This is a genomic window from Niveibacterium sp. 24ML (assembly GCF_026586805.1).
Classification (GTDB): Bacteria; Pseudomonadota; Gammaproteobacteria; order Burkholderiales; family Rhodocyclaceae; genus Niveibacterium.
In genome coordinates this window covers 57075-99779 of the sequence record NZ_JAPFHA010000021.1, presented here as the reverse complement: position 1 = coordinate 99779, position 42705 = coordinate 57075, and the positions used below count along the sequence as shown (strand labels likewise).

The 42705-nt window shown below is 63.5% G+C and carries 32 protein-coding genes, 2 pseudogenes and 1 other annotated feature; of the genes and pseudogenes, 16 read left to right on the top strand and 18 right to left on the bottom strand.

Annotated features, from left to right (window positions below):
- Positions 1–85 precede the first annotated feature (85 nt).
- Positions 86–687, top strand: a pseudogene (locus OPU71_RS16705) (IS3 family transposase); the annotation flags it as partial.
- Positions 364–480: a sequence feature (AL1L pseudoknot), on the top strand. (Overlaps the previous pseudogene by 117 nt.)
- An 81-nt stretch (positions 688–768) precedes the next feature.
- Positions 769–1866, top strand: coding sequence for an IS5 family transposase (locus tag OPU71_RS16700; protein ID WP_267729178.1), 1098 nt, complete (start codon positions 769–771; stop codon positions 1864–1866).
- Positions 1867–2210: 344 nt separating this feature from the next.
- On the opposite strand, the gene OPU71_RS16695 is transcribed toward OPU71_RS16700, so the two are convergent.
- The 3 genes from OPU71_RS16695 to OPU71_RS16685 all read right to left on the bottom strand — a co-directional run bounded on the left by OPU71_RS16695 (position 2211) and on the right by OPU71_RS16685 (position 5875).
- The gene (locus OPU71_RS16695; protein WP_267729177.1) at positions 2211–3809 is read right to left on the bottom strand and encodes a GMC family oxidoreductase; all 1599 of its coding nucleotides are present in this window, start codon (positions 3807–3809) and stop codon (positions 2211–2213) included.
- Positions 3806–4351, bottom strand: coding sequence for a hypothetical protein (locus OPU71_RS16690; protein ID WP_267729176.1), 546 nt, complete (start codon positions 4349–4351; stop codon positions 3806–3808). Before OPU71_RS16690 ends, OPU71_RS16695 begins: the two co-directional genes overlap by 4 nt.
- Positions 4352–4462: 111 nt before the next feature.
- Positions 4463–5875, bottom strand: a complete 1413-nt coding sequence (locus OPU71_RS16685) for a coniferyl aldehyde dehydrogenase (protein WP_267729175.1) — start codon at positions 5873–5875, stop codon at positions 4463–4465.
- Between the two features lie 298 nt (positions 5876–6173).
- Here OPU71_RS16685 and OPU71_RS16680 point away from each other — a divergent pair, with 298 nt between their 5' ends.
- Entirely contained in the window at positions 6174–7451 is a 1278-nt protein-coding gene (locus tag OPU71_RS16680) for a WD40/YVTN/BNR-like repeat-containing protein (protein ID WP_267729174.1), read from the top strand.
- A 96-nt stretch (positions 7452–7547) separates the two neighbouring features.
- Here OPU71_RS16680 and OPU71_RS16675 read toward each other — a convergent pair whose 3' ends face one another.
- The 8 genes from OPU71_RS16675 to OPU71_RS16640 all read right to left on the bottom strand — a co-directional run bounded on the left by OPU71_RS16675 (position 7548) and on the right by OPU71_RS16640 (position 20584).
- On the bottom strand, positions 7548–8750 hold the full coding sequence (locus tag OPU71_RS16675; RefSeq protein WP_267729173.1) for an acetyl-CoA C-acyltransferase: 1203 nt from the start codon (positions 8748–8750) through the stop codon (positions 7548–7550).
- A gap of 122 nt (positions 8751–8872) precedes the next feature.
- Positions 8873–11257 carry a 3-hydroxyacyl-CoA dehydrogenase/enoyl-CoA hydratase family protein gene (locus OPU71_RS16670; RefSeq protein WP_267729172.1) on the bottom strand — a complete coding sequence of 795 codons (2385 nt, stop codon included), beginning with the start codon at positions 11255–11257 and terminating at the stop codon, positions 8873–8875.
- A gap of 310 nt (positions 11258–11567) precedes the next feature.
- Entirely contained in the window at positions 11568–13043 is a 1476-nt protein-coding gene (locus tag OPU71_RS16665) for an OmpP1/FadL family transporter (protein ID WP_267729170.1), read from the bottom strand.
- Positions 13044–13106: 63 nt separating this feature from the next.
- Positions 13107–13508 carry an acyl-CoA thioesterase gene (locus OPU71_RS16660; protein WP_267729169.1) on the bottom strand — a complete coding sequence of 134 codons (402 nt, stop codon included), beginning with the start codon at positions 13506–13508 and terminating at the stop codon, positions 13107–13109.
- Positions 13509–13516: 8 nt separating this feature from the next.
- Positions 13517–15466, bottom strand: a complete 1950-nt coding sequence (locus tag OPU71_RS16655) for a 3-hydroxyacyl-CoA dehydrogenase NAD-binding domain-containing protein (RefSeq protein WP_267729167.1) — start codon at positions 15464–15466, stop codon at positions 13517–13519.
- Positions 15467–15965: 499 nt separating this feature from the next.
- Positions 15966–17249 (bottom strand): acetyl-CoA C-acetyltransferase, encoded by a 1284-nt coding sequence (locus OPU71_RS16650; protein ID WP_267729166.1) that lies wholly within the window; start codon positions 17247–17249, stop codon positions 15966–15968.
- Between the two features lie 84 nt (positions 17250–17333).
- Complete coding sequence (locus OPU71_RS16645; protein WP_267729165.1) at positions 17334–19829, bottom strand: acyl-CoA dehydrogenase; 2496 nt, start codon at positions 19827–19829, stop codon at positions 17334–17336.
- A 17-nt stretch (positions 19830–19846) separates the two neighbouring features.
- Positions 19847–20584: a TetR/AcrR family transcriptional regulator gene (locus OPU71_RS16640; RefSeq protein WP_267729164.1), complete on the bottom strand. Its 738-nt coding sequence runs from the start codon at positions 20582–20584 to the stop codon at positions 19847–19849.
- 177 nt (positions 20585–20761) lie between these two features.
- Here OPU71_RS16640 and OPU71_RS16635 point away from each other — a divergent pair, with 177 nt between their 5' ends.
- Positions 20762–22576: an ABCB family ABC transporter ATP-binding protein/permease gene (locus OPU71_RS16635; RefSeq protein ID WP_267729163.1), complete on the top strand. Its 1815-nt coding sequence runs from the start codon at positions 20762–20764 to the stop codon at positions 22574–22576.
- On the opposite strand, the gene OPU71_RS16630 is transcribed toward OPU71_RS16635, so the two are convergent.
- The 3 genes from OPU71_RS16630 to prsT all read right to left on the bottom strand — a co-directional run bounded on the left by OPU71_RS16630 (position 22573) and on the right by prsT (position 27100).
- Positions 22573–23214: a ParA family protein gene (locus OPU71_RS16630; protein ID WP_267729162.1), complete on the bottom strand. Its 642-nt coding sequence runs from the start codon at positions 23212–23214 to the stop codon at positions 22573–22575. The genes OPU71_RS16635 and OPU71_RS16630 overlap by 4 nt on opposite strands.
- A gap of 160 nt (positions 23215–23374) precedes the next feature.
- Positions 23375–24184 carry an exosortase-dependent surface protein XDP1 gene (xdp1, locus tag OPU71_RS16625; protein ID WP_267729161.1) on the bottom strand — a complete coding sequence of 270 codons (810 nt, stop codon included), beginning with the start codon at positions 24182–24184 and terminating at the stop codon, positions 23375–23377.
- Positions 24185–24331: 147 nt separating this feature from the next.
- Positions 24332–27100, bottom strand: coding sequence for an XrtA/PEP-CTERM system TPR-repeat protein PrsT (gene prsT / locus OPU71_RS16620; protein ID WP_267729160.1), 2769 nt, complete (start codon positions 27098–27100; stop codon positions 24332–24334).
- Between the two features lie 429 nt (positions 27101–27529).
- On the opposite strand from prsT, the gene OPU71_RS16615 reads away from it, so the two are divergent.
- The 5 genes from OPU71_RS16615 to OPU71_RS16595 all read left to right on the top strand — a co-directional run bounded on the left by OPU71_RS16615 (position 27530) and on the right by OPU71_RS16595 (position 31777).
- On the top strand, positions 27530–28441 hold the full coding sequence (locus OPU71_RS16615) for a transporter substrate-binding domain-containing protein (RefSeq protein ID WP_267729159.1): 912 nt from the start codon (positions 27530–27532) through the stop codon (positions 28439–28441).
- Between the two features lie 84 nt (positions 28442–28525).
- Positions 28526–29263 (top strand): amino acid ABC transporter permease, encoded by a 738-nt coding sequence (locus OPU71_RS16610; RefSeq protein WP_267729158.1) that lies wholly within the window; start codon positions 28526–28528, stop codon positions 29261–29263.
- Positions 29264–29273: 10 nt separating this feature from the next.
- The gene (locus OPU71_RS16605) at positions 29274–29939 is read left to right on the top strand and encodes an amino acid ABC transporter permease (protein WP_267729182.1); all 666 of its coding nucleotides are present in this window, start codon (positions 29274–29276) and stop codon (positions 29937–29939) included.
- A gap of 18 nt (positions 29940–29957) precedes the next feature.
- Positions 29958–30686, top strand: a complete 729-nt coding sequence (locus tag OPU71_RS16600) for an amino acid ABC transporter ATP-binding protein (RefSeq protein WP_267729181.1) — start codon at positions 29958–29960, stop codon at positions 30684–30686.
- Positions 30687–30796: 110 nt separating this feature from the next.
- Positions 30797–31777 (top strand): asparaginase, encoded by a 981-nt coding sequence (locus OPU71_RS16595; protein WP_267729156.1) that lies wholly within the window; start codon positions 30797–30799, stop codon positions 31775–31777.
- 8 nt (positions 31778–31785) lie between these two features.
- On the opposite strand, the gene OPU71_RS16590 is transcribed toward OPU71_RS16595, so the two are convergent.
- The 3 genes from OPU71_RS16590 to OPU71_RS16585 form a co-directional block, all read right to left on the bottom strand.
- Positions 31786–33579 (bottom strand): monovalent cation:proton antiporter-2 (CPA2) family protein, encoded by a 1794-nt coding sequence (locus tag OPU71_RS16590; protein ID WP_267729155.1) that lies wholly within the window; start codon positions 33577–33579, stop codon positions 31786–31788.
- Positions 33580–33833: 254 nt separating this feature from the next.
- Positions 33834–33989 carry an integrase core domain-containing protein gene (locus OPU71_RS21380; RefSeq protein ID WP_420712395.1) on the bottom strand — a complete coding sequence of 52 codons (156 nt, stop codon included), beginning with the start codon at positions 33987–33989 and terminating at the stop codon, positions 33834–33836.
- Between the two features lie 187 nt (positions 33990–34176).
- Positions 34177–34830: a hypothetical protein gene (locus OPU71_RS16585; protein ID WP_267729154.1), complete on the bottom strand. Its 654-nt coding sequence runs from the start codon at positions 34828–34830 to the stop codon at positions 34177–34179.
- A 351-nt stretch (positions 34831–35181) separates the two neighbouring features.
- Between OPU71_RS16585 and OPU71_RS16580 the strand changes: the two are divergent.
- Positions 35182–35292: pseudogene (locus OPU71_RS16580) on the top strand (IS5/IS1182 family transposase); the annotation flags it as partial.
- Between the two features lie 61 nt (positions 35293–35353).
- On the opposite strand, the gene OPU71_RS16575 reads toward OPU71_RS16580, so the two are convergent.
- A complete protein-coding gene (locus OPU71_RS16575; protein ID WP_267729153.1) occupies positions 35354–36295 on the bottom strand; it encodes a CysB family HTH-type transcriptional regulator in 942 nt (313 codons plus the stop codon).
- Between the two features lie 109 nt (positions 36296–36404).
- On the opposite strand from OPU71_RS16575, the gene OPU71_RS16570 reads away from it, so the two are divergent.
- The 6 genes from OPU71_RS16570 (at position 36405) to OPU71_RS16545 (ending at position 42670) form a co-directional block, all read left to right on the top strand.
- Positions 36405–37184: a sulfite exporter TauE/SafE family protein gene (locus OPU71_RS16570; RefSeq protein WP_267729152.1), complete on the top strand. Its 780-nt coding sequence runs from the start codon at positions 36405–36407 to the stop codon at positions 37182–37184.
- Between the two features lie 29 nt (positions 37185–37213).
- Positions 37214–38899, top strand: a complete 1686-nt coding sequence (locus tag OPU71_RS16565) for a nitrite/sulfite reductase (RefSeq protein ID WP_267729150.1) — start codon at positions 37214–37216, stop codon at positions 38897–38899.
- A complete protein-coding gene (locus OPU71_RS16560; protein ID WP_267729149.1) occupies positions 38892–39491 on the top strand; it encodes a DUF934 domain-containing protein in 600 nt (199 codons plus the stop codon). The genes OPU71_RS16565 and OPU71_RS16560 overlap by 8 nt, the downstream gene beginning before the upstream one ends.
- A gap of 12 nt (positions 39492–39503) precedes the next feature.
- Entirely contained in the window at positions 39504–40274 is a 771-nt protein-coding gene (locus tag OPU71_RS16555) for a phosphoadenylyl-sulfate reductase (protein ID WP_267729148.1), read from the top strand.
- Between the two features lie 30 nt (positions 40275–40304).
- Complete coding sequence (gene cysD, locus OPU71_RS16550; protein ID WP_267729146.1) at positions 40305–41219, top strand: sulfate adenylyltransferase subunit CysD; 915 nt, start codon at positions 40305–40307, stop codon at positions 41217–41219.
- A 155-nt stretch (positions 41220–41374) separates the two neighbouring features.
- Positions 41375–42670 carry a sulfate adenylyltransferase subunit 1 gene (locus OPU71_RS16545; protein WP_267729144.1) on the top strand — a complete coding sequence of 432 codons (1296 nt, stop codon included), beginning with the start codon at positions 41375–41377 and terminating at the stop codon, positions 42668–42670.
- The last annotated feature ends 35 nt before the right edge of the window (positions 42671–42705 follow it).

Here is a 42705-nt window from a genome sequence, read left to right as displayed (position 1 = left end):
ACCGGCAACTCGCCAATCAGGCTGCTGTGACCGCCTGACTTAAACCAAACAGCCTCCACGAAACTCGGGGCGATTCAATGGAGCCATGAATAGATCAAACAAGTTCTCGCCTGAGGTTCGTGAACGCGCGGTGCGTATGGTGCAAGAGCACCGCGGCGAGTACCCGTCGCAGTGGGCCGTCATCGAGTCAATCACTGGCAAAATCGGTTGCGTACCGCAGACCCTGCACACGTGGGTCAAGCAGCACGAGGTCGACGCCGGCGTGCGCGATGGCGTCACGTCCGCAGAGACGCAGCGGATCAAAGGTCTGGAGCGCGAGGTCAAGGAACTGCGCCGCGCCAACGAGATCCTCAAACTGGCCAGCGCGTTTTTCGCACAGGCGGAACTCGACCGCTGACTCAAGTCATAAGAGACTTCATCGATACCCATCGGTGCCCCCACAAGGTCGAGCCGATCTGCAGACTTCTGCAGGTTACCCCGTCGGGTGACTACCGCTACGCCGCGCTGTGTCGTGATCTATAGAGGCGTTGCGCGCGGGCACTACGTGATGAGGCACTGAGGGCGCAGGTCGAACACGTCTGGCAAGCCAATCTGCAGGTCTATGAGGCGGACAAGGTGTGGCGGCAACTCAAGCGGGAATGCGGTGCGGTGGCCCGCTGCACGGTTGAACGCTTGATGGGACGCCTAGCAGGGAGATGCAATACCCCGTGAACGATCTGACCAGCCGTTTGTCCTAGCGGTACCCGTCCGACCCCAGGCACAGCAACGATGCGCGGCGAAGTCGATCCCCAGTCCTCGAAGTTCCACTATTTCTCGGTCGAATCGCGGATTGCCGCTGAGCACCCGCTGCGGCCGGTGAAGAAACTGGCCGACTCGGCGCTGTCGGCCATTTCGGCGGATCTGGATGCGCTCTACGCCAAGGGTGGGCGGCCGTCGATCCCGCCCGAACGGCTGCTCAAGGCACAATTGCTGATTGCTTTGTACTCGGTGCGCTTCGATCGGCAGTTCTGCGAACAACTCGATTACAGCCTGCTGTTTCGCTGGTTCCTCGATCTGGCGCTGGACGGCGAGGGTCTGGAGCAATCGAACTTCAGTCGCCTGCGCGAGCGCCTGGTCGACACCGACATCGCGCGGCGTTTCTTCGATGAGGTGGTGCGCCTGGCGCGCCGGGACCAATTGCTCTCCTCCGATCATTTCACCGTCGATGGCACGCTGATCGACGCCTGGGCGTCCTTCAAGAGCTTCAAGCGCAAAGACCATGATGAAGCGCCCAAGCCCGGAGCAGACGGCGGCGGCATGGTCGATTTCAAGGGCGAGAAGCGCTCCAACGCCACCCACCAAAGTACGACGGACCCGCAGGCCAGGCTGGTGCGCAAAGGCAAGGGCCAACCAGCACGCCTGAGCTACGGCGGTCACGCGCTCATGGAAAACCGCAGCGGCCTGTGCGTGGACCTGCTCGTCACCGACGCCACACTGGCCGAGCATCAAGCCGCGCGCCAACTGCTCACCCGTGCCCGCCGTCGCAGAATTCATCCCAAGACGCAGGGGGCCGACAAGGGCTACCACTCGAAGGTCTTCGTTGCGCACCTGCGCGAACACCAGTTCAAACCGCACATCGCCCGCGTCGATGGGCGCAAGACGCCGGGGCTCGATGGCCGCACCACCTGCACCGAGAGCTATCGGGTCAGCCAGCGCAAACGCAAGCGGATCGAAGAGATTTTCGGCTGGCTCAAGACCGTGGGCGGCCTGCGAAAGACGCGCTTCATCGGGCAGGCCCGAACCCAGATCGCCGCCTACCTGTCGGCGGCGGCGTACAACCTGCTGCGCATTGCGAAATTGCAGACGGCGGGGAGCGCAGCTCTTTAACCCTGCTAGGGCACGTCTGATCAAGCCCCTGATTTCCTCAATGTGGAGCGCTTGTCGTGTACAGCGGCCTCAGTTTTGGCGAAAACCGGGCCAAAGCGCGCCAACGCCGCGCAGTTTGGCCCGCGAGGCGGTAGGACGCGAGGGCGGCGGACGATTCACTCCCTGGCAGTTTCGGGGAACACCAACTCGAATGGATGCGGTTTGCCCCGCTTTCATTCAAGTTTCAACACGGAGCGCGCAGCAAGCATTTAGCTTTCTTGAAAACAGGGGTTGATCAGAGATTCCTTAGACGCCCGAAGGCTCACGAGCGAGCCTGTCTGAGTATTCTTGCTAATCAGAAATCTTTATGGCGTAAGGCGCTGCGCCAGCTGTGCACTGAGCATCGCCGACAGCCCGTAGATCGTCAGTTGCGGGTTGGCGCCGAGCGAGGTGGGCAAGATGGAGCCGTCGTGCACCGAGAGGTTCTCAAGCTGGTAGTGCACGCCATCCGGGCGCACGACACCGCCTTGCTCGGTGGCTGACATGCCGGCGCCCCCCATGACATGGGCACTGACAACCTTTGCGCGGCGCGCCTTCATCGGCAGCGCGTCGATCGCCGAGTGCGCATCCCCTACGCGGCGCAGCGCAGTGGCGTCCAGGTGCACCGGCAGCACGGTCTTGGCGCCCACCGCGAACTGCAGGTCGGCCATGGCGTGGTAGGCGCGTCGCGCGCCAGCCCAGAGGTAGTCGGTGAGCGGATAGTCGAGTTGCGGATCGCCGTGGCTGTCGAGCACCACGCGGCCACCCTGGCTCTGCTCGTCAAAGCCGTCGCGCAACAAGGCGATCGCCACGTACCAGTGATTCATCTGGCGCATGTAGTGCCGGTGCGCCTGCCCATAGTCGCTCATCACGACCGAGGCGATCAGCGGATGCACCGGCGGCACTTCGAGCTTGAAGCCCATGCCGCCATCCTTGGGCCACAGGTAGTCGTCAACATAGATCGACTGCGGCGCGCCGGAGAAGGCGTCGACCGGCTCGGCCATCAGTGCGGCCGAGGCCACCACCGGGTGCAGGAAGGTGCGGGCGCCAGTCAGCGCGTACGGATCGGGCGCGTCCGAACGCAACAGCAATGCAGGCGTGCCAATGGCGCCGCCCGCCAGCACGTAATGCCGCGCTTGCAGGCGCACGCTGCGCTCACGCCGGACCTGGCCGCGCGCGTCGATCGGATGCGCGATCAACGCGCTGACTCGCCCCTTGGCGTGTTCCAGGCGTTCAGCCCACATGTGGGAGAGCAGCCGCGCGCCGTGGTCCATCGCGGCGGGGATCGTCGTCACCAGCATCGACTGCTTGGCGTTGGTCGGGCAGCCCATGCCGCAATAGCCCAAGTTCCAGCAGCCCTTCACGTTCCGATGAATCGTCACCGGTTCGAGCGCCAGCTTGTAGGCGCCATCACGCAACAGGGCGTTGTGGCGGTTGGGTGGCGTGGGCCACGCGGCAATCGAAAGCCGCTCTTCGCGCTGCTCGAACCAGGGCGCCAGCGCCTCGGGCGTGAGCGCGCCGAGGCCGAAGTGTTCGCGCCAGTGCTTGAGCGTGTTCTCGGGCGTGCGGATGCTGGTGGTCCAGTTCACCACCGTCGAGCCGCCCACGGTGCGGCCCTGCAGGATGCCGATGCCGTGATCCATGGTCTTGCGTCCGGCCGATTCCTGGTAGAGGGCCGGGTAGGAGAGCTGCTCCTTGAGCTGGAAATCGCGCGAGGTACGCAAGCCGCCCTCTTCGAGCAGGATCACCGACAGCCCGGCTTGCGACAGCCGTTCAGCCGTGGTGCCACCACCGGCGCCGGTGCCGACGATGACGACATCCGCCTCCAGCGTCAGGTCTGTTTCAAGCGCAGCGCCGTCGATGTGGCGCGCCTTCCATTTGCCGGCGAATGCATCACCGATCGGATCGGGCAGATGATTGTTCATGAGTTGAACTTCAGCATGGGCGGCCCGGGATAGCCGCAATCAGCAAAGTGCTCGGGATTGCCGTACCACACGCCCATCGTGAGGTCGTGCAAGCCACCGTAGGCCTGCTGCATGAGCGCGAGCGAATGATCACGCCAGCCCTGGATCATGTCACTGGCCCGCGCGGGCGAAACCTGCGCCCACCCCACCAGCGAGCCGGCCACCAGCACCCTGCCGGCGTTGCGGCCGAGCAAGGCGAAGAGCTTGCGCATGTCGTCGCGCACCCGCGGCGGCATCCCCATCAAAGCGGTATCGATGCCTCGCAGCAATGTCAGCGTTTCGTGCTTGGCTCGCGCCACATCATTCGGCCAGGCCCCCGCCAGCATCGCTGGCGCCAGCGCTGCAAGGATCGCGCGATCCTGCGGGCTCAAGAAACCATACGAATGCGCGTCGTCGTCAAGCGTGGCGCTGTCGGGCCACGCAGCCACGACGCCGAGGGCACTGGCGAGCGACGCGCTGATACCCAAGAAGAGGAAACGACGTCTTGAACGATTCAAAGCCATGATTGCTACACCTGACCCCGTCTTTCACTGCGCTCGACGCCCACCTTGCAACGCCAATCCATTTGACGCCGCCAGCCGGGACGAATTCCGAAAAACCGCGCCGAAGCTGCGCTAGCGCAACATCAGCTTGATCAGTCGTTCGGCCAGTGGTTTGCCGAAGGGCGGATGCAGGATGGCCGATGCATTCCATGCCGACTGCCGGAAAACCGAGCGCTGCTGGGAGAAGGTCTTGAAGCCCTCGGGCCCATGGTAGCGACCGATGCCGGAGGGGCCCACGCCACCGAAGGGAATGTCGTCCTGCGCGATATGCAGGATGCAGTCATTGACGGTGACGCCACCGGAGGCGGTGCGATCAAGCAAGGATTCGATGCGGCTGCGCTGATCGTCGAACACGTAGAGCGCCAGCGGACGATCGCGCTCGTTCACATAGGCGATCGCTTCATCGAGCGTGTCGTACGGAATCACCGGCAGGATGGGGCCGAAAATCTCTTCCTGCATCAGGCGCATCTGCGGCGTGCCGCCCAGCAGCACCACGGGCGCCAGCTTGCGCCCGCTGATCGCGCCGTCCGCCAGCAAGGGTTCGATGCGCGCGCCCATGGCCCGCGCCTCGTCGAGCAACGCCCGCAGTCGCGCGTAGTGCCGCTCGTGCGCCACGCTAGCGTAGTCGGGTGATGCGGCATCGCCGTAGAGCTTCTGCGCGAATGCCCGCATGGCTGCGATGAAGGCCTCTTCCTGCCCGCGCGGCAACAGAACATAGTCCGGCGCAATGCAGGTTTGCCCACCGTTCATCGTCTTGCCAAAGCCAATGCGCTGCGCGGCAGTGGTGATATCGAAGCCCGGCGCCACGATGGCAGGCGACTTGCCGCCCAGTTCCAGCGTTACCGGGGTCAGGTTCTTTGCCGCAGCCGCCATGACGATGCGGCCAACGGGCGTAGAGCCGGTAAACAAGAGGTGATCGAAGGGCAAGGCAGAGAACTCGGCGGCCACTTCCGCACCACCGAGCACAACGCTGACCAGGTCCGGCGGAAAAGCCTCGCGTATCAAGCGCGCAAACAAGGCACCGAAGTTGGGGCCGAACTCGCTCATCTTGATCAAGGCGCGGTTGCCCGCGGCCAGCGCGCCGACCAAGGGGCCAATGGCCAGGTACAAGGGGTAATTCCACGGCACGATGATGCCCACCACGCCGAGCGGCTGATAGCGCACCTCGGAGCGGCCGGGCAGGAACCACAAGCTGGTATGGCGCCGCGCCGGCTTCATCCAGCCCGCCAGCTTGCGACGCGCGTAACGCACCGCCTCAAGGCTGGGAAATATCTCGATCAGCCGCGTTTCGGTATGCGCGCGATGGCCAAAGTCGGCACAGATCGCCTCGCAGATGGCCTGCTGGTTGTCCTTGAGCAAGCGGGTAAGGCGATCTAGGCGCTCGCGCCGGACTGCAGCACTGGGCATCGGATCGCGCGCGAAGGCCTCGCGTTGCAAGGCCAGTGCGCTCGCCAGCGCACCTTGCGGCAAGTCGTGAAGGTTCATGTTGTCTCCTCGGCGGCGCTGTCGTGGTCTGCTTCCGGCCGCTCGTATCAGTACGGTACGGTATGGGGGCGGAAAACGGAAGCGCTTAGGGGTATCCCCCTAATCGCTGCAGCAATTTCCGCTCACACCCTGTCGTTTGTGCGGCGCGGGGCCATCGGCTAGACTCGTCCGGTTTTCTTGCCTTGGCGGCCAATTGCCGCAGCGGCTGCCAGCCACTATCGGCATCCGGCTGCTCGCCTCAAGACTTGCGCGGGCAGAGCCCGACGCGCCGCCCCGAATCTGCCGGAGGAATCTTTTCGTGATCCACACTCGCTCGCGCGCCCTGATGCTCGCTTCACTCACTTCACTCGCGCTGCTGGCCGGCTGCGGGGGCGGTGACGACAACAAACCGGCCGTCCCGACGGGCTTCAAGGTCACGCCGGGCGACGCGCGCGTCTATGTGGAGTGGACCCAGGAGCCCAACCTCACCTACTGGCTGTTCAGCGCGCAGGGAGAGGGGCTCACCCGCAGCAACTACCGGACTGGCGCCGATGCGCGCATCCAGACGCCGGTCTACAGCGGCTTTGCGCGAACCGGGCTCGTCAATGGCCTCAAGTACTCCTTCTTCCTGAACGCGACCGACGGCGCCAGTGCGGCGGGCGACGAAACGGCTACGTGGACGGTGACGCCAAGACCGGCGGGCGACAACTGGCAAACGCCCAGCGAGGTCAAGGCAGGCACCGAGTTGAATGCGGTGAGCGTCTTCAATAGCCGTTTCGTCGCTGTCGGTGCCGATGGCGCAGTCTTTCTAAGCTTCGATAGCAAGGCCTGGGAAGCGTCCAGCGTCGCAATACCGACCAGCAAGACACTTTACGGAATTGGCGTGAGCGGTAGCCTTGCGGTTGCGGTGGGTGCGGACGGCACCATCCTCACCAGCACCGACGCAATTACCTGGACGGCACGGACCTCGCCGGTCACCACTACCCTGCGCAGTGTCGCCGCCGGACCTGACGCCTTCATCGCCGTGGGCGATGGCGGCGTGGTCGTACGCAGCACCGACGGCGTGACCTGGACGGCACTGGAGGCATCGGCAAAGCCCGCGGGCCTCACCGCCAACCTGCGCTCGGTCAAGAACCTCAACGGCACGGTGGTCATCGTGGGCGACAATGGCACCGTGATCCAGGCTGCCACCACCGCCGACCTGAGCACCGGCTTGCGCGCCGCTGCGACCAGCGAGAATCTTCGCGATGTCAGTTTCGGCGCCAGCACCTATGTCGCGGTGGGCAGCAATGGCACGGTCATCGCCAGCCGTGACGGCAGCACCTGGTATCCGCAGATCAATCTGCCGGTTTCGGGCGAATTCAGCGCAATCGGCATCGGTAGCCGTTTCATGGCCATTGGCGCCAATGGCCTGGCAGCGATTGCTGTGGTGAAGGACGCCAGCGCGGCGAATGCAGCGATGCTCAGCTGGTCTGTGCCAACGCCAAGCGCAGACGAAAGCCATGTCGCCCCAAGCGGCAACATGAACGCCATTGTTGCCTCCTCGGCTGGCTACGTGGTCGCAAGATCGGACGGAAAAGTTCAAAGCGCATTCTGACCCACGCGCAGCACAAGCAAGACAAAGGGCCCGCTTTTGGCGGGCCCTTCGCTTTTTGACCGGGCCGGCTGTGCTGCCGACCCGGCCAATCAACAATCAAACCGCTTCAAACAGGCCGGCCGCGCCCATGCCGGTGCCGATGCACATCGTCACCATGCCGAGCTTGGCGTCGCCGCGCTTCATCGCCGACATCAGCGTCGCGACGCGGATCGCGCCGGTGGCGCCGAGCGGGTGGCCCAGCGCGATGGCGCCGCCGAGCGGGTTCACCTTGCCCGGGTCGATACCCAGATCGCGGATCACCGCCAGCGCCTGCGCGGCGAAGGCTTCGTTGAGCTCCCACCAGTCGACGTCAGCCTGCGCGACACCGGCGTGCTGCAGCACCTTCGGGATCGCGGCGATCGGGCCGATACCCATGATTTCCGGCGGCACGCCGGCGACCGAGAAACCGCGGAAGCGCGCGATCGGCTTGGCGCCGGTGCGCTTCACGGCGGCTTCCGACATCAGCAGCACCGCACCGGCACCGTCCGACATCTGCGAGCTGTTGCCGGCGGTGACGGAGCCACGCGCGGCGAACACGGTCTTGAGCTTGGCGAGGCCTTCGATCGAGGAATCCGGCCGAGGGCCTTCGTCGTTCTCGAACAGGCGCTCGACGACCTTGATCGCGCCACTCTTGAAATCGGGCAGTTGTTCGCGCACGAGGTAAGGCGTGATCTCGTCCTTGAACTTGCCGGCCGCGATCGCGGCGCAGGCCTTCTGGTGCGAGGCCATCGCGAAGGCGTCCTGATCGTCGCGCGACACGCCGTACTTCTGCGCAACCTTCTCGGCGGTGAGGCCCATGCCGAAGGCGATGGCGCGGTTCTCGTCGGTGCTCGCGAAGGCCACCGGGTTGATCGAGACCTTGTTGCCCATCATGGTCGGCATGATGGTCATCGACTCGGTGCCGGCACCAATCGCGATGTCGCATTCACCGATCATGATCTTCATCGCCGCGTCCGCCACGGCGTTGACGCCGGACGAGCAGAAGCGGTTGATGGTGATGGCGGGCACGGTGTTGGGGAAGCCGGCGAGCAGCGTGCCGATGCGGGCCACGTTCATGCCCTGCTCCGCTTCCGGCATCGCGCAGCCAACCACCACGTCGCCGATCTCGTTGAGATCGAACGCGGGGACCTGCTTCACGACGGCGGACAGCACATGGGCCAGCATATCGTCGGGGCGTACGTTCTTGAAGGCGCCGCGACGCTTGGCCACCGGCGTGCGGGTGGCGGCGACGATATATACATCCTGAATTTGTCGTGTCATCTCTAGGACTCCTCGATTTCACCGCAGAGACGCGGAGACGCAGAGGGCCGCAAAGGAAAAACCAGCGCAGTTCGCCTTTCTCTGTGGCCCTCTGCGTCCTTTGCGCCTCTGCGGTGAATGAATTAGTTACGCAGCGGCTTGCCGGTTTCGAGCATGTGCGCGATGCGCTGCTGGGTCTTCTCGGTCTTGAGCAGGTCGACGAACTGGGCGCGCTCGATATCGAGCAGCCACTTCTCGGAGACCAGCGAACCGGGCTCGATCTCGCCGCCGCACAGCGCCACCGCAGCGGCACGTGCAACCTTGTAGTCGTGCGGGCTGATCATGCCGCCCTCGACCATGTTCACCAGCATCATCTCGAGCGTGGCAATGCCGTTGCGGCCGGCGACCGGGATGCCGGCCGGCGACAGCGCCGGGCGGTAAGCGGATTCATACATCGCCAGCGCGTTCTTACGCGCCACATGCAGGATCTCGTTCACGTTGAAGACGACGAGGTCGTCCTGCTTCAACAGGCCCAGCTCCTTCGCGTTCTTCGCGCTCTTGCTGACGTTGGCCATGGCGATGGTGGTGAACACTGACTGCAGGAAGTTCATCGCGTCGTTGGTCGCGGTGCGCGAAGCAGCCTGCGCGGCGCGGATCGCGAATTCCTTGCAGCCACCACCAGCCGGGATCAGGCCGACACCGGCTTCGACAAGGCCGATGTAGCTTTCCAGTGCCACCACGGCGCGCGGCGAGTGCATCACGAATTCGCAGCCACCGCCCAGCGCCATGCCGGCCACCGCGGTGATCACAGGCACCTTGGCGTACTTGATCGCCATCGAGGTCGCCTGGAAGTTGGCCACCACCTTGTCGAGCGTGGCGAAGTCGCCCGCTTCGAGTACTGGCTTGATCTGCTGCAGGTTCGCGCCCACCGAGAACGGGGGCTTCGGCTGCCAGATCACCAGACCGTGATAGTCACGCTCGGCGCGCTTGATCGCTTCCTGCACGCCGTCGAGCACGTCGGCGCCAACCGCGCACATCTTGGACTTGAACGACAGGATCGGGACGCGCTTGCCGTCCTCGTCACCCGTGGTCCACATCCGTACGCCTTCCGATTCCCAGATCGTCGTGCCGCGCTCTTCGGCTTCACCGAAGACGCGCTCGGGGAAGGGCTGACGGCTGTACACCGGCAGCGCGGAACGGCCCTGGATGGCCTTGGCGGACGAGGAGTAGGAGCCGGCTGCTTCATGCACGCCTTCTCGCTCGAACACCCAGGCCGGCAGCGGCGTGTTGGCCATGGCCTTGCCTTCGGCGATGTCAGCGGCGATCGCGTCGGCGATGGCCTTCCAGCCGGCGGCCTGCCAGGTCTCGAACGGGCCTTGCTGCCAGCCGAAGCCCCAGCGCATCGCGAAGTCGATGTCGCGCGCGTTGTTGGCGATGGTCTCAAGATGCACCGCGACGTAGTGGAAGATGTCGCGGAAGATCGCCCACAGGAATTGCGCCTGCGGGTGGTTTGATGCGCGCAGCTGCGTGAACTTCTCGGCCGGGTTGCGGTTCTTGAGGATCGCGACGACTTCGTCGGCCGGCTTGCCGGTCGAGTCACGATAGTCCTGCGCGGCCAGATCCAGTACCTGGATCTGCTTGCCCTGCTTGCGGAAGATGCCCGCCTTGGTCTTCTGGCCCAGCGCGCCCTTGCCAATCAGCGCCTGCAGCCACTGCGGCGCGGCGTAGTACTGCGCCCAGGGGTCGTTCGGCAGGTTGTCGGTCATCGTCTTGATGACGTGCGCCATGGTGTCGAGACCCACGACGTCGGCCGTGCGGTAGGTGGCGGACTTCGGGCGACCGATCAGCGGGCCGGTCAGCGCATCGACCTCGTCAAAGCCCAGTCCCATGCGCTGGGTGTGGTGCATGACGGCGAGGATCGAGAACACGCCCACGCGGTTGGCAACGAAGTTCGGCGTATCGATCGCGCGAACCACGCTCTTGCCCAGTGTGGTCGTAAGGAAGGCTTCGAGGTTGTCGAGCAGCGGGGCGTCGGTGCCCTTGCAGGGGATCAGCTCCACCAGCGACATGTAGCGCGGCGGGTTGAAGAAGTGCACGCCGCAGAAGCGCGGGCGCAGCGAATCCGGGCAGCCCTCGGCGAGCTTGTTGATCGACAGGCCCGAGGTATTGGTAGCGAAGATCGCATCCGGGCGGATGTGCAGGGCGACCTTGGCGTAGAGCTCGAGCTTCCATTCCATCTTCTCGGCGATGGCCTCAATGATGAGGTCGCACTCGGCGAGCTTGGCGATGTGCTGCTCGTAGTTGGCCGCTTCGATGTACTGCACACGGTCGGCCGTGGCGAGCGGGCTGGGTTCAAGCTTCTTGAGCCCGTCGAGCGCACGCTTGACGATACCGTTGGGGTCGCCTTCCTTGGCCGGAAGATCGAACAGGACGACGGGTACTTCGGCGTTTGCACAGTGCGCTGCAATCTGCGCCCCCATGACCCCCGCGCCGAGCACCGCAACCTTGCGGATAATGAAGTTACTCACGCTAAGACTCCTTGCAGTTGGACAGCTTGCCGACCTCCCCGATCGACCCTGTCATGACAGTCATTCCACCATACGGATGCGTATGGCGCAAGCGCATTTTCGTGACAAAGCCGCACACGGCGGCCCGATATCTGCCCGTTGATTGGCCTCCGGCGCGGCTGAATCCCCAGTTGCGCCAGAAAGCCCGAAGAACCTGTCTTCCCCCTCATGCGACGTGGCCCCCACCTCATCGCGCCCGGCCACCTGGCCGGGTGTACGGCGGGCTGCATTAGCACCCCGCCGCGATACCACTCAAACCGTCATGACGCGCTTAGAACGCCCAGTTCATCTGCATGCCCAGGATGTCCACCGAGCCATCGTACTCCCCCTTGAGCGTGCCGCGAGAGATCGGGTTCGTGGTGTTGATACCCGTGGTGGCGGCTGCAGTTGCCTTGGGGTTGTACTCGGCGTGATAACCGCTCTCGTCGATCGTCGATTCCGACATGAAGATATGGGTGTAGCCCACATCGAACGAGATCGCTTCGCTGAAGCGGTAGTTCGCGCCAAGCGACAGCCAGGTGCGGTTGCTGTCCGGCAGACGCGCGGTGCGGTAATCCGCCTCGACCGGCGACTGGTCGTAGGCGAGGCCGGCACGGAACTTCCAGGTGTTGTTCATCTGGTAAGCGCCGCCGAACGCCACGCGCCACGTATCTTTCCAGTTCTCGTAGGTACTGGAGACGATACCCGGGATCACCGGCGTCGAACCATCGGTGGTGGGCTTGCAATCACCGTTGCCGGTGCGGCAGATATCCAGCGTCTTGAGCGAGGACCAGCCGGTCCAGGACACATCGCCCTGCAGTGACCACTGTTCGTTGATCTGCTGGAAGGCGGAAAGGATCCAGGTTTCCGGCAGCTTCACGTCCACCATCACCGGGCCGTTCGGCGTCTGTGCTGCGATCGCCTGATCAAGCCCCGGCACCGCGATGCTCGGGCGCGTAAAGGTGACATCACCGGTCAAGCGGTGCTTGATTGCCGAGCGATAACTCAGGCCCACGCGGGTGCTATCGGTCGGCTGCAGCGCGATACCGATGTTCCAGCCCCAGTCGTCCGACTCGCCCTTGACCTGGCTGGTGCCTTCCTTGTTGTTGAAGGTGCCGGCGGCGGCCAGTGCATTACAGGTTGCAAGACCGGACGAGGCGCACACGCCGCTGTAGCCCAGCGCACCAAAGTTCACCGCCTGGGTGAGCTCTGCCTCAAAGTGCTGATAGCTCGCGCCGATGCCCACCGAGATCATCTTGTTGATGCGGAAAGCGAACGAGGGGTTGATGTTGATCGACTTCAAGTCTGATCTGACCGCATGAAAACGCCCCATCCAGTCGCTCTCATACTCGGTCTTGAGTCCGAACGGCGCGCCAATGCTAAGCCCCACCGACATGGCCTCGTTCAGCCCGACGGTGATGTGGGTAGCAGGAACCGGGGCCACACCACCGGCATCGCCGCCATCGCCGCCGACATTGCTGGCCGTGATGAAACGCGGCGGAGTCGAGCCACCGTCGTTGAACTTGGCCGTCGGCTTGACCAGATCGAGGCCCAGGCTGACCTGGCTGGGCTGCTTCATCATGGGCATTGCAGCCGGGTTGAAATAGGCGGTACTCGCATCTTCAGCCGAGGCGGCGGAGCCGGCGTAGGCGTTACCGATGCCCTGACCGTTTTGCTCAAGCAGCTGGAATGCCGATGCGTATGCGCCCCCTGCGCTCGCCACGCCCATCAATGCAGTGATGAGCTGGGCGATCTGTTTTCTTTGCATTGTTTCCTCTCCTCTTTTGGTTTTTCACGCACCAACCTTGGGCTGATGTACGGTACAGAACGGTCAGGGCTCGGGCGGCAGCTCCCGCTTGTTGCCCTGACTGTCAATTGCGACATAGGTCAGCTGCGCTTCAGTGACCTTGACCACTTCCGGATGCGTCGGGTTTCGCTCGGCAAACACATGCACGTCGACCGTGATCGAAGTGTGCCCAACTTTCACCACATCGGCATAGAAGCTCAGCAAATCACCAACACTGACGGGCTGCTTGAAGATGAAGGAGTTGACGGCCACCGTGGCCACCCGCCCCCGCGCCCGCTTGACCGCAGGCACCGATCCGGCCAGGTCGACATGCGACATCAGCCAGCCGCCGAAGACATCGCCGTTCCAATTGACGTCCTTGGGCATCGGGATAATGCGCAGTGCGGGCTGCACGTCCGAGGAGTGGGGAACGAAATCTTCAACCATGTGCGGTTTCAAGCTGCCTTGCTCTTCATGTAGTTCATCGGACCGCCGCGGAAGGGCGCAAAGCCGGTGCCGAAGATCACGCCCGCATCGGCAAGATCATCGTCACCAACAACGCCCTGCGCAACACAACGCTGGGTCGCGTCAAGCAGGGGTTTGACAAGCCGCTCGGCCAGCCCAGCCGGCGCGCTGACCGGCGATTTCTGCGCCTTGCCATTCACCCAAGTGTAGAAGCCCTTGCCCGACTTCTTGCCAAGATTTCCACCCGCCATGAGCTCCGACAGCTTCTTTGGCGCTTCGCTTGCGCCGGTGAGCCCCTTGCCGGCCGCCATCGCGATATCCAGGCCCACCGTGTCGGCCAGCTCAATCGGCCCCATCGGCATGCCGAACGCCAGCGCGGCGGCATCCACCGCCTCGGGGGCGAGGCCCTCATCCACGCAGCGCATTGCTTCAAGCAGGTAAGGGCCAAGCACGGCATTGACGAGGAAGCCCGGCGCACTCTTCACCGGCAGCGGCAACTTGTCGATCCTGCGGACGAAGGCCGCGGCCTTTTTCGCCGCTTCCGGATCCGAGTTCGCCGCCGTCACTACCTCCACCAGCGGCATCTTCGGCACCGGGTTGAAGAAGTGGATGCCGACCAGTCGCGACGGATTCCTGAAGGTGGCCGCGATATCTTCGAGCTTGAGCGACGAGGTGTTGGTGGCGATCACCGCATCAGGCTTGGCGCGCGCTTCAACGTCGGCAAACAGCTTCTGCTTCACTTCCAGGTTTTCGAAAATCGCTTCGATGATCACATCCGCCTGGGCAACGCCCGCACCCTGCGGATCAGCGATCAGGCGATCAAGCGTGAAGCGCACCTGCTTCTTGTCACCGCGGAAGCGCTTGGCGTAGTACTCGGCCGCCCGCTTGATGGCCGGCGCAATGCGCTCGACGCTCTGGTCCTGCAGCGTGACCGTCATGCCCTTCGCCGCGCAGACCGCCGCGATATCGCCACCCATCACGCCAGCGCCAATCACGTGCACATGTTTGGGGGCGAAGTCCGAATCCTTGCCGAAGGCCTTCAGGCGATCCTGCAGGAAGAACACGCGGATCAGGTTCTTGGCCGTGGCCGAGCCGAACACCGATTCGAGCGACGCCGAGTGGCTGGATGGCACCGCCAGCGCATTGCCGCCAAAGTTCTGCCAGATGTCGATGATTGCGTAGGGCGCCGGGTAATGCTCCGGCCGTGCGCGCTTGGCCACCTGCTTGCGCGCGCCACTGGCCACCACGCCCTTGAGCGGGCCGAGCATCAACTTCTGCATGAAGGGCAGCGCGCGACGCGGGCGGCCAGACAAGACCACCATGCGGGCGGTGTTCTCCATCACGCGCGGCGGCACGCATTCGTCGGCCAGCCCCATCTTCTTCGCGCGTTTGGCGTCGATGTTCTTGCCGCTCAGCATCATGTCCATCGCCGCGGCAGGACCGACCACTTCGGGCAGGCGCAGCATGCCGCCCCAGCCAGGGACAATGCCGAGCATGACTTCGGGCAACGCCATCTTGGTGCCCGGCTCATCCACCGCCACGCGGTAGCGGCACGCGAGCGCGAGTTCCAGGCCACCGCCCATGCAGTGACCACGCACCAGCGCAAGTGTGGGGTATTTGACGGCGGCCAGGCGGTTGAAGAGATCCCAACCACGCTTGACCAGCACCTTCGCGTCTTCAACCGTTGCGATCTTGGTGAACTCTTCGATATTGGCGCCGGCGATGAAACCCGCCGGCTTGCCGGAGCGAATCACCAGGCCCTTGGGCGCGTCACGGTCGAGTTGATCGAGCAGGCCACCCAGCTCTTCCATGACTTCACGGCCCAGCGTGTTGGCCGAGCCGTCGGCCGCATCCAGCGTAGCCCAAGCCACGCCATCCGGGTCGCGTTGAAGTTGCCAGTGTTTGAAGCCCTGCATGATGTCGTCTGCTCCGAAATGCATGCGATCAGCCATTCAGGCAATCGCATCGAATAAAAAGACCGCCGTCGTCGCGCCCCCCAGCGCCCCGTCGGCGGCATAGCGATAGCTATTCTTCAAACCAGTGCAGGTCGGACACGAAACCGTGAACAACCCCGGCCGATATGACCCCCGCCTGCAATGCTCAACCGTGCGAAACCCGATCGCGACGCTTCGAATCAATCGTCGAGGGCCACGCGCCCGACTTGATCATTCGACCCCGCTGCGAAAACCCCACAACCGTGCTGCTGAAAATGTTGCGGCGGTTGATCAGTGCCAAGGCAAATCGCCTCTCCAGCCCCGCCTGCCTGGGTGCCTGCCGCAACCTCGCACTGACGCAGCGCGAGACCTTGATCCCGTTTTCATGGGTGTAGCGGCGCGGCAGATCGAACGTCAAATCAACCAGCAGCCCTATCCTCATTCTCGGCCACTCCCCAACCTTCGGCCTCCAACACCGTACGCCGGTGTATGGAAGAGCGAGAGATTACACAGTCTCGACCAGCATCGCACCACCCTGCCCGCCACCAATGCAGATGGCTGTCATGGCACGTTTTCCGCCAGTACGCCGCAGGTGCTGCAACGCGTGCAGCACGATGCGCGCGCCGCTTGCGCCAACCGGGTGCCCAAGAGCGACCGCGCCGCCGTCGACATTGAGCTTGTCCTGATCCAGTTCGCCCAGCGGCGCATCAAGGCCAAGCTGCTCCTTGCAGTACGCCGGATCCTTCCAGGCCTCGATACAGGCAAGCACTTGTGCCGCAAAAGCTTCGTTGATCTCCCAGGTGTCGAGATCGTTCAAGGCCAAGCCCTGCCGCTGCAGGATCGGCGTGGCGGCATGAACCGGCCCGAGCCCCATCTGATCCGGCGCCAGGCCGGCCCACTGCGTGTCGACGATCTTGCCGATCGGCTTGAGGCCGTACTTCTGCACCGCCGCTTCCGAGGCGAGGATCAGCCAGGCAGCGCCGTCGGTGATCTGCGAGCTGTTGCCCGCCGTCACGTAGCCGTACTTCTTGTCGAAGAAGGGCTTGAGTTTGGCCAGCCCGTCGGCGGTGGAATCGTGACGCACGCCATCGTCCTCGGCATAGACGTTGCCCTTCTCGTCGATCATCGGAACGATCTCGGCGGCGAAGTGCCCCGCCTTCTGCGCCGCCGACACCCGCTGGTGACTGCGGGCGGAAAACTCATCCATGCGGCGGCGATTGATGCCGAACTTGTAGGCGATGTTCTCGGCGGTCTGCCCCATCAACTGGCCTACGATCGGATCGGTCAGCCCCTTCATGATGCCGATCACCGGCGCGAGGTAGCCGAGCTTGAACTGGCGCAGCGCGGCAATCTTCTGCCCGACGGACTTGGTCTGATACCAGCCGGAGAGCCAGCGAACCATCGCGTCTGAAAACAAAAGGGGCGCGCGCGACAGCGCATCCACGCCGCCTGCCATCACCAGTTCGGAGCGGCCAGCGAGGATGTTGTTGATCGCCGAATCGATTGCCTGCATGCCGGATGCGCAATTGCGCATCACCGTCCAGCCCGGCACGTTCAGGCCGCAGCCCATGCGCAGCGCAATGACGCGGCCGATATTGACCTCGTCAGGCGAAGGCGAAGCGCAGCCGACGATCACCTCGTCAAGCTGGTCGGGACGGAAGGGCTGGCGGGCCAGCAGGGCAGCGCCCGCAACAGTGGCCAGATCGGCTGCTGCAAACGGCCCCGGTGCATTGCGCGCCTTGAGAAAGGGCGTGCGGGCGCCATCGATGATGTAGATCGCTTGCTTCATGAAGTCCCCTGCTACGGTCTGCTCGCCTTTGCGGCGGCAGGGCGGAGCTCCCCGCCCCGCCCTTTGGTAAGAATCGAACCTGCGTCAGGCTGCGGCGCGCGAGGCTTCGTGCACCACCTTGTCAGCCGGGCGCACATGCGAGTTGATGTCGCCAATGCCCAGATCGTTGGGGAAGTCGTCCACCCGGATGACCTTGGCGCGCAGCACGTCACGGCGCTCAAGCAGCTCGGCTTCTTCGCGGCTGATCACGCCATTGGCCTGCGCCTGCGCGATCAGCTCCTTCGGTGCGCGCGCGTTGAGCTTGCCGGCCTTCTGCGCGGCACGCAGCTTGGCTTCAACCGCGTCGGCCTTGACCGAAACCTCAAGCGCCATTTCCAGCACGCCAACCGGGTCTTCCTCGTTGCCGCGGAAGAAGAACGAGCCGGCCACCAGGCGATCGCGCGTGGCGCTCGGGGCGATCAGCAGCGCTGCCACCTTGTGGCCCAGCTTGTCAGACGGCACCACGTACGGACGCCCGAGCGGGAAGATCAAACGACGCAGCATCATCGACAGGAAGCGGTTCGGGAAGTTGGAGATCACGCCCTCGAACGCGTTCTGGGCCTTGAACATCGCATCCCAGATCGCCCAGTGCATCAGCGGCGCATCCGCTTGCTGGCGACCCTCTTCCTCATAGCGCTTGAGCGTGGCCGAGCACAGGTACATCTGCGAGAGGATGTCGCCCAGACGCGCCGAGAGCTTTTCCTTACGCTTTAGGTCGCCGCCCATGTAGAGCATCGACACATCGGCGAGGAAGGCAAACGCGGCGGAGAAGCGGGTCAGCTGCTGGTAGTAACGCTTCGTTTCAGGCGCCACATCCGGCGTCGAGTTCCAGTGCGAGCCGGTCAGTCCATACACCAGCGCACGCGCGGCATTGCTGACGGTGAAGCCGATATGGCTGAAGAGTGCGTCGTCGAAAACCTTGAGACCGCGCGCGGTATCCGAATCCTGTGCCGCCTGCATCTCTTTGAGCACGAACGGATGGCAGCGAATGGCGCCCTGCCCGAAGATGATCAGGCTGCGCGTGAGGATGTTCGCGCCCTCAACGGTGATGCCGATCGGGATCTGCTGGTAAGCGCGCGCGAGGAAGTTCTGCGGCCCCATGCAGATGCCCTTGCCACCGAGGATGTCCATACCGTCGTTTACAACGGTGCGGGCACGTTCGGTGACGTGATACTTGACGATCGCCGACACCACCGACGGCTTCTCGCCCAGGTCAATCGCGCCGGCGGTGAAGGTGCGCGCCGCATCACACATGTAAAGGTTGCCGCCGATGCGCGCTAGCGGCTCTTCGATACCTTCGAACTTGCCGATCGAGGTCTTGAACTGCGCGCGAACGCGGGAATACGCACCGACTGCGCGTGCGGTGAGCTTCATCATGCCGGTGTTCGAACCCGGCAGCGAGATCGAACGGCCCGCCGCGAGGCATTCCATCAGCATGCGCCAGCCTTGGCCGGCCATCTTCGGGCCGCCGATGATGAACTCCAGCGGCATGAAGACGTCGTTACCCCAGTTCGGGCCATTGTGGAACATGGCGTTGAGCGGCTGATGCCGTCGGCCGATGTTCACGCCCGGATGGGTGTTGGGCACCAGTGCGCAGGTGATACCGAGGTCTTCGACATTGCCGAGCAGTTTGTCCGGGTCGTAGAGGCGGAAGGCCAGACCCAGCACGGTACAGATCGGGCCCAGCGTGATGTAGCGCTTGTCCCAGGTCACGCGCATGCCAAGCACTTCCTTGCCCTGGTACATGCCCTTGCAGACCACGCCGCGGTCAGGAATCGAAGCCGCATCGGAACCGGCCACTGGGCTGGTCAGCGCAAAAGCCGGAATCTCGATGCCCTTGGCCAGACGCGGCAGGTAGTAGTCTTTCTGCTCCTTGGTGCCGTAGTGCAGCAGCAGTTCGGCCGGGCCGAGCGAGTTCGGCACCATCACCGACACGGCAGACGCGGACGACCGCGTTGCCAGCTTGGTCACCACTTCAGAGTGGGCGATGGCCGAGAAGCCTTTGCCGCCGTACTCCTTGGGGATGATCATGCCGAGGAAGCCCTTGTCCTTGATGAACTGCCACACATTCGGCGGCAGATCGTTGTAGACGTTGGTGGTATCCCAGTCGCTGACCATGCGGCACAGCTCTTCGGTTTCGTTCTCGACGAAGGCCTTCTCTTCGGCACTGAGCTTGGCGGCCGGGATCTCAAGCAAGCGCTTCCAGTTCGGGCGGCCAGCGAAGAGCTCGCCATCCCACCACACGGTGCCCGCCTCAAGCGCCGTCTTCTCCGTATCCGACATGGCCGGGAGGATCTTGCGATAGAGCTTGAAGATCGCGCTGGTGATCAACGTGCGGCGCAGTGCGGGTATCACAAAGGGCAACAGGGCTGCCGCATAGATGCCGATCGTCAGAGCCGTAGTCAGCACCGACCATTCAGCCACCCAGGACATCCCCGCGAACCAGGCCACGCCGGCAAGCAGCCAGGCAAAAAGCGGCGCCCGCCCAAAAGCGAGCGCGATTGCCATGAGAGGAAGCAAGCAAATCAGAAGCCAAAACATCGCCATCTCCTTAAGCGTTAGGCGCGCGCAGCGCCAAAATCCGGAGCAAACGCCCCGTCCCCGACACCCCCTGTCGGCAGCTGCGCGTGCGGGCTAATCAAATCCGGAAGGGGAGCCCGCAAACCCCCAAGCAGGAAAGACATCAACCGCGGCGCCAACTGCGCCGGGTCATCATCGAAACGGCCACTGACAAGTTGCAGGGCATCGATACCGGAAATGGCATACGACACCGCCCCCATCATGAAATGCAGCCGCCACATGATCTCGGCCAGCGGCACCCCGGGCAGTGCCCGGCGCAGCGCATCGGAGTAACGACTGATCACGTCGCTGAACTCCTCGGCCATGAATTTGCGAATGAACTGCGCGGGCTCGGTGTAGGTCCGCCCGAGCAAGCGCATGAAAGTGTGCCCGCCGTGGCGGGTATCGGTCGCCATTGCCAGCACCGGCCCAAAGAAGCCCTCCAGCACCTGGGACGCCTTGAGCGGCAGCCCTTCAGCCTCCAGCTCCATCTGATCGAGCGCATCGAGGCGCATCCGGTTCAACTGCGTCAGCCGGCGATGGAAAACGGCCTGAAATAGCGCTTCCTTGGTACCGAAGTGGTAATTCGCCGCCGCCAGATTGACCCCAGCGTTGCCGGTAATCAGCCGCATCGAGGTGCCCTCGAAGCCGTGCTCGGTGAAAAGCACCTCCGCCACATCGAGGATGCGCTCGCGGGTCTCCCCCCCGCTTCGCGTTTCACCAGTCTGCGTCGCCACACCCCACCCCGCGTTCAAACGTTCGTTTTAATCATACGTCAGATCAAAGCACTGTCAACAGATTTCCGTACGCAGGCGTATGTGCAGCGCAGCATTGCGGCGGCTGGCTTTGTGGGCAATCGCAAGCACCAGCGCCGGAAGCCGGCGAACCGCGGGCAAGCGGGTAGAATAGGAATGATGCGACGCGGATCCAGCCTCCCCCCTCCACCACCTTCCGGCGCTGAGCGCCACGATCTCGAAACGCTCAAAGCGCTCCTCCCCTACCTCTGGCGCTATCGGTGGCGGGTTGGCTTTGCGTTGGCCTGCCTGCTGTCGGCGAAGTTCGCAAACGTCGGGGTGCCGCTGGTCTTCAAGAAGCTGATCGACGACCTTTCGCTAACCGGCGAGCAGGCCTTGATGATGGTGCCAGCGAGCCTGCTCGTCGCTTATGGCGTGCTGCGCTTTTCCACTTCGCTCTTCACCGAATTACGCGAAGCGGTGTTTGCCAGGGTCACGCAGGAAGCGGTGCGAAGGATCTCGCTTGAAGTCTTTCGCCACCTGCATTCGCTTTCGCTGCGCTTTCATCTGGAACGGCAAACCGGCGGTCTGACCCGCGACATCGAGCGCGGCACCCGCTCCATCGGCTCGCTGATCAGCTACACGCTGTATTCAATCGCGCCGACACTGGTCGAAATCGCGCTGGTCGTGGGGATTCTGCTCAAGAAGTACGAACCCAGCTTTGCCCTCATTACGATTGCGACGCTCACGCTCTACATCACATTCACGATCACCGTCACCAACTGGCGCACCGCCTTGCGCCGGGAAGCCAATGAGCTGGACTCCGCAGCCAACGCAAGAGCCATCGACAGCCTCATCAACTATGAAACGGTGAAGTACTTCAACAACGAAGACTTCGAGGCCCAGCGCTACGACAAACACCTGCGCACCTGGATCGCTGCTCAGATTCGCAACCAGTATTCCTTGTCGGCACTGAACCTTGGGCAGGCCCTGATCATCGCGTGCGGCGTCACCGCCATGATGTGGCGCGCTGTGCAGGGCGTGCAGGGGGGCAGCATGACGATCGGCGACATCGTCCTGGTCAATGCATTCCTGATCCAGCTCTACATTCCACTGAACTTCCTCGGCGTGATGTACCGCGAAATCCGGCAAGCCCTGACAGATATCGAACGCATGTTCGGTCTGCTCAAGACCAATCGCGAGGTTGAGGATGCCCCGGGCGCGAGCGAATTACCAAAAGGCTCCCTCGGCGTACGGTTCGAAAACGTGGATTTCTCCTACGAGCCGAATCGGCAGATCCTGCACGGCGTGAACATCAGCGTACCCGCAGGAAAAACCGTCGCAATCGTCGGGCACTCCGGCTCCGGGAAGTCAACGCTCGCGCGACTGCTGTACCGCTTCTACGACGTTACCGGGGGGCGCCTTGTCGTCGGGAACACCGATGTTCGCGAACTCAGGCAACACAGTCTGCGGAGTGCGATCGGCATCGTTCCGCAAGACACGGTCCTGTTCAACGACACGATCCGCTACAACATCGAGTACGGTCGCCCGGGCGCCAGTACCGAAGAAGTCGAGAACGCAGCCCGTGCCGCACAACTCCACGACTTCATCGCACGTCTGCCCGACGGTTACGAAACCCGCGTCGGCGAGCGCGGGCTAAAACTCTCGGGCGGCGAAAAGCAGCGCGTCGCAATCGCCCGGGCGCTGCTGAAGAACCCGCCCATCCTGATTTTCGATGAGGCCAGCTCCGCGCTCGACTCGAAAACCGAGAAGGCCATTCAGGCGCAACTGGAAGCCGCAGCAAAGGGCCGTACAGCGATCGTGATTGCTCATCGCCTGTCCACCGTCATGAATGCGGACGAGATTCTCGTTCTGGACAATGGCAGAGTCGTCGAACGCGGCCAACACACAACCCTGCTGGCTGCCAATGGCCAGTACGCCTCCATGTGGGCGCTTCAGCAGCAAGAAGCGGCGAAAGACGAGACCGCAGCCTAGTCGTCGACCAGTTTCACCCACCGCTCGATCGGCTGCCATTGTTGGCGGTCCTTTGCCACGCGCGACTCCGGCACATCGAACAAGGTCATGCCGTGAGCCGTCAATTGAACGTAGTTCTGCGTATTCCTCAGGTGAGCCAGCACAGGCAAGCCCAGGCCATCAGTGAATCGAGCCAGTTGCTCAGCGGAGCGCGTGCGCGGATCAATACGCATCGCAACGATCGCCACCTGAACCCCGCGAGCAGCCTTCATTTCAGCGAGCGTCTCAAGAAATGCCCGCGTCGCCAGAATGTCGAACATGGAGGGCTGAAGTGGCACCAAGACGGCGTGGGACAGCTTGACCAGGCCTCGCAACTTCTCACCGTGCAGTCCGGCCGCAGTGTCGATCACCGCGTGCGTTGTGCCTTTCGGCGGACGGGCAGGCTGGCCGGCTTCGAGCGCCCAACTCGCAATTCTTGGCAAACCTGCCGGCCGGAGGCTCAACCACATCCGCGCCGACTGCTGGCGATCGACATCACCGAGCATGACCCGGGTTGAACCATCGACCTGACCACGCCAGGCAAGATGGCCAGCAAGATTGGTCGAGAGCGTGCTCTTGCCTACGCCCCCTTTCGGGTTTGCAACCATCAGCACACGCATCGGCACGCCTCTCCAACCTGGAACGGAGTCGGAATCTTAGCCCGGCCCACCTTCAAAACCGACATCGAGCGCAATCCGCCCAAAACCTGCGCCCAAAAAAAACGCCGCTTTCGCGGCGTTACACGTTTCTATCGAAACGTCAGAGCAGTCTTTGACCCGGTCACTCGGGGCGGCGCCCCGCACGGCATGCCGCAATCAACCCAAGCCCAACCAGCAGCAGCGATGCAGGTTCCGGCACCTTGCCGGGCACATCACCGGCAATCGTCTTCAACTTGATCGCGTCATTGCCCACATTCCAGCCAGGATCACCACCGACCAAGGGGTTAAACGCGCCAATCAACCACAGGCTTGACGAGACATTACCTGCGTTGATACCCGTAATCGCATTCGCCGCGACGTCTGCATAGTGACCGATCAGCGTCCAGCCACGGTTGGTCAGGTCACTGTATTTCCTGGAACTCAGCGAAGAAGAACAATTGCCCGCCGCAACACAGGCACCCGTTCCCGTGTAAGCCAAAACGGTCATATCGGAATCAGCGCCTTTCCAGCCGATGGAGAGGCTTGTGAGCGCGACCTTGTTGGACGCGCCAAAATTCATCAATACCGAGTCATAGCGCTCGTTATTGTCGATTGCATGCTCGGGTGAATTACCCTCACTGACATCACAGTTGGCAGCTGCGCCGCTCAAACCGCACGCATCGCGGTTCTTTTCGCCCAAGCCTGAACCCGAATAGACCGACATATAACCGGTCTCAAGCGTATACAAAGACGTATCCGCGCCTGAGCCACCGGAATTGGAATACGTCGTAGCGGTCACAGACGGGCCCGAGCTAGAAACTGTGCAACTGGTGCCGCCAACGACAGCACACTTGGTCGTCGTGTCAAAGGACCAGCTATACGCCGCTGCGGCAGGCAGGCTCGTCGTAACGAGAATTGCCGCTGCCAGCCAGATTTTCTTTGATTGCGTCATTTCAAGCCCTGTCTCTTTCTGCCCCGGGTTGTCGGCGCTTTGAGCAACTATAAGCAAAGGCCACGCCAGAACAGTAACTTATTGATTTTTCTATGCTAAACAATGCCAAAGCAGGCCGACACCATAATGCCGTAAAAAAGACCGACATCACACGCCAAGCTCCGCAGCAAGCTTGCGAGCCTCCTCCGGCATGCCTGGTTTTGCGAGCTCAGATCGAACAGGGGACAGTTCATCCCTCGCTTCCTTGATGCGCCCAACCTTAGCCAACACCCATGCCAGATGAAACCGAATCTCTGCGTCGCGCGGGCTGCGCAAACGCGCATCGCGCAAATAGCCCAAGCCTCGATCAAGTTGCCCGGTCTTGGCCAACACCCAGCCGTAGGTGTCGATCACCTGCGGATCATTCGGCGCTGCGCGCCATGCGCGCTCGGCCGCGCCAAGAGCGCCCGGGTCCCCCAATTGCAAGAGCACCAGTGCGTAGTTGTTCAGCAATCCCGTCTGCGGCGAGCGCTTGATCAAAGCCTCAAGCGTCGCCTTGGCCGCCTTCAGGTCGCCGCTGCGGATCTGGGCTTCGGCAATCGCGATCGGCACCTGCAGGTCATTACTGGACTTGTTGGCCTGCTGGTATTCCTGGAGCAAGGCCAAACCGCGCGCAGGCTCGCCGGCCGCGAGGAAAGCGCGATATGCCCGCAAGGCATTGTCGGCCGTCCGCTCCCGTTCGTAGGCTGTGCGGTGGTGTGCAAGCCCCGCTGCCATCTGCCCCCGGCTCAGCGCAACATCGCCCAGGACTTGATAGCCCGCGGCACGTCCGGGATAGCGCTCGACGATCGCGCGCCCCTGTCGCTCGGCAAGCGCCAAATCATTGTTGCGCAGTGAAATTTCGGCTTGGAGTTCAAGCGCCGGGAGGAAGTCGGACTGCGCCTCAAGCGCCTTGCTGACCGAGATAGCCGCACCCTGAAGATGCGCGGCGGCAATCTGCATCCGCGCGATCTGCACCAGCGCAGCCGGGTCGCCCTCAAGACGCTTGCGCGCCTCGCCGAGCGATTCCTTGGCACGTGCCGTGTCGCCGGCTGCGAGTTGACTGCGCGCCAAGGCGAGCAGAATCGGCAGATCCGAAGGCATGGCCGCCGCCGCCGTGCGGGCGATTCTCACTGCCGTGGCGGAATCACCCGCGGCCAGGGCGTCTTCAATCAGGATCAGCGGCGCGCGCGGATGACGTGGCGCGACAGCCATCGCCTTCTCCAGCCCCTTCTGTGCGCTCTCGACCTTGCCCGCGCGTCGATCGAGCAGCGCCAGGTCAACCAGGGCATCGGCGTTTGCTGGCTGCTCGCGCAGCATTTGTTGCAGGCGGGCACGCGCCGCATCGGCATTGCCATCAGCGATGTCGAGCCGCGCAAGGTTCAGGCGAGCAGGGTCAAAACGAGGATCAACCGCAATTGCGGCCTCGTAGGCTTTGCGCGCCCCTGCGCGGTCACCGGCCCGCGCGCGCGCGAGGCCGAGCAGGTTGAGCACGATCGGGCTGCGCGGGTTTGCGGCAAAGAGACGATCCAGCACCGCCACCGCCTGCGCAGCTTCGCCGCGCTGAAGCAGCAGCACAGCCAGCGACGCACCGATGGCTTGGTCGGCAGGATTCGTCTCGAATGCACTGCGCAGCTGCAAGGCGGCCTGGGCATCGAGCCCCTGCCCCGCAAGCGAGGCGCCAAACGTGGCGCGCATGCCTGCATCGGCGCTACCTTGACTTACCGCCCGCTCCAGCAGGGCGCTGGCTTTAGCGTAGCGTTTCTGCACCAGATAGGCCGAGCCAAGCAGCGTACGCGCCTGCGCATCGGCGGGCACCCGCCGCAAGTAGTCCTCAAGCAAGGTCGTTGCTCGCGCGACATCGCGACTGCTGAGGTAGGCAGCGGCGAGCATCCGCGTTGCACCCGGGTGGTAGGGCTGCAGGCGCAGGAAGCTTTCGAGGTTAGCGCGGGCCTTCTCAGTATTGTTCAGGCTGTAATGCGCCATGCCGCCGATCAGCAGCAGGTTCGCACGCCGCGCCCGAATCTCCGGCGGGATCACGTCAATCGCCTTGACGACTTCCGCCATCTCGCGCGCCACGCCGGCCACGTCGTTCTTGCGCGCGGCAAGCACCCCGCGACGGTAGGCCGCGCGAGGGTCGGCAGGCGCTTGCGTGCGCAGGACTTCGAGATCCTTGGCGGCCTCAGCATCTCGATCAAGCTCAATCAAGATGTCGATACGTGCGAGCCGGGCGTCGACCATCATTGCATCAAGCGTCAGCGCACGCCCAAAGGCATCCAGCGCGGCCGTTTGCTGACGATTGGCCGCCAAGGCCGCGCCGCGCGCCGCCCAGGCTTCCGCGCGCTGCGGCGCGAGGGTGATCGCTTGCTGCGACAGCGAGAGCGCGCGTGGCAAGTCACCCACCCGTAGCGCCTGCGAAGCTTCGGCCATGATCAGCGTTGGCGCGCGCGGATCAATCGCACGCGCCTCATCGAAGGATTTTTTTGCGGCGCGGTGATCGTTGAGCTCGCCTTCAGCGCTGCCGCGAACGATCAGCAGATCCTGACGAACACTCGCCGGCAGGGCTGCAGGAATGCCGCGCGCGATGACTTCGGCGAATCGCCCCTGCGCATAAATCGCCTGCACCAGCGGAAGCTCGACTTCCGCGCGGTCAACACCGAGCTCGATCGCCGTGTTGAATGAGGTTTCCGCGCCCACGGCGTCGCCGACGGCCAGCAGCGCACGCCCAAGCAAGACATGGGCGGCGAGCATCTTGCGGTTTTGCTGCAAGGCATTCTTGAGCTGGATGACGGTGCCGGTATAGTCGTTGCGCTGGTAGCGCGCCAAAGCGTCTTCGTAGAAGCGAGCGGCCTTGTCGGGGTCTGCCGCAAAGGCCTGAAACGGCAGCAGCACGGCCATGGCCCCGGCAGTCAGGAGACCTCGAAGGCTGCGGCGAGCGGGATGGACGGGATGGGGCAAGGTGGACACTCGGTTGACTGGCCCCGCGAGTATAGGGAGTCGGGGCGCGCGCAGCCGTGACTTCTGACCTCTCGGGCGCTGTGGATCTGGCAGAAAGCGCTGAACTGCCATATTCGCGAAGCCGCACCTCGGCTGACGGGGGCTTTCGGCTGACATCAGGGGCCGAACGAAGCCTCACCCACATCGTCCCCGTGCAGCCAAAGCGGCATCGGAGATGCCGTTGCGCGCGATCCGATCGCGATCATGCGTGTTTCTACTGATGCATGTTGTCGGTCAGGTGGTACAGTTTTCGCTCGCTTGACGCTGAATCTCTGGTGATTTCCTCGCTTCCGCCGAGGTTCGCTTCCGATCCACAAGGAGTCCTAAAGCATGATTTCACGTACTGCACTTGTCGCGACCCTGCTTGGCGCGCTGTTCGCCAGCAACGCCCAAGCCCAATCGCTCGACGGAACACTCAAGAAAATCAAGGACAGCGGCACAATCACGCTGGGTATCCGCGAATCGTCGATCCCGCTTTCGTATCTTGATGCCGCGCAGAAGCCGGTTGGCTACCACATCGACATCTGCAACCGGATCGTCGACTCGATCAAGCAGAAGCTCGCGCTGCCGAATCTGAAGGTCAATACCCAGGCGGTCACCTCGCAGAACCGCATTCCGCTGGTGACCAACGGTACGGTGGATCTGGAATGCGGCTCGACGACGAACAACGCTGCGCGTCAGAACCAGGTTGCCTTCGCACCCACGACGTACGTGACCACCGTTCGCATGGCGGTCAAGAAGTCGTCGGGGATCAACAGCCTCTCTCAGCTCGACGGCAAACCGGTTGCAACCACCACCGGCACCACCTCGGTGCAACTGATGCGTGCGCATGAGAAAGGCAAGGGCGTGAACTTCAAGGAGGTCTACGGCAAGGACCACGCCGACAGCTTCCTGATGCTGGCGTCTGATCGCGCCGTCGCCTTCGTGATGGATGACAACCTGCTGGCCGGCCTGATCGCCAGCTCGCAGAATCCGGGTGACTTTGCGGTGGTTGGCGAGCCCCTGTCGGTGGAGCCGATCGCGATCATGTTCCGCAAGGACGATCCGCAGTTCAAAGGCCTGGTGCACTCCGCGGTGCGCGATTTGATCAAGAGCGGCGAGGTTGAGAAGCTCTACACCAAGTGGTTCACCCAGCCGATCCCGCCGAAGAACGCAAACCTTGCACTGCCGATGAGCGACGCGCTCAAGGGCGCGCTGAAGACGCCGAACGACGCGCCGGCCGAGCAGTACAACAAGAAGTAAGCCGTTTGGCGGCATCCCGCCCGGGATGCCGCCACTCCCCAAGCAGCCAGATCGGCTGCCATTCAAGACAGGTTGCCGATTGCGATGAATTACCACTGGAACTGGCATGTCTACCTCGACCAGGTCAGCGCTGGCGATGAGCGGTATCTGGACTGGATCATCTCGGCGTTAGGCTGGACCATTGCCGTGTCGATGTCGGCCTGGCTGATCGCCCTGACACTCGGCGCCCTGATCGGCACCCTTCGCACCGCCCCCAATCGCTGGCTGGTGGCCATCGGCAACGTATGGGTCGAAGGTTTCCGCAACGTGCCGCTGCTGGTGCAGCTCTTTCTGTGGTTTTTCGTCGTGCCCGAGTTCCTGCCCGCCGAGCTCTCGCGCTGGGTCAAGCAGGACATGCCGGCGAAGGAGTTCTTCACCGCGGCGATCTGCCTCGGTTTGTTCACCTCGGCACGGGTGGCCGAACAGGTGCGCGCCGGCATCCAGAGCCTGCCGCGCGGGCAGAAGATGGCTTCGCTCGCGATGGGCTTCACGCTGCCACAAACCTATCGCTACGTGCTGCTGCCGATGGCCTTCCGGATCGTGATTCCGCCCCTGACATCCGAGTTCATGAACATCATCAAGAACTCGTCGGTTGCCTTTGCGATCGGCCTGATGGAGCTGACCTTCATCTCTCGCCAGATGATCGAGGAGTCTGGCCAGGTCTTCGAGAGCCTGCTTGCCGCAACGCTGCTCTACACGATCTGCGCATTCAGCGCGAACCGCGTCATGACCTACATCGAAAAACGAACCCGCGTACCCGGCTACATCGCCGGTGCGAAGTAAGGGGATGACGATGCTCGGCCAACTCGATTTTTCGGTCATCGCCCCCGGCCTGCCCTTCATCTGGGAAGGCCTGCTGTTCAGCCTCAAGCTCACGGTCGTCGCCATGGTGGGCGGGATCTTCCTCGGCACCCTGCTTGCGCTGGCGCGCATTTCGGGCGGCCCGGCTCTGGCTGCGTTCGCAACCGCATATGTGAACACCATGCGCTCGATCCCGCTGCTGATGGTGATCCTGTGGTTCTTCTTCCTGATCCCGCTGTTTACCGGCGCACCGATGGGCGCCGAAAAATCGGCCCTGATCACCTTCACGGCTTTCGAGGCGGCCTACTACTCCGAGATCATGCGCGCCGGCATCCAGAGCGTATCGAAGGGGCAGGTCAACGCCGGCTACGCGCTGGGCATGACCTACTGGCAGTCGATGAAGATCGTGGTGCTGCCGCAAGCCTTCCGCAACATGCTGCCGGTGCTGCTGACGCAAACCATCATCCTGTTCCAGGACACCTCGCTGGTGTACGCCATCGGCGCCAAGGATCTGCTCAAGGCGGCCGAGATCACCGGCAAGAACTACAACCGCCCGATCGAGATGTACCTCTTCGTCGCGCTGGTCTATTTCGCCATCTGTTTTGGGCTCTCGATGCTGGTCAAGCATCTGCAGAAGCGCATTGCCATCGTTCGCTAACGGACCCTCCCCATGTCGATGATCGATATCCGCAACATTTCAAAGTGGTACGGCCAGTTCCAGGTGCTCACCGACTGCAGCACCCAGGTCAAGCAGGGTGAAGTGGTCGTGGTGTGCGGCCCCTCGGGTTCAGGCAAATCAACCTTGATCAAGTGCGTCAATGGCCTGGAGCCTTTCCAGAAGGGCGACGTGGTCGTGAACGGCATTTCGGTGGCCGATGCCAAGACCGATTTGCCCAAACTGCGCGCGCGCGTCGGCATGGTATTCCAGCACTTCGAGCTGTTCCCGCACATGAGCATCATCGGCAACCTGACGATCGCGCAGACCAAGGTGCTCGGGCGCGGCGCGGACGAAGCGCGCGAGCGCGGCATAAAACTGCTCGATCGGGTCGGCCTCAAGGCGCACGCCAGCAAGTTCCCCGGCGAGCTCTCCGGTGGCCAGCAGCAGCGCGTGGCAATTGCCCGCGCACTGGCGATGGACCCGATCTGCATGCTGTTCGACGAACCGACCTCGGCACTCGACCCGGAGATGATCAACGAAGTGCTCGACGTGATGGTCGAGCTCGCCAAGGAAGGCATGACGATGATGGTCGTCACGCACGAGATGGGATTTGCCCGCAAGGTTGCGCACCGCGTGATCTTCATGGACGCCGGGCAGATCGTTGAAGATGCGACGAAAGAGGCCTTCTTCGGCCAGCCGCGCTCGGAGCGCGCGCAGCAGTTCCTCTCCAAGATCCTGCAGCACTGAAGGGCGCAGCCCCGAGGCGAGCGGCCCGCGACTTGCGCAAGCATCGCGGGCCGCCTGCATTGGAAGCGGCGCGGTATCCTGCCCACCTCACCCGGCACCAACAGAACGCCATGCCCCATCTGCTCCTTGTTGCCACCGGCGGCACCATCGCCGGCAGCGCAGCCGATTCAAGCGATACGGCGCACTACCGCGCCGCCGCACTCAGCGCCGAGACCCTGCTCGCTGCACTGCCCGAGGCCGCGTCGATCGGCAGCGTCAGCGCCGAACAGCTGTTCGCGCTCGACAGCAAGAACATGCAGCCCGCGCACTGGCTCGCGCTGGCGCAGCGGCTACGCGAGCGGATCGCCGATCCGGCGATCGACGGCATCGTCCTCACCCACGGCACCGACACCCTTGAGGAAACCGCGTTCTTCCTTCACCTGACCCTGCCACGCAGCAAGCCGATCGTGCTCACCGCCGCCATGCGCCCCGCCACCGCGCGCTCGGCCGACGGCCCGATGAACCTGCTGCAGGCATTCGCCTGCGCCGCGCAGCCCGAAGCGGCCGCGCATGGCCCGCTGGTCGCAGCGGGCGACCGGATCTGGCGCGCGCGCGATTGCCGCAAGCGCCACAGTCATGCGCCTGACGCACTGGGGGGCATTGAATGCGGCCCGGTCGCCAGCGCGATCGGCACATCCATCCAGTTTGAAGCCGCAGCCCCGGCTACGGCGCCCCGCTTCGGCGGCGCCCTGGCCACCGCGTTGCCGCGTGTCGATGTGATCTGCGCTTACGCCGGCGCGCCGGCAGACCTGCTCGAAGCCAGCGTCGAACGCGACGCCAAGGCGCTGGTGCTGGCGCTCACCGGCCACGGCAGCGTGCCGGACGACTGGCTGCCCGCGATTGCCGCCGCGCGCGCCGCGGGCATCGCGGTGGTGCGTGCCAGCCGCGTCATGGCCGGCGGCGTGGCACCGCAGGCGAATTTTGACGACGCCGCCCACGGCACGCTGGTGTGCGGGCGCCTCAGCCCGTGGCAGGCGCGCATCGTGTTGATGCTGGGCATCGCCCAAGGCCACGACGCACTGCAATTGCAGGCTGATCTGCTGGGCGCCTGAGACGGCGGCTAATCGGCCCTCTCGGCCCTCTCCGGCTTCTCTCGCTTGTCCTGCCGACGCTCGACGTCCAGGATCGAAGCCAGCTCTTCGCGCGCCTCTTTCGAGGTCTGGATGAGCTGCTGCTCGTCGTGATACACCGCCTGCTGCCGCGCCAGCAGCATGCGGTCATTGTCGAGGAAGCGCGCGACAGTTTTCGCGATGTCCTCATCTGGCACGCCCAGCGCATCGAGCACCTCACGGCCCATTTCCACGCTTGAAAGCAGAGTTTCGCGCACCTGCACCGTCACACCGAGGTCGATCAGACGGTAAGCGTGGAAGCGGTTGCGCGCACGCGCCACGATCGCCACCTTCGGGTAATGCCGCCGCACCAGCTCGGCCACCTGCAGCGAGTGCTCGACATCGTCGATCGCCAGCACGAACACCTTGGCGGCAGATAGCTGCGCAGATTCAAGCAAGGCCAGGTGCGCGGTGTCGCCGTAGAAGACCTTCATGCCGAAACGGCGCACGGTCTCGACCTGATCCGGATCACTATCGACGGCGGTGAAGCGGATGCCCTGCTTCATCAGCACGCGCCCCACCACCTGCCCAACCCGCCCGAAGCCGGCAATGACCACCGGCGCCGGATCGGTTGGCAATTCGTCGTAGGGCCGCGCAGGCTTCTTGGCTTCGCGGCGCGCAAACCAATCGTTGGCGAGAAAGAGCAAGGGCGCGAGGGCCATCGAAATCGCCACCGCCAGCGTCATCTGCTCGGCCAGTCGCCCCGGCACAAGCCGCCCCTGCTCGACCATGCTGGTCACCACGAACGCAAATTCGCCCCCCTGCGCCAAGGCCAAGGCCAGCGGCCGCGCCGTGCTCGCGCCATCGGGTGCAAGCAGGCGCAAGACCCACAGTACGGCCAGCTTGATCGCGATGAGGCCAAGCGCCATGCCAATCACGCGCGCGGGCATCGTCGCCAGCAGATCGAGGTCGATGTTCATGCCCACGGCCATGAAGAAGAGGCCGAGCAGCAGCCCCTTGAACGGGTCGATGGTCGCTTCAAGCTCGTGGCGGAACTCGGAATCGGCCAGTAGCACGCCGGCGACGAACGCCCCGAGCGACATCGACAGCCCCACCGCCGCCATCAGGCTCGCCAGCCCCAGTGCGCACAGCAAGGCCGCGGCGGTGAACAATTCACGGCTGCCAAATCGGGCGACGTACACAAACAACCAATGCAGCAACTTGCGCCCGACAAGCACCACCACCAGCAGCACCGCCAGCCCCACCAACGGCGCCCGACCCGCCTTGGGCAATCCCACATCGAGCAGGGGGATCAGGGCGAGCAGCGGAATCACCGAGAGATCCTGGAACAGCAACACCGCGAAGGATTCACGCCCGTACTGGGTAGTGAGTTCCTTGCGCTCGGCCAGCGTGGGCAGCACCAGTGCGGTGGATGACAGGGCCAGCGTCCAGCCGATCAGCAGACTGGCCTTCACCGAAAGCCCGAAGCCCCACGCCGCAACAAGGCCGATTGCCACGCCGCAACCGACCATCTGCAAACCTCCAAGCCCGAAGACCTGCCGCCGCAGCGCCCACAGCCGCGAGGGCTGAAGCTCAAGTCCAATCACGAAAAGCAGCAGCACGATGCCCAGTTCAGCGGTGTGCAGCAGGCTTTCCGGATCACTCACCTGGTTGAAGCCGAAGGGCCCCACCAGCACGCCGGTGGCCAGATAGCCCAGCACGGTGCCCAGCTTGGCGCGCTTGAACAGCGGCACCAGCAGCACGGCGGCGCCAATGAGGGCGGCAAAGGTTGTCAGCGAGTTCATCGAAGGCTCACCAAAGTCCAGTCATCGGGGATTGTCACTCACATAGGAAGCCGAGAATCGAAGGCTGGCCCAAGACCCTAGCTTTCGATTCGGTAGTCCCCCGAAAAGCAGGCCAGCGAAAAGTAGAACCGTCCGGCTACGCCCCCCCGCTGGTCGGGAACGATGTCGCCCAAGGCCAAATTGGAGGGCTCGTAGCTGACGCGTAACATTCATTGCGTGGCGCAACTGTGACGCTCAGCGATAGTCGCCCAATGTCACAGTGAAATCCATTCGTAGCGGAGGGTTCGCACAAACCGCTCGACGTAGGGGTTCTCGTCTGGCTTGCCGGACTCAAAGTATTCGAGCCGGACGCATCTCTCAGCCCCCCGGCCCGGAATGGGCGGCTGATAACTCCGGGCAACTCCTCGCACGACAGAGCGAACGCTGGTCACGACTCTCGCGCCCCTCAAAGCTAGCGATATGAGCCAACGCGAGGAGACTCCACCGACAGACACAGATTCATTCACCCTAGCGGGGCCTGCTTTTAGCCAAAGGTGTCCAACGCAAGCATCCGGGGCGGGGATTCCCGCCAAAGGCAGCGAGCATCAACTTAATCGCTCAACGATCTATCGAAGACGAACCACCAGCAATGCGTTGCCACAAGATCTCAGGACTCGTTGTGCGCTGCAAGAGCATTCGCGCAGTAACGATCAACGAGCCCAACGACACAATCAATCCACCAACGTTCAGGACGATATCGCTCAGATTAGCAAGCTTCCCCTGAACAACATTCACTCCTGTTGCATCTAGACTACTACTCCAAGCGACGCCAAAGTAGTCCGTCACCGCGCCGAAGAGTAGTTTCTCCCCCAAATTGGAGATGCTAGCAGCGAGCATTGTCTGAACTCCCGCGGCAAACAAAACCAGGCCAAGACGACACTGAATGTCTCTCTCGAACCTTAATATGCGGAGAGCGCCCATAGCCAGAGCAGCTACACCCACAGAAGAAACGGTGAATCCAAGCCATGGGTGATTTGGCGACAATGGAAACTCCATCTGAGAAGCGTTGTATGCGACTCCAAAGCATGCTGCCACAGCTCTCGAGGCAAACCACTCACACTGGGCGTTGATGTCGCCCGTAAATGCGAAGACGCCCGTCTGCGCCAACAGCCGGCGAATGGCAAAGTCGAAAACAGTAAGCACAACCAAACTCAGCGCGATACGACGAATAGCCTCTTCGAGATGGCTTCTCTCGATGCCAGAAATTCCCATTACACCCCCACACCAAGTGTGCGATTTGCCTGCGAACCACTCGCGCACAGAACAGCGCACAAGTGGCTAAACGACTCAAGGCGCCCGTCAGTCCAAGACGCGCGACCACTTCCCTTGTTCGCCCTACCCCAGAGAAGAACACCGCAGCGCGGCGAATCCTTTGCGCGCTGAGATCAGAAACGTTAAAGCAACAGCATCAAGGAGCTCGGCCATCCCCCTTCATGCCCTGACGACAGTCCATATTTCCGTAGACACCGCTTGGCCCGGCGCTAGCGGTGAAGTTGCAATTGTTCTGGGCTGCAGTATTCGCCCCCTCGCTCCAAAGATAAGCCCCAACAGCGTCTGCAACGGCTGAAGGACTTCGTCGCGCACATGCGCGAACACCGGCTCAAACCGCACATCGCGCTTATTGACGGGTGCAAAACGCCGAGCCTCGATGGTCGCGCGACGGGCACCGAGGGCTAATGGGGCAGGCAGCGCAAACGATGGTTGGCGCAACTTCTCAGTGTTTTGCATCGGCCTGCTAAAGCCCCGCGTCCGTCCCTCCACCCAAGAGCGCTGCGTCCACCACGCGCCGAGTCAGATGCGGCGACATCAGTTCGATGAAGCCATACACATAGCCGCGCAGGTAGGCATTGCGGCGGATGCCGATGCGCGTGACCGCAGAATCGAACAGGTGCGACGCATCCACCGCGCCGATGCGCCGGTCGGTGATCGGATCGAAGGCGATCGACGCGATCAGCCCGATGCCCAGGTCCATCGCAACATAGGTCTTGATCACGTCGGCGTCCATGGCCGCCAGCACCACGTTGGGCTTGAGCCCACGGCCAAGGAAGGCGCGGTTAACCTCGCTGCGACCGGCGAAGGTGGTGTCGTAGGTCACGATGGGGTACTTCGCGATCTCCTCAAGCGTGAGCGGGCTGGCCTTGAGGATCGGGTGGCGCGGCGTCGCGATCACGCAACGGTTCCACTGGTAACTGGGTAGCGACACCAGGCCTTCGGTGTCGCCCACGGCTTCAGTAGCAATCGCCAGATCGGCCTCGCCATCCTGCACCCAGTCGCACACCTGGCGCGGGCTGCCCTGGTGCAGAGTGAGGCGCACGCCGGGAAACTTCTGCACGAAGGCCTGCACCACACGCGGCAGGGCGTAGCGCGCCTGGGTATGCGTGGTGGCGATGTTGAGCTGGCCCTCGGACTCGTTACGGAACTCGGCGCCCACCTTCTTGAGGCTATCGACTTCGCCCAGCATTCGCTCGGCTATCGCCAGCACCTGCCGCCCCGGCTCGGTGATGCCGGTGAGGCGTTTGCCGTGCCGCACGAAGATCTCGATGCCCAGCTCTTCTTCGAGCTGCCGGATCTGCTTGGAAACCCCGGGCTGTGAGGTGAACAGCGCGTCAGCGGCGTCCGATACGTTGAGACCGGCACGCACGACTTCAACGACATAACGCAGTTGCTGCAAGTTCATCGTGACAGAGGCTATATAACGAATTGTTCTTAGAGTCTAACACGGCGTCAGATAACGGAATTAGCCACTCCGCTAAGATCGGCCCTCGATTCCAGCCCCTGCTCAAGTCATGGATATTGCCTACACCGTTGCCGGTTTTGCCGTTGGCGCCATCGTCGGATTGACCGGCGTCGGCGGTGGCTCGCTCATGACGCCCTTGCTGGTGCTGCTGTTCGGCATCCACCCCTCGGTCGCGGTCGGCACCGATCTGCTCTACGCCGCCATCACCAAGGCCGGCGGCACCGTGGCGCACAACCTCAAGGGTACGGTGGACTGGAAGATCACCGGATCGCTCGCCGCCGGCAGCCTGCCCGCGGCCGTGCTGACGCTGTTCATCATCGGCACCTACTTCCCTGGCGGCATCGGCGGCGCGTCGCACATCATTTCAGTGTCGCTCGGCGTGGCCCTGGTGCTGACCGCCATCGCCCTCATCTTCCGCCACCGCATCCAGGCCTTTTCGCTCTCGCACCACGGCGCCGAACGCGATCCGCGCGTGACGACCACCCTCACCGTCATCACCGGCTTCATCCTCGGCGTGCTGGTGTCGATCTCGTCGGTCGGCGCCGGGGCGCTGGGCGTGACGGCACTATTCTTCCTGTACCCGCGCATGGCCTCGGTGCGCATCGTCGGGTCCGACATCGCGCACGCCGTGCCGCTCACGCTGGTCGCCGGCCTGGGCCACTGGTGGCTGGGCAGCGTCGACTGGTCCTTGCTCGGCAGCCTGCTGATCGGTTCGCTGCCGGGCATCTGGCTCGGCAGCCACATTTCGGCGAAAGTGCCCGAAAAATTCCTGCGCCCGGCGCTCGCGGTGATGCTGGTGCTGGTGGGCACCAAGCTGATCGCGCACTGATTTCCTCAATTCCAACAGAGAGATTCACGATGTACCGCTACGACCAATACGACCAGCGCATCGTTGACGAGCGCGTCGCGCAGTACCGCGACCAGACCCGTCGCTATCTAGCCGGCGAGCTGAGCGACGACGAGTTCCGCCCGCTGCGCCTGCAGAACGGCCTCTACATCCAGCGCCAGGCACCGATGCTGCGCGTGGCGATTCCCTACGGCCTGCTCGCCAGCCGCCAGTTGCGCAAGCTCGCCGAAATCGCCCGCAAGTTCGACCGCGGCTACGCGCACTTTTCGACGCGGCAGAACATCCAGTACAACTGGCCCAGGCTCGAAGACACGCCGGACATCCTGGCCGAGCTTGCCAGCGTGGAGATGCACGCGATCCAGACTTCCGGCAACTGCATCCGCAACATCACCACCGATCAGTTCGCCGGCGTGGCGCCGGACGAAGTGGTCGACCCGCGCGCGCTGGCCGAGATCCTGCGCCAGTGGAGCACCTTCCACCCCGAGTTCGCCGCGCTGCCGCGCAAGTTCAAGATTGCGGTGAACGGCGCGCAGAGCGATCGCGCAGTGGTCCGCGTGCACGACATCGGGCTTGAGTTCCTGCGCAACGAAGCGGGCGAACTGGTCGTAAAGGTCTGGGTGGGTGGCGGATTGGGGCGCACGCCGATCATCGGCCAGGTGATCCATGACGCACTGCCCTGGCAACACGTCATCACCTACTGCGAGGCAATCCTGCGAGTCTACAACCGCTACGGCCGCCGCGACAACGCCTACAAGGCGCGCATCAAGATCCTGGTGAAGGCGCTGGGCATTGAGGCGTTCAAGCACCAGGTCGAAGAAGAATGGGCTTTCTCGAAGGACGGCCCGGGCACGCTGACGCAGGCTGAACTCGATCGCGTGAGTGCGTACTTCGTGCCGCACGCCTACGACAAGCTGGCCGACTGTGACCCGGACTTCAACGAAAAAGCCGCGACCCACCCGGCCTTCGCCGCGTGGCTCAAGCGCTGCACGCATCCGCACAAGGTCCCCGGCTATCGCGCCGTCACACTGTCGTTGAAGAAAACCGGCATCGCGCCGGGCGACGCCACCGCCGACCAGATGGACATCGTCGCCAACCTGGCCGACCAGTACAGCTTCGGCGAGCTGCGGGTATCGCACGAACAGAACCTGATCCTGGCCGACGTCAAGCTCAGCGCGCTTTTCGATCTGTGGCAGACCGCTCGCGCCGCCGGCCTGGCAACGCCGAACATCGGCCTGCTGACCGACATCATCTGCTGCCCCGGCGGCGACTTCTGTTCGCTGGCCAACGCCAAGAGCATCCCGATCGCGCAGGCGATCCAGGAGCGCTTTGACAACCTCGACTTCCTGTTCGATCTGGGCGACATCGAACTGAACATCTCCGGCTGCATGAACAGCTGTGGTCACCACCATGTTGGCCACATCGGCATCCTCGGCGTCGATAAGGACGGCTCGGAGTGGTACCAGATCTCGCTCGGCGGCTCACAGGGCAACGAGACCACGCTCGCCAGCGTGATCGGCCGAGCCTTCGCAGCGGCTGACGTGCCCGACGTCATCAGCAAGATCATCGACGTTTACGTCGAGCAGCGCGAAGGCGATGAGCCCTTCATCGATGTCGTGCGCCGCCTCGGGCTGGACCCATTCAAGGCCCGCGTCTATGGCGCACCGGCCACCGCAAAGAAGGAGCTTGCGAATGTCTAATCTGATCAAGAACGGCGCCATCGTCGCCGACACCTGGACGCTGGTGCCCTACCCCGCGATCGACGAAACCGTGCAGAAGCAGGCCGGCAAGGTGGTGCAATTCAAGGTCACCGGCACCGAAGCGGCCTCGCCCGAACTGATTGCACAGGTGCAGATCCCCGCCGGGCAGGTGATCGTGCCGCTGACGGTGTTCCGTGCCCGCAAGGATGAACTTGCCCCGCGGATCGCAGCGGGCGAGATCGGCGTATGGCTGGAAAGCTTCGAATTGGTCGAAGACCTCGTTGCGTCGATCGACGATATCAACACGCTGCCGCTGATCGCCTACGACTTTCCGAAATTCGTCGATGGCCGCGGTTTTTCTGCCGCCACGCTGCTGCGCACCCGCTACGGCTACAAGAACGAACTGCGCGCGATTGGCGATGTGCTGCGCGACAAGCTCTACTTCATGAAGCGCTGCGGCTTCGACGCCTACCAGATCCGCGCCGACCGTTCGGCCGAAGACGCGCTCGCCAGCCTGCGCGACTTCAGCGAGCCCTACCAGGGCGCCGTGGATGAGCCGCTACCGGTGTGGCGCCGCCACGCCCGCGCTTGAGCGGAGCCCGCGATGAGTGAGACGGTTTCCTTCCTCAAGCCACGCGCGAAGAACCCGGCCACCTCGCCGGCGCTCACCGACGAGTTGCGCACCACGATTGCGGTCAAGCGTGCGCGCACGCTCGAACTGCTGCGGGCGGCGGTCGAAGAGTTCGGCGCCGACGGCCGTGTGACCTTCGCCAACAGCTTTGGCGCCGAAGACATGGTGATCACCGACCTGATCCTCGCCGAGCGTCTGCCGATCGAGATTTTCTCGCTCGACACCGGCCGGCTGCCGGCAGAGACCTACACGCTGATGGGCGAGGTCGAGAAGCGCTACAACACCAAACTCAAGGTGTTCTTCCCCGACGCCACGGCGGTCGAACAGTACGTTCGCAGCGAAGGCATCAACGCCTTCTACGACTCGGTTGAACTGCGCAAGGCCTGCTGCGGCATCCGAAAAGTCGAACCGCTGCGCCGCGCCCTCGCCGGCAAGGGCGCATGGATCACCGGCCTGCGCGCCGCGCAAAGCACCACCCGCACCGAACTCGCTCCACGCGAATTCGATGCCGGCAACGCGCTGGAGAAATTCAACCCGCTGTTCGACTGGAGCGAAGAGCAGGTCTGGGCCTACATCCGCATCCACGAGTTGCCCTACAACGCACTGCACGATCAGTTCTACCCCAGCATCGGCTGCGCACCCTGCACCCGATCCATCGCAGTGGGCGAGGATGTCCGCGCCGGGCGCTGGTGGTGGGAGAATCCCGAATCCAAAGAGTGCGGCCTGCACGTCAAGAAATCCTGAGCGCCAAGCGCTCAAGCTGAAAGCAAACGAATGAGTACGCTGACCAAACAAACGCTGTCGCACCTCGACTGGCTCGAAGCCGAAGCCATCCACATCATGCGCGAGGTCGCCGGCCAGTGCGAACGCCCGGTGCTGCTGTTCTCGGGCGGCAAGGATTCGATCTGTCTGCTGCGGATCGCCGAGAAGGCCTTCCGCCCCGGCCGCTTCCCCTTCCCGCTGATGCACATCGACACTGGCCACAACTACAAGGAAGTCACCGACTTCCGCGACAAGCGCGCCGCCGAGCTGGGCGAGCGCCTGATCGTGCGCTCGGTGGAAGACTCGATGAAGCGCGGCTCGGTGGTGCTCAAGTCGGCCGACGAATCGCGCAACAAGCACCAGTCGGTGACCCTGCTCGAAGCGATCGCCGAGTTCGAGTTCGACGCCTGCATCGGTGGCGCCCGCCGCGATGAAGAGAAGGCCCGTGCGAAAGAACGCGTGATGAGCTTCCGCGACGAGTTCGGCCAGTGGGACCCGAAGAACCAGCGCCCCGAGCTGTGGAACCTCTACAACGCTCGCGCCTTCAAGGGTGAGAACATCCGCGCCTTCCCGATCAGCAACTGGACCGAGATGGACGTATGGCAGTACATCGAGCGCGAGAAGCTCGAACTGCCGTCGATCTACTTCGCGCACAAACGGCCGGTGGTACGCAAGGGCGCGCTGCTGCAGCCAGTGACCGAGCTGACGCCGGCCAAGCCGGGCGACGTGGTCGAAGAAGTGCTGGTCCGCTTCCGTACCGTCGGCGACATCACCTGCACCGCGCCGGTCGAATCGGATGCGACGACGGTCGAGCAGATCGTCATCGAAACCGCGACCACCACGATCACCGAACGCGGCGCCACGCGGCTGGACGACCAGACCTCGGAAGCCTCGATGGAGCAACGCAAAAAAGAAGGCTACTTCTGATCGACGACGAATAGTCCTGTTGCGCGCACCGATCCCGCGCCTGCGATGCTCGCCGTACCGGATGTACGGCTGCGCTTCTCGCCACGGCCTCGGCGCGCTCGCGACGGACTCTTCACCATCGAACGCGTCGGTCACTGAATGAAAGAACTTTGAGAATGTCCGCCATGGAACACATCCCGACTCAAGAAAACGGCCTGCTGCGCTTCATGACCTGCGGCAGCGTCGACGACGGCAAGAGCACGCTGATCGGCCGCCTGCTGTACGACACCAAGGCGATCCTCGCCGATGCGCTGACCGCGATCGAGAAGACCTCGAAGAAGCGCGGCCATGAAGTGGTCGACCTCTCGCTGCTGACCGACGGCCTGCAGGCCGAGCGCGAACAGGGCATCACGATCGACGTCGCCTACCGCTACTTCGCCACCGGCACGCGCAAGTACATCATCGCCGACGCGCCGGGCCACGAGCAGTACACCCGCAACATGGTCACCGCGGCCTCCACCGCGAACCTCGCGATCATCATGATCGACGCGCGCAAGGGCGTGCTCGCGCAGACCCGCCGCCACAGCTACATCACGCACCTTGTGGGCATTCCGCACCTGGTCGTGGCGGTGAACAAGATGGACCTGGTCGACTACGACCAGGCCACTTACGAGCGCATCTGCGCCGAGTACCGCGCCTTCGCCGACAAGATGGGCCTCACCGCGCAGGGCTTTGATGTGCGCTTCATCCCGGTGTCCGCGCTGGCCGGCGACAACATCGTCGACCGCAGCGAAGCGATGCCCTGGTACGAAGGCCCGACCCTGCTCGATATCCTCGAAACCGCGCCGCCCGCCGGCACGCACGAGCGCAGTGAATCCTTCCGCTTCCCGGTGCAATACGTGATCCGCCCGCAGGCCTCGGACGACCCCGAGCTGCACGATTACCGCGGCTTCGCGGGGCGTGTCGAATCGGGCACCGTGCAGGCGGGCGATGCCGTCACCGTGCTGCCCTCGGGCATCGAATCGCGCGTCAAGGCGGTGCACATCGGTGGCGAAGCGATCGAGGTTGGCCACACCGAACAGTCGGTCACGCTGCTGCTTGAAGACGAGGTGGACATCTCGCGCGGCGACATGATCGTCAAGTCCGGCAATGCACCGGAAGCGAAGAAGGAACTGCGCGCGATGCTGTGCTGGCTCTCCGAGACGCCGCTCTCGCCCGCCCGCACCTACCTGATCCGCCACACCTCGCGCACCGTCAAGGCCAAGCTCTCGGGCATCGCCTACAAGGTGGACATCAACTCGCAAGCGCATGTCGAGGCCACCCAGCTGGCGGTGAACGACATCGCCGAGGTCGGCTTCAAGCTCGCCCAGCCGATCTTCGCCGACCCCTACACCAGCAACCGCGAAACGGGCGCCTTCATCGTCGTCGATGAGTCGACCAACAACACCGTTGGCGCAGGGATGGTGCTGTAAAAAGGCGCCCAAGCAGGCCATTCAAAGGGCTGTCG

Bases quoted from the DNA above. Each gene is read 5' to 3' on its own strand.
- OPU71_RS16700 (WP_267729178.1), top strand. From the start codon at position 769: ATGCGCGGCGAAGTCGATCCCCAGTCCTCGAAGTTCCACTATTTCTCG.
- OPU71_RS16695 (WP_267729177.1), bottom strand. From the start codon at position 3,809: ATGAACAATCATCTGCCCGATCCGATCGGTGATGCATTCGCCGGCAAA.
- OPU71_RS16690 (WP_267729176.1), bottom strand. From the start codon at position 4,351: ATGGCTTTGAATCGTTCAAGACGTCGTTTCCTCTTCTTGGGTATCAGC.
- OPU71_RS16685 (WP_267729175.1), bottom strand. From the start codon at position 5,875: ATGAACCTTCACGACTTGCCGCAAGGTGCGCTGGCGAGCGCACTGGCC.
- OPU71_RS16675 (WP_267729173.1), bottom strand. From the start codon at position 8,750: ATGACACGACAAATTCAGGATGTATATATCGTCGCCGCCACCCGCACG.
- OPU71_RS16665 (WP_267729170.1), bottom strand. From the start codon at position 13,043: ATGCAAAGAAAACAGATCGCCCAGCTCATCACTGCATTGATGGGCGTG.
- OPU71_RS16660 (WP_267729169.1), bottom strand. From the start codon at position 13,508: ATGGTTGAAGATTTCGTTCCCCACTCCTCGGACGTGCAGCCCGCACTG.
- OPU71_RS16655 (WP_267729167.1), bottom strand. From the start codon at position 15,466: ATGCATTTCGGAGCAGACGACATCATGCAGGGCTTCAAACACTGGCAA.
- OPU71_RS16650 (WP_267729166.1), bottom strand. From the start codon at position 17,249: ATGAAGCAAGCGATCTACATCATCGATGGCGCCCGCACGCCCTTTCTC.
- OPU71_RS16645 (WP_267729165.1), bottom strand. From the start codon at position 19,829: ATGTTTTGGCTTCTGATTTGCTTGCTTCCTCTCATGGCAATCGCGCTC.
- OPU71_RS16635 (WP_267729163.1), top strand. From the start codon at position 20,762: ATGCGACGCGGATCCAGCCTCCCCCCTCCACCACCTTCCGGCGCTGAG.
- OPU71_RS16630 (WP_267729162.1), bottom strand. From the start codon at position 23,214: ATGCGTGTGCTGATGGTTGCAAACCCGAAAGGGGGCGTAGGCAAGAGC.
- xdp1 (WP_267729161.1), bottom strand. From the start codon at position 24,184: ATGACGCAATCAAAGAAAATCTGGCTGGCAGCGGCAATTCTCGTTACG.
- prsT (WP_267729160.1), bottom strand. From the start codon at position 27,100: ATGGCCGTGCTGCTGCCGTTTCAGGCCTTTGCGGCAGACCCCGACAAG.
- OPU71_RS16615 (WP_267729159.1), top strand. From the start codon at position 27,530: ATGATTTCACGTACTGCACTTGTCGCGACCCTGCTTGGCGCGCTGTTC.
- OPU71_RS16610 (WP_267729158.1), top strand. From the start codon at position 28,526: ATGAATTACCACTGGAACTGGCATGTCTACCTCGACCAGGTCAGCGCT.
- OPU71_RS16605 (WP_267729182.1), top strand. From the start codon at position 29,274: ATGCTCGGCCAACTCGATTTTTCGGTCATCGCCCCCGGCCTGCCCTTC.
- OPU71_RS16600 (WP_267729181.1), top strand. From the start codon at position 29,958: ATGATCGATATCCGCAACATTTCAAAGTGGTACGGCCAGTTCCAGGTG.
- OPU71_RS16595 (WP_267729156.1), top strand. From the start codon at position 30,797: ATGCCCCATCTGCTCCTTGTTGCCACCGGCGGCACCATCGCCGGCAGC.
- OPU71_RS16590 (WP_267729155.1), bottom strand. From the start codon at position 33,579: ATGAACTCGCTGACAACCTTTGCCGCCCTCATTGGCGCCGCCGTGCTG.
- OPU71_RS16585 (WP_267729154.1), bottom strand. From the start codon at position 34,830: ATGGGAATTTCTGGCATCGAGAGAAGCCATCTCGAAGAGGCTATTCGT.
- OPU71_RS16575 (WP_267729153.1), bottom strand. From the start codon at position 36,295: ATGAACTTGCAGCAACTGCGTTATGTCGTTGAAGTCGTGCGTGCCGGT.
- OPU71_RS16570 (WP_267729152.1), top strand. From the start codon at position 36,405: ATGGATATTGCCTACACCGTTGCCGGTTTTGCCGTTGGCGCCATCGTC.
- OPU71_RS16565 (WP_267729150.1), top strand. From the start codon at position 37,214: ATGTACCGCTACGACCAATACGACCAGCGCATCGTTGACGAGCGCGTC.
- OPU71_RS16560 (WP_267729149.1), top strand. From the start codon at position 38,892: ATGTCTAATCTGATCAAGAACGGCGCCATCGTCGCCGACACCTGGACG.
- OPU71_RS16555 (WP_267729148.1), top strand. From the start codon at position 39,504: ATGAGTGAGACGGTTTCCTTCCTCAAGCCACGCGCGAAGAACCCGGCC.
- cysD (WP_267729146.1), top strand. From the start codon at position 40,305: ATGAGTACGCTGACCAAACAAACGCTGTCGCACCTCGACTGGCTCGAA.
- OPU71_RS16545 (WP_267729144.1), top strand. From the start codon at position 41,375: ATGTCCGCCATGGAACACATCCCGACTCAAGAAAACGGCCTGCTGCGC.